This window comes from Flavobacterium riviphilum (assembly GCF_055231795.1).
In genome coordinates, this window is record NZ_JBUYSY010000007.1 from 57672 (window position 1) to 115342 (window position 57671).

At 35.5% G+C, this 57671-nt stretch carries 43 protein-coding genes and 1 tRNA gene (2 of these 44 cut by a window edge); 5 read left to right on the top strand and 39 right to left on the bottom strand.

The genetic code is table 11. The features are described 5' to 3' along the window. Both ntrB and ACZIX2_RS08620 read left to right on the top strand, forming a co-directional pair. A protein-coding gene (gene ntrB, locus ACZIX2_RS08615; protein ID WP_463339692.1) for a nitrate ABC transporter permease crosses the window boundary here: on the top strand, positions 1–499 show its 3' portion. 389 nt of this gene lie to the left of the window's left edge; 499 of the gene's 888 nt are visible here — the last part of the coding sequence; its start codon lies off the left edge, out of view; it ends in the stop codon at positions 497–499. A gap of 203 nt (positions 500–702) precedes the next feature. Then, the gene (locus ACZIX2_RS08620; RefSeq protein WP_463339693.1) at positions 703–1509 is read left to right on the top strand and encodes an ABC transporter ATP-binding protein; all 807 of its coding nucleotides are present in this window, start codon (positions 703–705) and stop codon (positions 1507–1509) included. A gap of 427 nt (positions 1510–1936) precedes the next feature. On the opposite strand, the gene ACZIX2_RS08625 is transcribed toward ACZIX2_RS08620, so the two are convergent. The 22 genes from ACZIX2_RS08625 to thrA all read right to left on the bottom strand — a co-directional run bounded on the left by ACZIX2_RS08625 (position 1937) and on the right by thrA (position 28966). Further along, a complete protein-coding gene (locus tag ACZIX2_RS08625) occupies positions 1937–3271 on the bottom strand; it encodes an MFS transporter (RefSeq protein ID WP_463339694.1) in 1335 nt (444 codons plus the stop codon). A gap of 360 nt (positions 3272–3631) precedes the next feature. Continuing rightward, a complete protein-coding gene (locus ACZIX2_RS08630; protein WP_463339695.1) occupies positions 3632–4297 on the bottom strand; it encodes a response regulator transcription factor in 666 nt (221 codons plus the stop codon). Positions 4298–4546: 249 nt separating this feature from the next. Beyond that, positions 4547–6358: an ATP-binding protein gene (locus ACZIX2_RS08635; protein ID WP_463339696.1), complete on the bottom strand. Its 1812-nt coding sequence runs from the start codon at positions 6356–6358 to the stop codon at positions 4547–4549. A 6-nt stretch (positions 6359–6364) separates the two neighbouring features. Beyond that, positions 6365–6952, bottom strand: coding sequence for a DUF4202 domain-containing protein (locus ACZIX2_RS08640; protein ID WP_463339697.1), 588 nt, complete (start codon positions 6950–6952; stop codon positions 6365–6367). Between the two features lie 91 nt (positions 6953–7043). Next, positions 7044–7421 carry a nitrite reductase small subunit NirD gene (gene nirD / locus ACZIX2_RS08645; protein ID WP_463339698.1) on the bottom strand — a complete coding sequence of 126 codons (378 nt, stop codon included), beginning with the start codon at positions 7419–7421 and terminating at the stop codon, positions 7044–7046. Between the two features lie 98 nt (positions 7422–7519). Beyond that, entirely contained in the window at positions 7520–10027 is a 2508-nt protein-coding gene (gene nirB, locus ACZIX2_RS08650) for a nitrite reductase large subunit NirB (protein ID WP_463339699.1), read from the bottom strand. Between the two features lie 589 nt (positions 10028–10616). Next, positions 10617–10886: a hypothetical protein gene (locus tag ACZIX2_RS08655; RefSeq protein WP_463339700.1), complete on the bottom strand. Its 270-nt coding sequence runs from the start codon at positions 10884–10886 to the stop codon at positions 10617–10619. Positions 10887–11451: 565 nt separating this feature from the next. Beyond that, positions 11452–11592, bottom strand: a complete 141-nt coding sequence (locus ACZIX2_RS08660; protein ID WP_463339701.1) for a hypothetical protein — start codon at positions 11590–11592, stop codon at positions 11452–11454. Between the two features lie 233 nt (positions 11593–11825). Continuing rightward, positions 11826–13382, bottom strand: a complete 1557-nt coding sequence (locus tag ACZIX2_RS08665; protein ID WP_463339702.1) for a rhomboid family intramembrane serine protease — start codon at positions 13380–13382, stop codon at positions 11826–11828. A 189-nt stretch (positions 13383–13571) separates the two neighbouring features. Then, entirely contained in the window at positions 13572–14321 is a 750-nt protein-coding gene (locus ACZIX2_RS08670; RefSeq protein ID WP_463339703.1) for a hypothetical protein, read from the bottom strand. A 164-nt stretch (positions 14322–14485) separates the two neighbouring features. Then, positions 14486–15343: a hypothetical protein gene (locus ACZIX2_RS08675; RefSeq protein WP_463339704.1), complete on the bottom strand. Its 858-nt coding sequence runs from the start codon at positions 15341–15343 to the stop codon at positions 14486–14488. A gap of 232 nt (positions 15344–15575) precedes the next feature. Continuing rightward, a complete protein-coding gene (locus tag ACZIX2_RS08680) occupies positions 15576–16238 on the bottom strand; it encodes a hypothetical protein (RefSeq protein WP_463339705.1) in 663 nt (220 codons plus the stop codon). A 42-nt stretch (positions 16239–16280) separates the two neighbouring features. Next, positions 16281–17201, bottom strand: coding sequence for an NAD(+)/NADH kinase (locus tag ACZIX2_RS08685; protein ID WP_463339706.1), 921 nt, complete (start codon positions 17199–17201; stop codon positions 16281–16283). Positions 17202–17204: 3 nt separating this feature from the next. Continuing rightward, complete coding sequence (locus ACZIX2_RS08690) at positions 17205–18185, bottom strand: SPFH domain-containing protein (RefSeq protein WP_463339707.1); 981 nt, start codon at positions 18183–18185, stop codon at positions 17205–17207. A 516-nt stretch (positions 18186–18701) separates the two neighbouring features. Beyond that, on the bottom strand, positions 18702–19994 hold the full coding sequence (locus ACZIX2_RS08695; RefSeq protein ID WP_463339708.1) for a type II toxin-antitoxin system HipA family toxin: 1293 nt from the start codon (positions 19992–19994) through the stop codon (positions 18702–18704). Continuing rightward, entirely contained in the window at positions 19994–20341 is a 348-nt protein-coding gene (locus ACZIX2_RS08700) for a helix-turn-helix domain-containing protein (protein ID WP_463339709.1), read from the bottom strand. Before ACZIX2_RS08700 ends, ACZIX2_RS08695 begins: the two co-directional genes overlap by 1 nt. A 1025-nt stretch (positions 20342–21366) precedes the next feature. Beyond that, positions 21367–22227 carry an HIT domain-containing protein gene (locus ACZIX2_RS08705; protein WP_463339710.1) on the bottom strand — a complete coding sequence of 287 codons (861 nt, stop codon included), beginning with the start codon at positions 22225–22227 and terminating at the stop codon, positions 21367–21369. After that, positions 22220–23281, bottom strand: coding sequence for an HNH endonuclease domain-containing protein (locus ACZIX2_RS08710; protein ID WP_463339711.1), 1062 nt, complete (start codon positions 23279–23281; stop codon positions 22220–22222). The genes ACZIX2_RS08705 and ACZIX2_RS08710 overlap by 8 nt, the downstream gene beginning before the upstream one ends. A 540-nt stretch (positions 23282–23821) precedes the next feature. Then, a tRNA-Ser gene (locus ACZIX2_RS08715) sits at positions 23822–23906 on the bottom strand. A 254-nt stretch (positions 23907–24160) separates the two neighbouring features. After that, positions 24161–25456, bottom strand: coding sequence for a threonine synthase (thrC, locus tag ACZIX2_RS08720; RefSeq protein ID WP_463339712.1), 1296 nt, complete (start codon positions 25454–25456; stop codon positions 24161–24163). Between the two features lie 54 nt (positions 25457–25510). After that, positions 25511–26431, bottom strand: a complete 921-nt coding sequence (locus tag ACZIX2_RS08725; RefSeq protein ID WP_463339713.1) for a homoserine kinase — start codon at positions 26429–26431, stop codon at positions 25511–25513. An 87-nt stretch (positions 26432–26518) separates the two neighbouring features. Further along, entirely contained in the window at positions 26519–28966 is a 2448-nt protein-coding gene (thrA, locus tag ACZIX2_RS08730; protein ID WP_463339714.1) for a bifunctional aspartate kinase/homoserine dehydrogenase I, read from the bottom strand. A gap of 607 nt (positions 28967–29573) precedes the next feature. Here thrA and hutH point away from each other — a divergent pair. Genes hutH through ACZIX2_RS08745 form a run of 3 tightly spaced genes read left to right on the top strand, consistent with a single transcriptional unit; the run spans position 29574 to position 33104 of the window. Continuing rightward, complete coding sequence (gene hutH / locus ACZIX2_RS08735) at positions 29574–31088, top strand: histidine ammonia-lyase (protein WP_463339715.1); 1515 nt, start codon at positions 29574–29576, stop codon at positions 31086–31088. 49 nt (positions 31089–31137) lie between these two features. Beyond that, entirely contained in the window at positions 31138–31782 is a 645-nt protein-coding gene (locus ACZIX2_RS08740) for a DUF47 domain-containing protein (RefSeq protein WP_463339716.1), read from the top strand. A gap of 29 nt (positions 31783–31811) precedes the next feature. After that, positions 31812–33104, top strand: coding sequence for an anion permease (locus ACZIX2_RS08745; protein WP_463339717.1), 1293 nt, complete (start codon positions 31812–31814; stop codon positions 33102–33104). 249 nt (positions 33105–33353) lie between these two features. On the opposite strand, the gene ACZIX2_RS08750 is transcribed toward ACZIX2_RS08745, so the two are convergent. From ACZIX2_RS08750 to ACZIX2_RS08830, 17 genes are all read right to left on the bottom strand, one after another. Then, on the bottom strand, positions 33354–33815 hold the full coding sequence (locus ACZIX2_RS08750) for a nuclear transport factor 2 family protein (RefSeq protein WP_463339718.1): 462 nt from the start codon (positions 33813–33815) through the stop codon (positions 33354–33356). Between the two features lie 2 nt (positions 33816–33817). Then, a complete protein-coding gene (locus ACZIX2_RS08755; RefSeq protein WP_463339719.1) occupies positions 33818–34498 on the bottom strand; it encodes a peptidoglycan DD-metalloendopeptidase family protein in 681 nt (226 codons plus the stop codon). Between the two features lie 113 nt (positions 34499–34611). Continuing rightward, positions 34612–37020, bottom strand: coding sequence for an alpha-ketoacid dehydrogenase subunit alpha/beta (locus tag ACZIX2_RS08760; protein ID WP_463339720.1), 2409 nt, complete (start codon positions 37018–37020; stop codon positions 34612–34614). A 184-nt stretch (positions 37021–37204) separates the two neighbouring features. Beyond that, complete coding sequence (locus tag ACZIX2_RS08765) at positions 37205–40033, bottom strand: aminopeptidase (RefSeq protein ID WP_463339721.1); 2829 nt, start codon at positions 40031–40033, stop codon at positions 37205–37207. Positions 40034–40139: 106 nt separating this feature from the next. After that, positions 40140–40868 (bottom strand): LOG family protein, encoded by a 729-nt coding sequence (locus tag ACZIX2_RS08770; RefSeq protein WP_463339722.1) that lies wholly within the window; start codon positions 40866–40868, stop codon positions 40140–40142. A gap of 84 nt (positions 40869–40952) precedes the next feature. After that, positions 40953–41375 (bottom strand): endonuclease domain-containing protein, encoded by a 423-nt coding sequence (locus ACZIX2_RS08775; protein WP_463339723.1) that lies wholly within the window; start codon positions 41373–41375, stop codon positions 40953–40955. A 90-nt stretch (positions 41376–41465) separates the two neighbouring features. Continuing rightward, a complete protein-coding gene (gene uvrA, locus ACZIX2_RS08780; RefSeq protein ID WP_463339724.1) occupies positions 41466–44297 on the bottom strand; it encodes an excinuclease ABC subunit UvrA in 2832 nt (943 codons plus the stop codon). A gap of 122 nt (positions 44298–44419) precedes the next feature. Beyond that, a complete protein-coding gene (locus ACZIX2_RS08785; RefSeq protein ID WP_463339725.1) occupies positions 44420–45241 on the bottom strand; it encodes a hypothetical protein in 822 nt (273 codons plus the stop codon). Next, a complete protein-coding gene (locus ACZIX2_RS08790) occupies positions 45238–46641 on the bottom strand; it encodes a tetratricopeptide repeat protein (protein WP_463339726.1) in 1404 nt (467 codons plus the stop codon). The genes ACZIX2_RS08785 and ACZIX2_RS08790 overlap by 4 nt, the downstream gene beginning before the upstream one ends. A gap of 2 nt (positions 46642–46643) precedes the next feature. Continuing rightward, positions 46644–47099, bottom strand: a complete 456-nt coding sequence (locus ACZIX2_RS08795) for a hypothetical protein (RefSeq protein ID WP_463339727.1) — start codon at positions 47097–47099, stop codon at positions 46644–46646. A gap of 11 nt (positions 47100–47110) precedes the next feature. Further along, positions 47111–47362: a hypothetical protein gene (locus ACZIX2_RS08800; RefSeq protein WP_463339728.1), complete on the bottom strand. Its 252-nt coding sequence runs from the start codon at positions 47360–47362 to the stop codon at positions 47111–47113. Positions 47363–47488: 126 nt separating this feature from the next. Continuing rightward, positions 47489–50479: a sensor histidine kinase gene (locus ACZIX2_RS08805; protein WP_463339729.1), complete on the bottom strand. Its 2991-nt coding sequence runs from the start codon at positions 50477–50479 to the stop codon at positions 47489–47491. Further along, complete coding sequence (locus tag ACZIX2_RS08810) at positions 50463–51212, bottom strand: LytR/AlgR family response regulator transcription factor (protein ID WP_463339730.1); 750 nt, start codon at positions 51210–51212, stop codon at positions 50463–50465. Before ACZIX2_RS08810 ends, ACZIX2_RS08805 begins: the two co-directional genes overlap by 17 nt. Before the next feature lie 165 nt (positions 51213–51377). Further along, entirely contained in the window at positions 51378–52331 is a 954-nt protein-coding gene (locus ACZIX2_RS08815) for a Fic family protein (protein ID WP_463339731.1), read from the bottom strand. Between the two features lie 109 nt (positions 52332–52440). Continuing rightward, complete coding sequence (locus ACZIX2_RS08820; protein WP_463339732.1) at positions 52441–55521, bottom strand: WD40/YVTN/BNR-like repeat-containing protein; 3081 nt, start codon at positions 55519–55521, stop codon at positions 52441–52443. A 63-nt stretch (positions 55522–55584) separates the two neighbouring features. Beyond that, on the bottom strand, positions 55585–56322 hold the full coding sequence (locus ACZIX2_RS08825) for an outer membrane lipoprotein-sorting protein (protein WP_463339733.1): 738 nt from the start codon (positions 56320–56322) through the stop codon (positions 55585–55587). 87 nt (positions 56323–56409) lie between these two features. Further along, positions 56410–57671 carry the 3' portion of a chloride channel protein gene (locus ACZIX2_RS08830; protein ID WP_463339734.1) on the bottom strand. Its footprint extends 538 nt past the window's final position, so only the last 1262 of its 1800 coding nucleotides appear in the window; its start codon lies off the right edge, out of view; it ends in the stop codon at positions 56410–56412.

Below are 57671 nucleotides of genomic sequence, written 5' to 3' on the forward strand. Positions count from 1 at the left end.
AGCCAGCACGATTTGCAAACAAATCTTTTATCCTATTGTGCAATTGTTAAAACCCGTATCGCCTTTAGCCTGGTTTCCAATAGGTTTGGTGGTTTTTAAAGACACCGGAATGGCTACTATTTTTATCGTTTTCATTACCTCATTGTGGTCAACACTTATCAATACTTCGTTTGGAGTTGGGTCCATTCCACAAGATCATAAAAACGTGGCTAAGGCCTTTGGTTTTTCCAAAATGCGTTACCTCACAAAAATCCTAATTCCGTATAGCTTACCGCACATCATAACCGGATTGCGACTCAGTATCAGTGTGGCTTGGCTGGTAATAGTAGCAGGCGAAATGCTCTCTGGCGGTGCAGGAATCGGATTCTTTGTTTGGGACAGTTGGAACGCCTTAAGCCTCGAAAAAGTAATTTCGGCCATCATCATCATTGGACTTGTAGGATTATTTTTCGACAGAATCTTTACTTACATCGAACATAAAGTAGCCTACAAAGGATAGAAGGATTTGGGCGTGCCCCTCCCGAAAAAGGTCGGGTCGGGCTGTACGCTCCCGCTTTTTTTGAGCAAGAAAAATGCTCAAAAAAGAGCTCCACTACCATCCCTCACGCAAAAAAAAACAGTACAAAGACGGATTTTGTCCCTTTGCGAACCTTACGATTAAATGTTCAACCACGAACCATAAACCCTAAACCACGAACTACAATGAGCTATTTAGAAATCAAAAACTTAGAAATATCCTTCCCAACTCCCAAAGGGAAATATACCGCTGTACGTGATATTAACTTATCCATAAAAAAAGGCGAAATCATCTCCATCATTGGTCACTCCGGTTGCGGAAAATCAACCATTATGAATGCCATCGCCGGAATGCTGACTCCCACCGGAGGTTCAGTAGAATTAGACGGGAACACCATCAAAGGACCAGGCCCTGATAGGGGGATAGTGTTTCAAAACTACTCCTTATTGCCTTGGTTGACGGTTCACGAAAATATTTTCCAAGCCGTAGATTCAGTAATGAATTGTTCCAAAAAAGAAAAACACGAGATTGTAGATGCCAACCTAAAAATGGTGAATCTTTTAGAACATCGAGACAAATTGCCAGGCCAATTATCGGGAGGAATGAAACAAAGAGTGGCTATCGCGAGAGCTTTCGCCATCAATCCGGGAGTACTACTTTTGGATGAACCTTTTGGTGCTTTGGATGCCTTTACCAAAAGTTCGATGCAATTAGAAGTTTTGAAATTATGGAATCTCAACAATCGTGATAAAACCATCATTATGATTACGCACGATATTGAAGAAGCTTTGTTTTTATCAGACAGGATTGTAGTGTTAAAAGACGGCCCATCGGCTACGATTAGAGAAATTGAAGAAGTGCATTTGCCAAGACCTAGAAATAAAATTGAAATCGTTAAAATGCCAGAATACATTGAGTTGAGAGATCGTTTGCTTCACTTATTGACCGATACCTTTTCCATTGAAGATATGGGAATGACCTATAAGAGTTAGTTTCAATTCTATTTGGTGGTAAAAATCCTTGCGTTGTTTAGACCATCAGCAAGGATTTTTTTTTGATGTAAGTAGCCATGAATGGAATAGACTTTAGCTCGTTCAAATGTTTTTTGTAGCATTTGAATAGGGATTGACAAAAGCTAATTTCATTCGAATGGTTTTGTTTATGAGGAGATTGAATAGGAATGGGCTTTAATCCATTCTTTAAAATCAAATGCAATTAGGCTTTAGTCAAAACCAACTTGATTTCAGCTAAAGCCATTTTTATAATTGTTTTGTGTTAAGTGAAAAGCAATTACAGTAAATCCTATCTTTTTTAAATGTGAAAGGAGCATAAGCCAAAAAAAGGAATAAAACTATATCCAGTCTCTGGTACAATTTTATTCCTTAGCTATTTAAGTGTTATTCTAGGATGTAACTGCTATTACGAATTCTTGGTTTTGATGGCATATTTTACCACCAAAACAAGGAGTCCGGTAATCAAGATAATGAGTCCAAGAGTATAAAAGGCATTGGTGTAGTCAATTAATTCTTTGGTTTTTGAAAGCCCATTGGTATCAACTACTTCTTTTGTGAATTTGACAGCTTTGGCTTTAAACAAAAAGGCAATCAACATAGCGCCGATATTTCCACCAGCTCCAACAATGCCAGCAACACTACCAACAGCCTTTGGGTTAATAAAAGGCACTAGGCTATATGTAGCGCCATTCGCCATTTTTAGGCTCATCCCGAAAAGAAACATTAAAAAGATCGCTAGACCAAGCTGTTCTGTTAAACCAAAGAAAATAATACCAATTCCCTCCACAATCAAAAGTAATGCAAGCAGTAAATTCTTTCCAGAGAAACCGTATATTTTGCCCACTTTATCGGCTACGATTCCGCCTAAGGGTCTGGCAAAAATATTGATCATACCAAAAATTCCGGCGCATAATCCAGCTGTTTTTAGACTAGCTCCAAACGTATCCGTAAAATAAATAGGAGCGAAATTGTCAATCGTAATTTCAACACCAAAACAAGCGGCATAGGCAACCGTTAAAACCCAAGTACGGTAATCTTTTACTGCTAACATAAAGGTGTTTTCTGTGGTTTTATTTGCCATTTCTAATTCCTTGTAATTCCCGTTAGGTAAATCTTTGGTATACTTCACATAGATAAAAGCACAAATTAAAAGTAACACCCCTGGCACAATCATGGCGTATCTCCAGCTATCTTCGTGTGTACAAAATCCAAGGCCTACGAATCCAGCCGCTATTAATGGCATGGTAATATTGGCCAAACCTGCTCCAGCATTCCCAAATCCTCCTGCTGTGGCGTTGGCTGTTCCTTTAATCGAAGGGGCAAACATTACCGAGGTGTGAAATTGAGTAATCACAAAGGAAGCTCCAATTACGCCAATAGCCAATCGGAATACTAAAAAGGTTTCATAGGATTGAGAAGTGCCAATTAGAAGTACGGGTATGGCGCATAAAATCAATAGCCAAGTGTATACTAATCGTGGTCCATAAGCATCCACCAGTCGGCCTATAAGAAGTCTTGCTATAATGGTTGCCGAAACTGAGGCGATTTGAATATTGCCCAGTTGATCTTTGGTTAGATGTAACTGTTCTTTTGCTAAGGGCATTAGTGAAGCCATGCCAAACCAGGCAAAAAAACTAAAAAAGAAGGTAAGCCAAGTAATGTGGAAGGTGCGCATTTGGATACCTTTACAACTAAAAATGTTTAAACGAGTAAGCGGTTGATTGGTTGTAATTGAGCTCATGTTCGATGGGTTGGTTGTTTAATATTATTTTACTACGTAGACAAAATCTTTTATTTAAGTATTTTGTTTGTTTTTACAGCAAAAATAATGATGAACAGAAGATAAAAACCTGCGAAAACGCAGTTTATATAAAATAATTACGTATTAATACTTAATTTTGATAAGTATTTTATTTAGGTTGTTCTGATTGTGTGGTTTGTAGCGAGATTATGCTGAATAAAGTCAAAAAAGAAATAGCGGTTTTATCTTTTTTCTGGTCAATTCTTTTAAAAAAAAGGGAACAGTTGTGATGTATAAGTGCAAAAAAAAGTGGTAAAATTTACCACTTCTAATCTTATATCGATACGTTTGTTTTCTAATTTAAATCAGTGAAAAGTCTTTGGCTTTATTGGCTAATTCGATAAGGTTTTTAACTTTTAGCTTTTTCATCAAATTGAAGCGATGTACTTCTGCTGTTCGCTTACTTATGGATAGGGCTTCGGCTATTTCTTTGTTTCCATTACCAGAAAGTAATAATCTTAAAATTTCTTTTTCTCTTTTGGTAATTATACTCTCTTCTTCCAAATTTGGTTTTGGTTCAGAAGCTAAGGTATTTGGACTATTTATAAGTTGATTGATTAGGATGGAGGAAATGTCACCGCTAAAATATTTACCACCATTGGCTACGGTATGTAAAGCTTTTAGAAATTCTTCTTTGCTGGCACCTTTTAATAAATAACCATCGGCTCCTGCTTTGATCGATTGTAGAACATATTCTTCCGATTCATGCATAGAAAGGACAACGATTTTTACTGGATTTTTTTCTTGGCGAATCTTTTCTACGACTTCAATTCCTGTATAGTGCGGCATTCTTATGTCCACAATAAGTAAATCAGGTTTTTCGGTAGAAACTACAGTCAGGGCTTCTTGGCCATCGGTAGCTTCACCAACAACGATAATATTGCTTTCATTTTCTAGCAATGATTTGATGCCATCACGAACAAAAACATGATCATCTGCTAATACTACTCGAATGGGATTATTCATAAGTATTTTGTTTGGTTATAAGTACAATTAACTAATACGTGGTGCTAAGATACGTATTTTTTTATTATTCTTTTACGGGGTGGTGGGGTTCTGCCTGAAAGGTTCTTTATCTTTAAAATTTAACCGCAAAGCGCGAAGATTTACCCAAGGAGCTAGAAGTAGTAAAACATTTAAGGAATATGCAATTGCATTCTTTGTGTGGCTTAGTGATTTCTTCGTGTTTCGTTGTGGTAAAAGAAAACAAAAAACTTAAATAGGAATATTAAAAGTTATTCGAGTACCCTCATTAGGAATCGAGTGGAGGAATACACGACCATTAATATATTGTACTCTCTCTTTCATAAAAACCAAGCCCATGCCGGATTCGCTGTTGCGTTTTTTTTCTACCTTTTGAATGTCAAATCCTTTTCCGTTGTCGTCTATAGTGATGCTTAAAATATTTTGACTGTGAGATAATTGTACTATGATATGGGTAGATTCGGCATATTTTATTGCGTTGTTTATGGCTTCTTGCGTTAATCTGTAAATGTTGATTTCAATCAAGGAATCGAGTCGTTGGTCAAACTGGGTTTTATTGTAAAACGAGATGTTTTTTCCTGTCAATTTAGAGAGTTCTAAACAAAGTTTTGTCAAGGAAGAAACGATACCGTGGTCGTTCAATTCAGGAGGCATTAGGTTAAAAGTGGCAGTTCGAACGCCTTTAATGATGTCTAACGACAATTGCTTCAAATAGTCTATTTTTTGTGCGGCCTTTTCTTTGTCTTCTAGGTTGATGCTTTCTAAACTAAATTTTAATCCGGTCAACATTTGTCCAATGCCATCATGGATTTCTTTGGCAATGCGATTTTGTTCGTTTTCTTGATTTTCGATAATTTTACTCGAAATTATTTTTTGCTGATTGATTTTTGCCTCACTGCTTTCAATGTTAAGGCGCTCCACTTCTTGTTCCGCCTTTTTGCGTTCTGTAATATCAAAGCAAACAATTAACAGTTCGGAAGCCCCTTTTTTTATAGTTACGGGAACCATCGAAAGGTCTAGCCAAATGGTGTGGCCTTCTTTGTTGGTAAATGTAATTTCACCTTGCCATCCACTTCGGTGTTTTTCGGCAATAATACTATCAATCGCGCTTTGCTCTTTTTCAATCGCCGTGAGTACTTGAGAGAAACGTTGATTGGTTTGTGAACGATTATAATGTAGGAGTTTTGAGAACTTTTCACCTATATGAATCAAGATGCCATTGGGTGCAACTCTACAATACAGTAAAGTATTTTCCATGGCGTAGTTCAAGGATTTGAGTTCTTTGACAGAGTTTTCTTTTATTTCGCTCAAAACTTCGGTATTGTAGGCCAATTTTAATGCTTTTCGTTCTGAAGTGAGCAGTTTTGACACCATCATCTCAATTTTTTTATTGGTCGGTTTAAAAATGAAAAGAAATTCTAAAACCAATACCAGCAGTGTAAAAAGCAATATACCGTATTCTGTTTTGCTCTGGAGGGTTACTTTTTCTAAAGCTTCTTGGTCGTATTGTTCTACAATTTGGTTCATTTTGGTTAAAAAGATACGCTCATTGGCCAAAACCAGACCTAAAAGTTTTTGATGTTTTTCTGTATTTGCTACGCTATTTTTACTTTGCAAATACTGTTGACTTGCCAAAATCATGGCTTCGAAGTTGGGTTGAATGGATTGATACAACTCGTTTAATAGCGTACTTTTTTCTTTTGGGAAACCTAATTTTTCATTACCATAGACTAGAGCCTCGTGATTGAATTTCCATTTGACGAGTATGGAATCAATTCTATTTTTTTCGATGTCAATTTTGGAAGAATCGGTTATGAAATGGAGAATCAAAAGTTCTTTGGTTAGTTTTTGACTCAACATTCTTTGTTTTCCCGAAGTGTTGATTATTTTAGAATCACTTAATTGTCGGTTGAGGTTGTATTGTAAAATAAACTGACTTACCAAAACGGTTAGCGCGATGGTTAACAAGGCAAAGAGATACAATCTCCTTAAGTTTTTGAAGGAAATTGAATCTGTTGCGATGTCGTTTTTTGGGCTAGCCATAGTTAGTTATAAACCTAATGCGTCTTTGATGAGCGCTAAAGATGATGGAGAAAAAGACAAGGTAAGAGCGGTTTGCTGTCCTTTTTCAGACATTTTATTCCAAGTTTTTACAATGATGTTTTTGAGTTTTTCTGTATCGTGTTTTTGAACAAAGTCCTCTAAATAATATTCTAAAAAAACCAAGCAAATGACATCTTCTAGTAATTGGGTCTCTGCATCTTTTTTTAATAATTTTTTTTCAATCAGAAAGCAAACCCGTTCGATAAATGTATTTTCATACCCCACTTCTTGCAGAATTAAAGTGATTTTAGAGGCGTGAAATTTTTTTAGTGCTTCTCTCCATTTTAAGTAGCCCACCCGGTCCATAGGATAGGAATTTCTGGCGATTTCCCAGCGACAAATGTGTTGGGCTTTAGCCGCAATTTGCAACTCCTCTGAGGCATTAGGCGCAAAGTCTAATAGTCGGGCTAACATTCGGTTAGAATACAATAATTCTTTGGCAATTAACGTGTCAGCTACCCTTTCAGTATTGGGATCTTTTGCATTGGCAGCATCGATACGTTGCAAGGCATTTTGAAAACGAAGGCGATTCATTATTAAGGAAATTAAGTGTGTATTTGTAAATGGATACTATTTTTAAGCTAGTCGAAAAAAAAGTACGGCATTTTCGCTCAAATATACATAATTAATCCAGAAAGCCAACGAAGACCTCGTCTCCTTCAATCTTTACGGGGTAAGTTGCAATTTTGTAATCTTCTCCGTTTAAGTTGCTTCCGTCTATGAGTGAAAAGGTTTTTTTGTGCATTGGGCAGGCTATTTTCGGAGTGCCTTCTGCAGAACCCGTCATTCCTCTTGATAAGACCATTTCCATTTTGTGGGGACATGCATTCTGACAAGCGTACCAGGCATTTCTTCTTTCGAAATTGAACACGGCAATTTGCTTGTTTTTATATTTAATGCAACCGCCTCTGTTACTAGGGAAGTCCTTGATATGGCCTGCTTTGAACCATACTTTTACATGTTCTGTGCCTACGGTTTCGTACTGTTTTATTAATTCTTCCATAAGGTTTTTTTTAGTGTAACGCTTAACTCTTTCCTAAAAAAAAAAGAGGAAATAGGAAAGAGAGAGCGCCAAGGGAAACGTTATTTTTTTATCATTACTTACCAAGGTCTTGGCATTTTTTGATCTCTAAGGGGGACAAATTCTATGTTTTCATCTTTTTCATCAGAATTCACAAAATGGCTGAATCGTTTCAAAAGTCTTGGTTTTTCGAGCACTTGTTTCCACTCGCATTCAAAAGTACCTACTAGTTTTTCCATTTCATTTTCTAAGGTTTCACAGATACCAATGCGATCGTGAATGATGATTTCTTTTAGGTAATCCAAACCTCCATCCAACTTATCTAACCAGGTAGCGGTTCGTACTAGTGGGCCAGCGGTGCGGATATAGTACATCAAGAAACGGTCTAAGTATTTTATGACGGTTGCTTTATCTATTTGTTCGGCTAAAAGTACAGCGTGTTTTGGATTTGCCCCGCCATTGCCGCAGATGTAAAGATTCCAACCTCCTTCTACTGCGATTACGCCAAAGTCTTTGCCTCTAGCTTCAGCACATTCTCTAATGCACGCCGAAACGCCTCCTTTGAGTTTGTGTGGGGCGCGAATGCCTTTGTATCGGTTTTCGAGTTCGATGGCAAAGCCAGCGCTGTCGTCCATACCATAGCGACACCAAGCATTGCCCACACAACTTTTTACGGCTCTCAGGGATTTGCCGTAAGCGTGACCACTTTCGAAGCCGTTTTCGATTAAAATTCTCCATATTTCGGGGAGATCACCCACGTGAGCGCCAAACAAATCAACACGTTGAGCACCGGTAATTTTGGTGTACAAATTAAATTGTTTGGCTACTTCACCAATGACGATTAGTTTTTCTGGTGTGATTTCACCTCCTGCTACACGAGGTACAACAGAGTAAGTGCCGTTACGTTGAATATTAGCCAAAAAGCGATCATTGGTGTCTTGGGTCGTAACGTGTTTATTGGCAGTATCATTATAGATACTAGAAAAAATGGAGGCGACTACCGGTTTACAAACTTCACAGCCATCTCCGTTGCCATGGTGGTCGATTACTTCGTAGAAGTTGATATATTTGTTGATTTTTACCAGATCAAATAGTTCTTGTCGAGTGTAATGAAAATGCTCACATAGGTTTTCTTTTACTTCTTTTCCAATTGATTTTTGAGCTGCTTTTACCAAGTCCACCACCATTGGTTTACAGCCCCCACAACCCGAAGTCGCTTTGGTAAGTTTGACTACATCCGAAAGTGTTTCGCAACTTCCTTCGGTGATGGAACAGCAAATGGCGCCTTTGGTTACGTTTTCGCATGAACAGATTACGGCTGTATCCGGCAAATCCATTGCGCTACCCATAGTGTTGCTTTCGCCTCCTCGTGCTCCCAGTATCAAATCCTCTGGATTGGCAGGCAAAGCCAAAGCATTGTTGTATATCTGAAACAGCGCATTATAGTCGGAGGAATCGCCAACAAGAATACCGCCAAGTAAGGTCTTGCCGTCTTTGGTGACATTGATTCTTTTGTAAATGCCGTTGAATTTATTTTCGTAAACGATAGCTGTTACCTCTTCATTTTCTATGAAAGGATCACCAAAACTCGCCACTTCAACACCAATTAACTTTAATTGTGTTGACATATCGATGGTGTCTCGCATCGTTTTTGAACCTTTGAGTATTTGTTCTGCCGCTACATCGGCCATTTCGTAACCTGGCGCGACCAAGCCATAAATCATGTTGTGGTACAACGCTACTTCTCCAATAGCATAAACAAAAGGATCCGATGTTTGCATTTGATTATTGACTACTATTCCTCCACGATCACCAACAACTAATCCAGCGACTCTTGCGAGTTCGTCACGTGGTTTGATTCCAGCAGATATGACTAGCATGTCTACTTTAAGTAGTTCATCGTTGGCAAACATCATCCCTTTGATACACTCTTCTCCATCAATATATTGTGTTGCTTTATTGAGATGGATACCTATGTTGAGCGCTTCGATTTTAGCTTGCAGCATATTACTAGCGCCCTGATCCAATTGTCTTGGCATAAGGCGTGGGGCAAATTCTACCACATGGGCATTCAATCCAAGATCTCTAACGGCTTTCGCCGCTTCTAGTCCTAACAAACCGCCACCAAGCACTGCCGCTTCAGTGGCTCCTTTGGTTTTTATCTTTTTGGCATAGGCCATTATGGCCTCTAAATCTTCGATCGTTCTGTATACGAAAACGCCTTCTTTTTCTACCCCTTTTATGGGTGGGACAAATGCCGCGGAACCCGTTGCTAGTACTAAGTAATCGTACGTATAATTATTTCCAGTATGCGTAGTAATAGTGCGATGGGTCGTATCGAGTGCCGTGACCAATTCGGAAGTATGGAGTACAATGTTGTGTTCTTTGTACCATTCGCTTGTGGATAAGGCTAAATCATCGGCACTCTTGCCACTGAAATATTCGCTTAAATGCACCCGATCATAAGCTCTTCTCGGCTCTTCGCCAAATACAATAATTTCATACTTTTCGTGACCTGGCTTGGATACGAATTTTTCACAAAATTTGTATCCTACCATTCCATTGCCAACAACAATTACTTTAATCATAACTCTTTAATTAAGTATTACGTAACAAATATAAGTATAAATACTTAATTAAAATCTTTTTTTTTAAGTATTTTTTTTACGTAGCTCAAAGCATTTTTTTTTGAGTATCATTTTTGTTTAATTATAAGGCAGGTGAGAAGTTTAAAGTTTAAGGTTTTTGTGGGTTATCGGTTGTGGGTAGAGGATATAGTTTAAGAAAGTGGACAGGTCGCGACCTGTCCGTACTTAGGGGATTTTATGGGGGTTGGGTTTAAAGTTTAAGGTTGTTTAATTGGTTTAGCTTGCTGTGGGGTGTAGTTTTTATGATAAGCGGCGAGGGGGTGAGGGATTTTGTGAATGGGGAATTCTATTTTTATTCCAAAAATATGGTGATGTTCATATTGGCTTGTTATGCATTAGCATTCCTCGATAAGTAGGGTCGTTACGGGTAAAAATGCGTTGACAACCCCACAAATCATCGTGAGTCATCTATTCAAAACGTTTTATCAGGCAATTTTATAGAGGGATTTACGATACCATCCATTCCGATTGGAGGCTCCTAAAGTGTATTTCTTTTTTAATAAAAACAAATGTGATAAGAGAGGTTTTTTTAAAATTCTAACGGTTTTACATCTTCAGTATCTCGGGCAATAGGAACTCCTGCGGGATCTACTATCAAAGCTTCCTGAATATTTGTTTTGTTCAGTGTGGCTCCACTTACAATCATTTTATATCCATTTTCATATTCGGTAAAATATCCACAAGGATATGCATAATACCCATTTGGTAAAAGGACTTTAGTTTCATGTTGGAATCCCCAAGAAATTACTTTTTGATTTAAAATAAAGGTGTCGAAAGCTTCACTAAAGAGTTGTGTCATATCTTTAAAATTAGGTTGTGAATATTATTACATATCAGCGATTTATATTGAATTGTTTCAATTGATTATTGAGGATGTATAAAAGTCAAATATAGATAAAAGTGCATTTATTAGTCAAATTTGAGAATAGTATTATTTAATTTTTGGATTTCGGGGGTAGCTTTTGACGTATGCTGTTGTGAGACTTTGTCTTGTATTTATACTGCCGATAGAGTACAATTGAAGGGTAACTCCGCTACTTCCTAGCGGAGTTGTTTTCTTAAATGGTTATTGTTATTTGGTTGGTTTTTTCTTTATATTCAATCACACCTTTTTTTTCATCAGTTGCTGTAAATATCAGTTCTGCCTTTGGAAGTTTCTTTCTAGTTTAAATCATCTCATCATTACTTTTTTTTATTTAAGCGCAAGTTAATTTTAGAAGTGAAATTCAAATTTGTGGTAGTATTATTTAAAGAAGTTGTTTTATTCTTTTCTAAACTCAGATGGGTTGCTTTTAAAGTGAATATAGGTTTGTTAGTTTTGAAATAGTTCTTGGTAATTCTTTTGAATCATTGTTTTCTAATAATTATGGAACATTGTTATTCGAAGATAAATCCAGTGTTTTCAAGTTTTTTAATTTTAATACATCTGAAGGGATTTCGATTAAATTCTGTCCAGAAACATTCAAATCATACACTATGTCAGGATTTTGATTTGCATTTTCCATAGTATTAAAACTTTTTTTCAGTTTGCCCAAAAACATTAAATGGCTTAATGATAAACAGAATAATTATTTTTCTCATTTTACTTTTTTACTTTTTTTGTTAGTATGCTATCTGCCACCACTTGGCGCTACATCAAGCTAGGGTTAACGAAAGGTATTCTTTTAGGTAGTACAAATGCCTCAATTGCAAATTATTTTTAAGTTAACCCCATTGTACCGCTTGATTGTAGTGTGGTTTATACCTTGTTTGGTTGGTCACTTTTCGATTTGTATACTACTATTCCGATTATGGCTCCGCTTAAAAGTCCACCTAGATGCGCTGCATTGTCAATGCCACCCGTTAAGCCCCAAAGTAAATTTATAACAACATAAATTCCAATCATCATAAGTATTCCTTTTTTGCCACTTTCTGGAAATGCGTTTGTTAAAAGCAGTCCTAGTATTGCACCATAAAGGCCAAAAATTGCCCCAGATGCACCAACACTAATTGTGTTAGGATACCACCAAATACTTGCAAGGCTACCGCAAAGACCCGAAAGGATGTACAAGATAAAATACTTTTTTCGACCGAGTATTGGTTCTACAAAAATGGCTGCAATTACAAGTCCTGAAATGTTTAAAATCAAGTGCATAATACCACCGTGTAAAAACATACTTGTTACTAGTCTCCACCATTCTCCAGTAGTTGTTTCAAGTCGTCTGTTTGCCCCCCAATCTAGGAGTTCCATTCCATTTGGAGAAAGTATGTGGATACCAGAGAAAACCATAAATAAAAAGACAAGAATATTCAAGTCTATAATTATTGAAGTTGCAAAATGGTCGCCTTTTGGTATAAGGTAGTTTAGCATTTCAACTAAATCGTCTTGCTTTGGTTTTTTACCTGTTAAAAATCTTTTCTTTTCTGTTTCGCTGTAACCTGGCCATATTAAAGAAAATAAAAGAACAGCCAGTCCAATTCCAAAGGATCCAAAAATCCAAGCAAACTTATTCCCATTTCTATCTTCAAATCTTTGTTTTATGGGTTTTAAAACAATGAAATTTTCATCCGCTGTTTGTTCAGTTCTCACTTCAATTGCTTTCAAAAAGTTTTCTCTATCGTCTGAAGTTGGTTGTCGTTCAAAGTGGTCTAAAGCATAGAAATCATAGTTGTTCAACTTGTCAATACATTCTTTATAAAAGGCCTCATACTTTTTTTCTTTTTCTTCTGGGCTGATTTTATTACTGATTTGCTCATAAAATCTTACACCATACCAATATTTCGGGACGTCAATAATCATTTCAGAAGTGTCTTTGAGTATTGGTAAAACAAAATAAACATCGAAGTTTAAATATTGATTGTGTTTGCCACTAGTCTCAAAATTTGTGAAGGCGCCACTATAATTTGGCGCCACTGCAAAATTTTTCAGCTTGTAATAACGAGCCTTTTCGGTTTTATTTATGTCGTAGATGGAGGATAGTACTTTTAGTTTTCCGGAGGCAGTGGTTAAATAATTTTGTGAAACTAAAAGAGAAGCTATTATTGTTGCTGCCGATAAAAATTGAAAGAAAAAACGACCATTGTCATTATCTTTTTTGAACGTAAGAATTCTAAATCTTGGTCTTAACCAAATTAGGATAGGTATCCAAGGAAGTCCCATAGGTAACCACAAACACCAAACTTCTTCTTTTATGTTGATTATGTCAAATTGAATAGCAAAGAGCCAACGAAAAATAAGTAGCCCAATAATTGTTGAGCATGCAATAATGATAAAAGTTGGGAGGATGTGCTTTAGTTTTGTAATGTAAGTTTCCAATGTCTAGTTGTTTTTGGTTGTTGATTTGTTTTAATGGTAAGTAGCGTCTTCACGCTAGGCATAGATGGGGTTTTTATCGGTGTATTTTAATACCTTCACAATACTTTGATTTGACACTTTTCATGTATTGGTACCCGATACATCCAATTAAGTGTGGGGTTGTTATGCGCCGATTTTCTTTTTCTGCAATCATTCTATATAATACCAGGGTATATTAAAAAATCCTTTTTTTAGGTCAATATGTATTGTTTGTCCTATTTGAATTTCGTCATATTGACTTCTTGCCACCATTATTTCCTCTTTGTCATAATGATGTCCCCAAGGATTAACTTTAACGTAATACGTTCTACCTCCTTTGCTTCCATTGCTTATTCTTTTATCGACCACTTTGGTTTCAAAAACTTGTGGTTCAGAATTGTCATAAACACAATTTGCCCCATATGTACCAGCGTAGCTATATAGGAACACATTGAAGATAAGGGATAGGTAAATCCAGGTTTTGCTTTTCGTAGTATTGTCAATTGTCTTGTGTGTAGTAAAAAGAATAACCAACATAATTGCAAATGCAATTGTACCGGGGATAATCAAAATGTAAAAGCTTTCAAATTCAAAGTCAAGTAGCACTCTAAGTAAAATTATCCAAGCCGCAAAGTCAATAAAGTCTGCTACATCATATTTGTCATTTCCATCGTCATCTTTTGAGATTTCGACAAGACTTGCAATACTTGGTCTGCCTGTAATGCTATTGAGGAATAGTCCTAGGATAGGCATACCTAATAATGCAGTAAAAAGAATGTCGTAGGGTTTTGGATAGCACAAAAACCAAAGGCCGAGTCCCATTGTAATATATTCTAACCAGTCGAGTTTGTGGAACGTTAACTTAGAAAGTGTCATTTTATTTCTTTTTTCTTTTCCTTTATTTTGTGTTGGTTTTATCATTTTGTTGTCTTCCTAGAATGGCTTAAAATGGTTTGTAGATTAATGATGGGCAGGACTTTTAGAACTGAACATTAATCGAAGAACGAATGTAAATTTTTGCACAAATGGGGCTTCGGAGTACGGAATTGCCACTTTTGGGCAGGTGCTGTTTTGCTCAGTTATTTTCATTGTGCGTTTATTTCCCAAATTAAAAATTGTCCGTTGATGTAATCGAACACGATTTCTTTTATTGCGTTTCCTGTCTTGATTTTGATAACGTGTTTTGGATTTTGTCCTAACGTCATTCTCATGTTTTCTTCGTATACGTTTTGGTCAGGCGTTTTGATTTTGTCTAAACCTCTACTTATTTCACGAATTGTCTGAAAGATTTTGGAATAATCCGTTTCAATTTCGGTCTTCAACGACTTGGCGAAAAACATGGTTTGGTCATCGTAATAGATTTCTATTCCTGGTGCTAAAATACTAGCAATGTTGGCGTTGTTTTTAGAACTTAATAACTTTACAACATGGTCAAACTTTGGAAGTTTTTGAATGTTGGGGGTGTTGCTTGAATAATTGTCAATGATTTTTACACTTGATAATTTTCCGCTTTTTGAAATTTCCACGGAGTAATTTGTCTTGTCGTACTCCCATTTTTCTCCATAATCACCGATATCCTCCTTATTATCAGGCTGACCTAAAATACGTTCAACTTCTTTTTTATCAACTCCAAGTTTTAGCCCTTTAAAGCCGATATCTGCTGTTGTGTTACTTCCTGAAACTTGAATTGACCATATTAGATCTGTATGCCCTGCGGCATATTCAAAAACCATATACAAACTTGTATCAGGTTTTAGGTTGAATACTTCATATTCAAAGCCATCATCGAATTTGTTTTGTTGAAAAGGTTTTCCAAATTCGTTTGTCGCTGTTTCTCGGTATTGTCCAATTTGGAAACCGTTCAAGTCCGTTATTGTTGTTTGTCCGTTTACTTTGAATAAAGTAATGAGAAGCAATATCAATGTTGTTGAGATTTTTTTCATTGTCGCTATCTTTTTAATTTGTGGATAACTGTTCTAAGTAACAAACCTCCTGTATTCATCCTAATTTAGCTCGCTTTTGGAACTTTTTTTGTCTTAATTATTTATTGAATAAATAGAATATTTGTACTAAAGGAAATTGGTACTGAAATCGCTGATTTTTGTACTGAAGTTACTAGGGAAGGAGAACTCGAGTAGTCAGGTATCAGTTCAAGTTCAAGTAATTGCTGTATCTTTACGAAATCCAAGTATCTTCAATTTGATCAATAATCCATTTATTTTTAATTTTCTTTACATAAATGATAAATCCTCTTCCACATAAATGTCCACACAGATAACCTGCTGTAATTGCACCAAATGCTTTCTTCGAATCAAATCTTACACGAGAAAAAAATAGATATCCTGCAAGATCAAATTTGTATTTTTTAATCCATATTGCATCTCGTTTGGGAAAGGTTGAAGCATATTTAAGCTTGTATTTTGTTTTATTTTGGAAAGCAGAAATATCAAATTTATGTGGCTTTAGTTCAAGTGTATCGAGTAATATCCCTTTTTGTTTGAATTTATTTTCAATGCGTGCAATAACTATGGCATCCAGTTGTCCAATTGAATCGTTAATGGCTACAACAATATTTGAAGTATCATTTTTAATTCTATTGATTTCCTTTTCATATTCTAATTTGTTTTTTCCGTAGTCTTTTGCATCCGAATAATCGTCCTCAGAAAAAATAAATGGTGGCGGAAGAATTAAACGTCTATCTATGCAGATAGAATCCAACATTTGAGGAAAAACATCCTCGAAAACTTGATTTTCTAATTCGAAAGCCTCCTCTTTTTTGCAACAACTTAAGGATAAGATTGCAATTAAAAGGCAAAATAGTGTTTGTGTTTTGCTCATATGATATATTTGGTACTTATTGTTTTTCGCAAACACTTCATATCATTTGGTAACTAAATTAGCTGTTTCTGGTGCAATTCCAATGGTTGCAATTGAACCACTATTAAACTTCAAATAGTCAGTTTCAATTCCGTCACTAAAAATTACTCCATTTGTAGGCATTAATGATTCTATAGTCAAATGGTTTTCATTTTTTATAATTCCTGCAGTTATTCCTGTCTGCGTTCTGATACTTTGGAAAGGTTCTCTAACGGCAAAAAGCAATTCGTTGTCTTTTAATTTTGGTCTTTTTGGTTTTAAATTCTTCTCGAACATACTTGTCACGCCGTAAGACATATTGAAAATTGAACTTAACCAACCTGTCGCACCTGCTGGTGTTGATACAATAAGGCCACTAGAGGAATGTTCTTCTGTGTTTTGATTAAATGAAATTTTGTAACGAGCTGAAATATGAGAAGCAGCGCCAATAAAAAGGTCGTTAAAAGCCAATAATCTTTGTCCATCATTTAGTTTAGCTTCTGCAAACCGCATAATTTTAGATGGATATTGATTGCGTATAACATTTTCTACCCCATTCATAAAGTCGGAAGTGTCAAATGGTAAAAGCACACCATCATATCTAGCCTTGTCTGGATTTACAGCAACTATCGGGCAGGATTTAGAATATTTTGCGGTATTGGCAACAAGTCCATCTTGTCCGATTACAACAATTAGGTTTTTCTGTGAAAATAGGAAAGAAGGAAGATAAATTCTCTCGACGGTTTTATTTTTAATAACACTTGAAAGTTGCGTTTGTAGTGAAATTAAGGCGGATTGAAAAATTTCGTGTTCTAACTCATAATCGTCAAAATTACCACCAAGATTTTCAATGTAAAATTTAGCTTGAGACTTAGTGTTGAAGCGTTCAATCAAAGATTCAAGTCTTGTTTTATTTTTAACAATTATGGCGTATTCAAAACTCATTTTTTATTTTCGTTTGTCGTTAAGCAAGGTGTCTAACAATTCAGGGCTAATATTAAGATTGCCGATTTTGTTGGCATTTTCAGCAAGTTCTCTAAATGCAAGTGAGATATTAAATTTTGGGTCGGAATTGTTGTTCAGAGCAGTTAACGTTTTCCAATCTATTTCTTTGTATGGTTTTAAAGTAGTTTCAATAACATAACCTTGTGTTTCAGCTTCTTTTTTGTCGTTTGCCGTTTTTTGTTCAATAAGTTGTTTTCTTTGATTTTCTACTGCAATGTCAGCCGCTAATTTCATTTCACGAAGTTTACGGTCGTTCTCCGTTTTTTGAACTTGTGATTCCATTTTTTTTTCAGCGATTTGTTTTTGTTTTTCTTCTACCGCTATTTCTGTATTGAGTTCTGTTTCCTTGATTTTTCTTTCTTGTTCAACGGCAAAATTTCTACGTTCATAAATAGCTTGGTCAGCATCTTGTTGTAATTTCTCCCTTGTTTCGGTTTCTAATGCTCTTGCCATTTCAGGTGTAGCTTGAATTCCTAGAATATTGGCTCCTAAAATATCAATTCCAAGCATTGCAATAGCTTGAGATGATTTCAATCCTTCTAAAATTCTTTCTTCTATTGCTTTTGCTGAACGAATTGCATCTTTCAATTTAATTTCATGAATGAATGACGAAGTAGCTGTTTGAGCTTCATTTATAATTCTCTGGTTCAGTTTCTCGATGTCATTTTTTTTGTATTGCCCATTGTCGTTTACTGTGAAGTCTAACACATCGGCAAGGGTTTTGGGTGAGCTGATTTTGTAGCTTATTTGACCTTGTATGTTTACTGTTTGATAATCGTTTGTGGTTTCATTAAAGATAAAAGGCAAGTCATTACTTCCCATAGGAATAGCAGCTATGGAGCTATTGGGTACGAAATAGAAAAATGAAAGTCCACGACCTTCTCTCTTGATTTTTCCGTTCGTAAAATGCAGAACGTAAGTCATTGAGTCAAATTTGATGTGTTTAATTCCGAACATATTATATTGGTTTACAGTTAGTCTTTTTGTGTGGTGCCGTTTTTAAATATGCGATTGCTAGGTTGAAAAAAGCTACAAACTTCTTTTGTACCTACCCAATTGGTTAGTATAAAGACCTTTTATTGTGCTTTTTGTACTTTCCAAATATATACAACTTTTATTACATTGTTGTACTTTTTATAGTAATACTATCGTTAATTTTTGTGATGTTTTTAGGGAGCGTTTTTTTGAGTCGTCTCCGCTTTTAATTATTATTTATAGGGCAGACGGGAGGGTGGAAGGTTTAAAGATGTAAAGATTTAAATATTTGAAGATTGAAAGATTGAAATATTTAGAAAGTGGACAGGTCGCGACCTGTCCTTACTTAGGGGATTTTATGGGGATTGGGTTATCGGTTGTGGGTTGTGGGTTTGAATTTTAAAGTTTAAGGATTAAGGTTGTTTAAGATTGTTTCATTGGTTAATCGGTTGAGCTTGTTATTGATTATAGTGTAAGGTGCGTTTTTCCTATTTGTTCCATTATTTTACTGTCCACTTTTACGGTTTCTGCAAATTGGGGCCAATTTTTAACAGTTTCACTGATATGCTGAATAATTGTCTTTGCTTTTTTAATATTCATGGATTTTGCTACTTCCAATACATCTTCTTTGGAGATATTGGTCCGTTTACCATTGATACTTAAATTGTGTTGGCTTACCCATTCGCTACCTGGGCGATAGGCAAAGCAAATATCATAAGCGGGTGTCAATTCCCAACTTTCGTTTTGTTTGAGACGGAAGGCAAAGTTCTTGGTATGGTCGTCGCAATTTCGTGCTATTACATTAAAGACCATTCTTCTGAATAATTCTTCTGCTTGTGGATAAGGCAGTCTTAACAATCTCATGGTTTGGAACAATTGTTCGTAGCTAAAACTTGTAGTTTGATTAAAGTCATAATGCTGCATAGCACACAAGGTTTGGATGTGGTGTTTGATATCTCCGTCTTGTCTGTCGAAACGTTTGGTCATAAAATGCGCTCTCCCGTTTTCCTCCATCAAACGGCATTCCATCATCTCTATTCCTGCAGCTTTTGCCATTAAGTAATAGGCCATTTCAATGCGGCCGTAGCCAGTACTTTCGCCAAACTGGACATCGCTTACCGTATCTAATTTAATCAGCCAGTGTTCAAAACCTTTTGGCGCTTTTGTTTGTCCCGATTTGACTTGTCCTGTTTTTTCGTTGTAGGCGATTATGGCTTTGGGACGTGCGCCACCTGCTGAGGTTCCAATTTTAAGAATATCCAATATGGCTTGTTGTTCGTCCTCGTTTATATTGGTTTCAAAACCTTCTCTCTTGTTGAGCATCTTTTGGCTGATGGATACTAAACTATCGATTTCAATATCAAAGGCTCTTTTGTTAGCTTTGAATTGTGAGGGTTCAAATTCTAAAGCGCCCATACCACGTGTTCCTATAAAACATAGAAGTTCTACTGGGTTCATACTGTTTTCAGGGCGACCGTTTTGTGCTAACCAGCTATTGATTAACTGGTTTCCGTAATCGTCGGGTAATACATCGGCCAACAAACCTGGCAATCCCTTGAAGGTTTTTACATCCCTTAGTTCTGGGAACGAAAACACACGTTTATTGCTGTTGGTAATAGGCATTTTCAGTGGGGCTAAGTCTGCCTTTTTAGCTATGAATTTGGCGTCGTATTCAAAACTGGCTATTCGGGTTTCCGGATTCCAAGCTACTGCACCCACTGTTTCGTCCCATATTTTTATAAAAGCGGTTGTGATCATTACCAATCCGATTGTTTAGTGTTGTTGTTATCGCTATTTCTGGCGCGTTTTCTTTTATTTTGTTCCAATTTTGCCAATTCTATCGGGCTTATCTGTTCTTGAATTTTGAAAACGTCCATTATGTAAAGCAAATCCAATACTCGAAGCACTTGTAAAAGCGTTGGTATCGTTATGGTTTCTCCTTTTTCGAGTAAACTTAAAGTAGAACGGCTAATGTTGGCCGCCGTAGATATTTCTTCTTGCGTTTTATTTTGCGTTAAGCGATGGTGTTTTACGAATGTTCCAATAGTTTGTGAGAGCGCTTTATCACTCATTGAAACCCAGTTTGTGTATTGATTGTCATTCATAAAGTCCTTAATTTAGTTATAATGACTGATATATCATGCAAATATAATAAAAATAATGGTTAATTATCAATTGTTCATGGTGGGTTTTTAATTGTTTATTAGGTAAAGGTTGTTTAAGCTTGTAAAGGCTTCTCGACTCCGCTCGAAGTGGCACTATGGGGGGTGTAATTGTTTATGGTTTGTTGTTTGTAGTTAATGATTGTTTAAGGTTGTTTAAGGTTGTTTAATCGGTTAGGGGTGTTTTGGGTTTGAAGTTTAAAGTTTGAAGTTTAAAGTTTAAGGTTTAAGGTTTAAGGTTTAAAGTTTAAGGTTGATGTGGGTTGTGGGTTTAAAGTTTAAGGTTTAAGGTTGTTGTGGGTTGTGGGTTGTGTGTTGTCTGGTTAGGGTTTTTGGTTAACCCCAGCTCTAAAGGGAGCCGAAAATAGGATGATTAAGGTTTTTTCTATATTCACTATAAGGTATTCCTAGTACGTAGTAAAAGGTTCACTGCTACTATCCATTGTAGGAGAAATCTTCGTTTTAACTAGAATCTTTACTTTTAGGGGTGTCGTCTGGCTTTGGAATGAAAGTATTTTTGTAGAGTATACGTTGCACAGCCTGGGGTAAGGGTAACAGGTCGATCCATTCTTCTTTTTCTAATTGGAAAGGGTAGAGTGCCTGGGCCAGATTTTGGTACTGCTTTTTGAGTTGGGCGAGTGTCATAGTTTTACTTTTGAATGAATACTGTATCTGTTACTCATGTAATTAGAACTAAATATAGTAAAAAAAGTTCGTGTTTTGACACTTAAGTGCGGGGTTTTACTAGTGTAAAACAATGTAGTAGGGTTGAAGAACGAAAAGAAAATACAACTCTTAGAAGTTTGATATAGGCTCTATATTTGAAATAAAGTAAATCAAGATTTTTCATTAAAAACAGTTTTTACTTTCTATCGAAAAGTTAGGTGGAAAAAGAATAGGAAATGACTACATATTTGTTCGGAATACTTAATGTGTGCCTTTGTTTTGAGTCAAAATAAATCTATGCATTAATACTCCTTTTTACTCGGAATAACTGCTCGAATACCTCCTTTAGGATTTTCTACATCGCCTTTATATCTTGGAATAATATGGATATGACAATGAAATATAGTTTGACCTGCATCTTCATTGACATTGATACCAATATTGAAGCCCTCTGGATTAAATTTTTCTTGTAGAATTGTTTTTACCTTATTGACCATTATCCAACATGCAGTTTGCTCTTTCAAACTTAGATCAAAATAATTAGAAACTAATCGTTTTGGAACAATCAACGAATGTCCTTTTGAAACCGGAAATTTATCATAAAAAGAAAATGCTGTTGCTGTTTCAACTATTAATTCTCTAGTTTCCTCACCTATTAAAAACGGGCTAAGGTTGGTATTGCCTTTGTGTAAGGTAGTGTAATGTTTATATTTATAAATTTCACAATTTTCATTTTTATAAATGGATTGAAAAGGAAGTTTAATTAAACATTGAAAAGTTTCTTTTCTGTGAACTTTATGAATTCTAAATCCTTCGTGTTGAATATCTCTACGAACAGCAAAATAGGCTTTTCCTTTAGGTTTTAAAAGCTGGGAAATGGTCATTAAAACTTCAGCTTGTTCTTCTGGAAGTAAAACATTCAATACATAGAAACACAAAATTGTATCATATTTCTCAGTTGGGAAATCTGGGAAATAAAAAGTATCATAGCCTATAATGTCAAAACCTTTCTGTTGTAATAATTCAACATCTTTGCCAATACCACAACCAAAATCAAGCACTTTGCCAACTATTTTATTTTGATTAAGTAGGAGACGGGCGGGAAAGGAAAGTGTAGTTCTCTCTATGGCGGTTAAATGACTGTAAGGGTTAAGGCTATTCATTCATAAATAAAAATCCGTTATTATTGGCTATCGTAATCAATGGTTGAATTGTGTTCGAAAATTTTTCTTTTTCAAAAACATGAATATTAGGAAAAATCGTTAAGAATTCTTCCATGTATTTACTTTTAGAATTATAGTGTTTGTTGATTTCAAAAGCAGTTTTTTGTAGATCATAAAATTTATCGAAATGTTTTTCGAAAATTGGAAGTTTGTCACTTTTAATGGAATTGAATTTCTTTTCAATAGGTAATAAGTTCCAAATTAAATCATGCGATACAAAAGCATGAGGAATGAAATGATCTAAAGCATAATTTTTTTTCTCAAAAATTAACTTTTCCCCAGTAAAAATACAGTTTATTTCTCCTAATTCTCTAAAAACTATTTTCCAATAGTCGTTGGTTTGTTTGGTTAAACCATTTCTTATTGCCGGTTTAATAAGTTTATTAGGGATGTCAGGGACATTGGGATTTCGTGATTGAAGGAACAATGCTAAATTCCAATAACAATAGTCTTTTAAGACTTTTGCATTTGATTTAAGGTAAGAAATCCAAATAGGATTTATTTGGATGAAATCTTTATGTAAACTATACAAGCAATCATTTACAAAAGCTTGTGAATCAGAATAAATTCTTTTTTTTTGTTGACCGTCAGTTTCATTGTTGATTTTTGGAAACCAAGGTGTTAAAAACCAATGTGGAACGTTTTTGTCAAAGTGTAGCAATTGATAAATGGTTTCCTTATTATTTGAATTTTCTAAACAATACTCCAAGTTTGATTTTTTTTCATCAATGGTCAGCTTTTCAGTTTTCAAAATTTTCTCTACAGCTATTTGCAAATTGTCTTGTTTTCCGAATGAAATATGGAAGTAATTGATAGTGTACCAAGAATTACTAATCATTCTTGAGAAAATCTTTCTTTTTGGAATGTCAATATTTTCTTCTTCAACCAATTCTATTAATGCCAATAGCCAATAAAATTTATAGGTTGCAGAAGTGCTTCCGAAAACCGAAGCTAATTTGTTTATTGGTAAATTAGAAGAAATAGGTAAATGCATTGTCAAGTATTTTTTACGTTAAATTGATCCTGGTAAATCTCTGGAATATTAAACAACTATATTATAGCTATGTTTATATTTCATTTGTTGTATTAGAGATATTGAATTTAATCGTAAATTTTTATTAATCACAATTTTACAAAAAACAATCGATTTTCAAATGCGGAAAACCGTAAATACTGTGTTTGTTATTAACAAAATTATCTAAAATTTATTGGGGGAGATGTGAGTGGTGAATAGTGAGTGGTGAGAAGTAAATAGTGAATGGTTGTTGAGGGTTTCGAGTTTATGTGTTTTAACCCAAGGACGCGATAGACGTAAAGAGCAAAGAAAAGGACAGGTCGCGACGTGCTGTGTAGAAAGCATATGAGAAGTAGAGTAGGAGTAGCATGGTTACTCCTTACCGAATGTTGAGTGGCGTATGTAAAAGGTGTTAATTATATCGAGGGGTTACTGGAGTGATATGAAAAGGGTATAAAAGAAAAAACCCTTTAAATCATACGATTTAAAGGGTTTTGTTACCTTTTGAAGGTTGTTTCGCGGAGAAAGAGGGATTCGAACCCCCGGACCTGTTACAGTCAACAGTTTTCAAGACTGCCGCAATCGACCACTCTGCCATTTCTCCAGTAAGTTGATATCATTTCGTGATTGCGAGTGCAAATATAAGAACCTTTTTTGGTTTTGCAAGAGCTTTTTTGAAAAAACTGAAAGTAATTTTGAAGGTATTTTTTAACTGTTTCATCCTCTTGGTTTTATAAGCTAAAAAAAATTGACTTTTTTTTGCACTACTTCTATTGTGGTGGCTATTGTTAGAGAATTCCACAAAAAAAAAACGACCTCAATCAGAATGAAGTCGTTTCTTTGAAAGGGCGAATGCGGTTATTTTGACTGCAAATAGTTTTTTAGCTCTTCGTACGTTTTGATTTTGGTGCTTACTTTATCTTTATGTAAAACACTTTCAATTTGAGTCGGAATAGCTAAGGTAACGCCCAAAGCAGGTTCTACGATGTCTAAGAACTTTATGGGATGAGCGGTTTCTAAAAAGACGCCTATAGCTTTTGGATGCTTTATTAGTTCTTTTTTAAGCCCAAGATATCCAACCGCCCCATGAGGTTCTGCAATGTAGCCTTTTTGTTGCTGGATGGCTTTCATGGCTTCGAGTGTAGCTTCATCGCTGAAGGTGTAAGAAGAAAAATCTTTTTGCAATTCGGTTAGATCGTTATGATATAATTCCTGAATGCGGATAAAATTACTTGGGTTACCTACATCCATTGCATTAGAAAGGGTTGCTATGGAAGGTTTTGGAGCATACACCCCATTTTCTAAGAAACGCGGTACAGTATCGTTGGCATTGGTTGCGGCTACAAAGTGTTCGATAGGTAAACCTAATTTTTTAGCGATGATACCGGCGCAGATATTCCCAAAATTCCCACTAGGGCATGAAAACACCAAAGGGCGATTGTGTTTTTTAAGCGCTTTATAAGCGAAGAAAAAGTAAAACATTTGCGGTAACCATCGCGCAATGTTAATGGAATTGGCTGAAGTGAGGTGTACCTCTTGTAAATCCGAATCTAAAAATGCTTTTTTGACCATATCTTGACAATCGTCAAAGACTCCTTCCACTTCAAGCGCACTGATGTTATGTCCCAGGGTTGTGAGTTGTCGTTCTTGGATATCGCTCACTTTTCCAGAAGGGTATAGGATGACCACATCCACACCTTGTACGCCCAAGAATCCGCTAGCAACGGCACCACCTGTATCGCCAGAAGTAGCTACCAAAACCGTATTTTTTTTGGAGGCGTCGTTGCGGTTGAAATATCCTAAGCATCTAGACATGAAACGAGCCCCTACATCCTTGAATGCCATGGTAGGTCCGTGAAACAATTCTAAAGAATAGATGTGATCTTCCACTTCAACTACAGGAAAGTCAAAACTTAAGGTTTCGGCAATGATTTGGCGTAAAGTGTCTGCTGGAATTTCGTCTCCTACAAATTGTTGAATGGCTTCGAAAGCCATTTCTTCATGGGATAAATTTTCGATGTTTTCGAAAAAATCAGCACTCAAAGGAGTGATCGATTTTGGGAAATACAGTCCTTTGTCTGAGGCTAGGCCTTGGATGACAGCTTCTTGAAAACTTACATCCGGTGCATTATGATTTAAACTATAGTATTGCATTGATCAGAATAGTGTTTTGTTATTGGTTTTTGGTTGTGCATCACATAAAAGGATTTAGAGGATGCTCATTCCTTGGTCATTGACTTTTGATACATGAATTTCATAGGGTAGTTGCATGTTGTCATACACTTCACTCATGGCTTTTGCAATTTTAACTGCTGTTGCTTCCCCTTTGCATAAAGCAAAAATAGAAGGACCAGAGCCTGAAATTCCTGAACCTAAGGCACCATTTTCGTAGGCTATTTGTTTGATGGTGTCAAAGCCAGGAATCAGCATGCTTCTTACCGGTTCAATGATCACATCTTGCAAAGAGCGTCCAATTAAGTCGTAATCTTTGGTGTATAAGCCTGCTACCAAACCGCCTACATTTCCCCATTGTGTTATGGCGTTTTTCAAGGAAACGGTTTGCTTTAAAACGGAACGCGCATCGGAGGTTTTTAACTCAATTTGAGGGTGAACCACAGTGGCGTACAATTCGGATGGACTATCGATTTTGATAATATCCAATGGAGTGGTGCTGCGAACTAGTGTGAAACCTCCTAATAGGGCAGGAGCCACATTGTCGGCATGCGCATTTCCGCTAGCTAGTTTTTCGCCTTGCATGGCAAATTTTACCAATTCCTTTCGGCTAAATGGGCGGTCCAGTAACTCATTGATGCCAAAAACAGCACCTGCTGCACTTGCGGCGCTACTTCCGATACCGCTTCCGGCTTTGATTTTTTTATAAATTTCAATCTCAAAACCTAGATCCGTTTCGTATTCCTCAAGCAAAGCCAGGGCCGCTACTCCAGCTACATTTTTCTCGGTTTCTAATGGTAGATCTGCTCCAATAATTTTACTAATCCGCACTCCTTTTTGATGGGAAGTACGAATGACCATTTCATCGCCTGCCGAAGCCAAACACAGCCCCAACACATCAAAACCACAGGAAAGATTGGCAATCGTTGCGGGGCAAAATAGTTTTATTTCTTTCATTTTTTTTAGTTTCATAGTTTCTGAGTGGCTAAGTCTCTATGTTTAATTGTAGAAGAGACTTAGTATTTTATGGTCTCAGGTACTTTTTTATACGTTTCCAATTCGAATAACATCGGCAAAAATTCCGGATGCGGTCACAGCAGCACCTGCACCTGCACCTTTGATCAATAATGGTTGGTCCACATAGCGATCAGTGTAAAAGAGCACAATATTGTCTTTACCTTCTAAGTTGTAAAAAGGATGGTCTTTGGGAATGAACTGTAAGCCTACGCTGGCTTGACCATTTTCGAATTGTGCCACAAATTTTAATCGACTATCTTTCTTTTGGGCCTCTTGTAATAAGTTTTCAAAATGCGAGGCATGGGTGATTAACGATTTAAAAAACGCTTCATTATCGCTAGTTTCCATGCACTCTTTGGGTAAGAACGATTGATTGGCGATGTCTTCGATTTCCATTTTATAACCGCTTTCGCGAATCAGTATTAGAATTTTTCTGGCCACATCAATACCGCTCAAGTCAATTTTTGGATCTGGTTCTGTAAATCCTTGTATTCCAGCTTCTTTTACCACATCATGAAAAGAATTAGTTGAGCTAAAATTATTAAAAATAAAGTTCAAACTTCCTGATAATACGGCTTGGATTTTATGAATTTTATCCCCTGAGGCAATCAGGTTTTTTACTGTATCAATAATAGGTAAACCAGCTCCAACATTGGTTTCGAATAAAAATGGGGCATTGTATTTGCGTGACCAATATTTTAAGTTTTGGTAATTTTCGTAGGCAGAAGAACAGGCGATTTTGTTGCAGGTCACTACGGCGATGTTTTGTTGTAAAAACGTTTCGTATAAATTTGCTACCTTTTCGCTCGCTGTAATGTCAACAAAGATGCTATTGCGTAAATTGAGCTCTTTTATAGTATCGATAAATTCCTGGGCATTGGCAGTGATTCCATTGTTTAATAACGATGGCCAATCTTTAAGCGCTATACCTTCTTCGTCAAAATACATTTTTTTGGAATTGGCGATTCCAATAACGCGTAAATTGATTTTTAAATTCTCTTTTAAAAATTTCTTTTGTTGGTGAATTTGTTCCATGAATTTTTGGCCCACATTACCCACACCCATGACGAATAAATTGAGTTGCTTGGTGTTTTCTTCGAAAAAGTTTTCGTGAAGTGTGTTGAGTGCTTTTTTGATGTCTCTTTCGTTGATCACTACAGAGATGTTGCGTTCTGAAGCTCCTTGGGCTATGGCGCGAATATTAACGTTGTTTTTTCCTAGGGTGCTGAACATTCTTCCGCTAAGTCCTTGGTGGTTTTTCATGTTTTCGCCTACCAAAGCAATAATGCTAAGGTTTTTTTCAACAATACAAGGATCAATCTTGTTTTGAGCGATTTCAATTTCGAATGCTTTGTTGATAGCTATTTCAGCAATGTCGGCATCACTATTTAAAATACCGATACAAATGGAGTGTTCCGAAGAGGCTTGCGTAATAAAAATCACATTGATTTTTTCATTCGAAAGTACTTCGAATAAGCGTTTGGATGAGCCAGCCACCCCAATCATGCCTGAGCCTTCTAGAGTAATCAAGCTGATACCTTCGATATGACTGATGCCTCTAACTGGTGAACCATTAGAAGTGATAGTATTAGCTATAAAAGTACCTTCAGCTTCTGGTTCAAAGGTATTTTTGATTAAAATTGGAATATTTTTTTGTAATACCGGTTGAATTGTTGGGGGATACAAAACCTTAGCGCCAAAATGAGATAATTCCATGGCTTCCTGATACGAGATTTTGGCAATTGGTTTTGCTTGTTTTACGATTTTAGGATTGGCAGTGTACATACCATTTACATCAGTCCAAATTTCAAGTTCTTCCACATCAAGTGCAGCTGCATAGATAGCGGCAGTATAGTCTGAACCTCCACGACCTAAGGTTGTTGTAATGCCATCAGGAGTTGAACCGATAAATCCTGGTAAAACAGTAACTCTGGCCGGTTGATTAGAGAAAAACTCTTGGATTAGAGTGTTGCTTTGCTCGAAATTTACATTTGCTTTACTAAAATTAGCATTGGTTTTGATTAACTCGCGACTGTCTTTGTAAGCAGCACTACCCATACGTTGTTTAAAAGCCTCAGAAATAATAAATGAGGATAATAATTCTCCGAAGCTTAAAATGGTATCCGCGGTTCTTGGTGATAATTCTCCAAGTAAAAAACATCCATCGAGTAATGTTTCAAGGTGATTGATGATGCGTTTGATATGGCTTAAAAAGGCGCTTTGATCACTTACGGGGATAAGTTGTTTAAGGGCGTCCAGGTGTTTTTTTTCAATTTCTTGAACTATTTCCTTGAAACTTTCATCGTTTTGTGCGGCTTTTGTGGCAGCTAGTTGTAGTAAGTCGGTTACTTTACTAAGCGCCGAAACTACTACTACGATAGGTTCTTTTTCAGCTTTTTGGGTTACTATATTTAAAACTAATTTGATATTATCGGCATTGGCTACTGAGGTGCCGCCAAATTTTACTACTCTCATTTTATATTAAAATTATTTTTTGGAATGCTAATGTTTGATGCCTAGTCGTGTTCTATTTGCTAAACAAATAGATAGGTTAAATCGGATGATATGTGAAAATGTATACCCCCTAAAGGGTAGTGGTGGTTGTAGTGGTAACAGCAAAAGCAACTTCAGAAGAAGTTGTAGTAGAGTGGATATGTGTGCTGTTGTTTTTCATAATAATGGTACAAAACTACTGTTTTTTTGTTAGGATACTAGTATTGGAGTTATTTTTATGAAATTTTGAATAATATTATGATAAATCTCTTAAAATTATGCATACTGTATTTTTAGACTTATTTCATTTGGAATATTCTTGATATTTTGGTTGTATTGGAGGTTGAAGTTGGTGCAATAAGAATTGAAAAATGAATTTAAAAGCTTGTTTTTGTAGTAGTAACACTTTTTTTGGCTCTAAGGTACAATTAGTTGATGGGAGATGATGCAAAAGTGAGACTGTGGATTTACTTTCTTAATAAAATGCTAATGGTTTTGGAAAATTTGCATTTGAAATTAAATTATTGCTATTTAAAGTTGCTTATTAATATGGATTTATTCAATTTTGAGGCCTAAACAATACTTAAAAATGGATCATACGCATTATATTTCTACTGACCTCCTTACTTTTGAAGTAGTACAAGAGATTTTAAACTTTGATAAAAAAATTGCTTTATCGGAAGAGGCTATTGTTAATATTCAAAAATGTAGGAGTTTTTTAGATAAAAAAATGACGACACAAACCGAACCCATTTATGGCATCAATACAGGTTTTGGTTCTTTGTGTAATGTTAAGATATCTACTGAAAATCTCTCCAAGCTGCAAGAAAATTTAGTAAAATCGCATGCTTGTGGTGTGGGAGAGGAGGTGCCACAAGCTGTGGTGCAACTCATGTTGTTGTTAAAAATTCAATCGTTAAGTTATGGGCATTCGGGTGTGCAATTGCAAACTGTACAGCGATTGGTAGACTTTTATAATCACGGTATTTATCCTGTAGTGTATTCCTTAGGATCACTTGGCGCTTCAGGCGATTTGGCACCCTTGGCACATTTGGCTTTGCCATTACTAGGAGAAGGAGAGGTGTATTACAAGGGGGTAAAACAAGCCTCGCATGAGGTGTTGCAACAAATGGCATGGGAGCCAATTGTTTTGCAGTCTAAAGAAGGATTGGCTTTGTTGAATGGAACACAATTTATGGCAGCCTATGGGACTCATATTGTAATTAAAGCTCATACTTTGTCTTACTTTGCGGATTTGATTGGCGCTATTTCATTAGAAGCCTTCGATGGGCGTATCGAACCTTTTGAAGAAAAGATACATTATATTCGCCCTCACAAAGGACAAATTATTACGGCCAAGCGAATGAATGCCTTTTTAGAAGGTAGCGAAATTATTGCTCAGCCCAAAACTCACGTTCAGGATCCTTATTCTTTTCGCTGTATTCCCCAAGTACATGGCGCTTCTAAAGACGCTATAGAGTATGTGAAAAATGTTTTTAAAACAGAAATCAATTCGGTAACGGATAATCCTAATATTTTTATTGAAAGTGATCAAATCCTATCGGGAGGGAATTTTCATGGGCAACCTTTGGCCTTAGCCTTGGATTTTATGGCAATTGCCATGACAGAGTTGGGAAGTATTTCAGAAAGAAGGACCTATCAATTGATTTCGGGTTTGCGTAATTTGCCCGCTTTTCTGGTGGATAATCCGGGCTTGAATTCTGGGTTTATGATTCCACAATATACAGCGGCTAGTATTGCAAGTCAAAACAAACAACTGGCTACCCCCTCAAGTATTGATAGTATAGTATCGAGTAATGGTCAAGAAGATCATGTGAGTATGGGGGCCAATGCCGCTACAAAATGTTTTCAAGTCTTACAAAATTTAGAGCGTATTTTGGCTATTGAGTTGATGAATGCCTCTCAGGCTCTTGCGTTTAGAAGGCCATTACAGTCCAGTGAATTTATAGAAACATTTTTGAAGTCTTATCGTGAGGAAGTTACGTTTGTTGGTGAGGATAGGATTTTACATCAAGATATGATCAAGACGGTGTCGTTTTTGAATAGTTTTTCTGTGGAAAATGATTTGGTAACATTAAATTAACATTAGCTTAAAATATTAAAGTAATTTTGCATTTCTAAATCATAATAAAATGACATTAAACAGTGTTTTCCAATTTTTAGTACCTAAGGATAAAAAGTTTTTTCCCTTATTTGAAGAAGCCTCTAGTAATTTGATTGAATTGGCTTCCAATTTACACGAAGCGGTTAATTTACCTCTAAAAGAAAGAGAAGTTTTATTTTTAAAAATTGATGAATTAGAGCAACGTGGTGAAGATTTAACCCGTCAAACTAATTTAGAGTTAAGTCGTAATTTCATTACTCCTTTTGATAGAGAAGATATTCACTCTTTGGTTACTGCTATTGACAATGTGGCTGATAACTTACATGGAGCGGCTAGTAGAATGCGTTTGTATCAAGTAGATAAAATCACAAAATCCATTCGTAAGCTTACTGAAATCAACTTAGAAGCTTGTCAACATATTGATACGGCTGTAAAAGAGTTGAAAAATTTAGAGCGCATGAAGACCATTACAAATGCTTGCGCAAAAATCAATAAGCTAGAGAATAAGTCTGACAATGTTTATAATAAAGCTGTTTTCGAGATTTTTGAAAACGAAACAGATGTGAAAAACATTATCAAATACAAAGAAGTATTGTCTGTGTTAGAAACTGCTACGGATAAATGTAAAAGTGTAGCTAGTGTTTTAGAATCTATTACTGTAAAACACTCCTAAACTTATTTATTTCCAATAGAAAAACATTTATGGATTTTACTTTATTACTTATCATCATAGTATTAGCATTGATATTTGATTATATCAATGGTTTTCATGATGCCGCTAATGCTATTGCAACAGTAGTAGCTACCAAAGTATTGTCACCCTTTCAAGCGGTGGTTTGGGCAGCTTTCTTCAATTTTTTAGCATATTGGGTTTTTGGTTTTGGTGTGGCTGATACAGTTGCAAAGACTGCTAGTACTATGGATATCAATCTTGTAGTAATTTTGGCAGGGGTTATTGCAGCTATTATTTGGAATTTGCTCACTTGGTGGTTAGGAATTCCTTCTAGTTCTTCGCACACATTGATTGGTGGTTTTGCCGGTGCGGCTATTGCTCATGCTGGTTTTGGAGTAGTAACTTGGTTTAAAGAAGGTAAAGATGGAGGATTACCCTCCGGTGTATTGATTGTTATTGCTTTTATTGTATTAGCGCCACTTTTAGGAGCTATTATTTCCTATTTGATTTCATTGTGGTTGTTGAGTTCTTCTAAGAAAAGCATCTATCCTAAGATTTTTACTGTATCCTTAATGGCTCTGACCGTTTGGTTTGTGGAAAAGCAAATGAAATATTTTGCCGATATCGAAAAGCCACGTTTTCCAGATTCACAATTTTGGAGTGTTGCTTTTGAAGCGCATAATATCAAATGGTTATTGGTGGCTTTCATTGTATTGTCGATCAGTACGTTTTGTTTGATTTTTAGTAGTCTTAATTTGCAACAAGCCGATTCTTGGTTGAAACGATTCCAATTGTTGTCTTCCGCTGCCTTTAGTTTAGGACACGGAGGAAATGATTCTCAAAAAGTAATGGGGATTATTGCTGCAGCGGTAGCCGTATATATTCATACCACAGGCGCGGCTCAAGAATCTTTACCGGATTGGTTAAATGTAATTTTGCCTAATGACGATAAGGGAATAAAAGGGCAAATGCCTTCTTGGATACCGCTAGCGTGTTATTCTGCCATTGCCATTGGAACTTTGAGTGGTGGGTGGAAAATTGTAAAAACCATGGGGTCCAAAATTACAAAAGTAACTTCTTTTGAAGGAGTAGCTGCTGAAACAGCTGGGGCTTTGACTCTTTATTTTACAGAACACCTTAAGATACCGGTAAGTACGACTCATACCATCACTGGTTCAATTATTGGGGTTGGTTTGACCAAAAGAGTTTCTGCTGTACGCTGGGGGGTAACCGTTAGTTTGTTATGGGCTTGGGTATTAACTATTCCTATTTCAGCATTATTAGCTGCTATAATGTATTATATTTTGAGTATCTTTTTGTAGAAGCTACTTTATCATTCATATAAAAAGCCTATCGAGAGCCGCTCTTGATAGGCTTTTTTTTTGGGGTTATCTTTTGTTGTATTCTTGGAGCGCCTGCAGGGCATTTTCTTGTGTCTTTTTTTGAAAAAAGCTTGTCCATCCTAGTAGGTATCCTTTCCATCCAAGGGCTTGCTGTGCCCACTTCCAAAGGTTAAAATTGTCGGTGTGTTGGTAAATTAGACCGTCTTTGAATTTAACCCAAATTCCGCATTAGAAATCTACTCCAACTGAATTTTTCTTCAAAACCAAGCACTTACTCCCATTTTTAAATTCAAAATACAGAAGTATTACATCTTCAAAAATAGTCCGTGAGCACTTGCTTTTATTGAATAATTCAGTTTCGCTACGAAGTCTAATGCGGATTTTGGGTTTAAATTCGGCACCAATCTTATTGATAACTTTTCTTTTTGTTTGTGAGAAGGTGTACTGTGCTTCCCATTTAGCGATGCCATAGGTGTCGTCTGCTTTCACCTTGCTATATTCAATTTTGATTTCGCTCTTTGCTTTTTCCAGTAGCATTTCCCACATTTTTCCAGCTTGTTCCCCTTGTAGTACTCCAAAGACCGGATCTTGAAACTGTACCTCAGGGTGATAGCATTTTTGCATAGTCATGGCGTCGCCCTTTTGAAAAGCGGTGTAAAATTGATGCAGGAGTTGTTCGTTTGGATGCATGATCAAGAGTTGATTTTTAATAATATATTAGGGTCTGGGCAATTGGATAAGTAAAACGGTAATGTATTGATACTACATACTCCTGGGTAATCACCTTCCTTGTTTTGGATGTCTTTTATGATTTGAAAGTGTAAATGAGGTGCGTAATCCCCGTTTACGCTTGATTCTCCAAGTGTTGCGATAATTTCACCTTTTTTTACTTTTTGTCCTTTATAGCGTGTTTGTAAACTTTCTAAAGATAAGTGTCCGTATAGGGTATAAAATTGATGGTTATCTATATGGTGTTCTAGGAGTATGGTGGGGCCATAATCGCCTAATTGATCGTTGTATTGAAAGCTGTGAATTTTACCGTCTAAGGCTGCTAAAATAGGTGTATTGGCTTTGGTCCATAAATCGAGACCAATGTGTATGTTTCGTTCTTCCTCTGTAGCATTATGGAATACATGGCTTCTTTTATACAAATTTCTTGTTTCGTTATAGCCGCCATAAGCAATGCTTGCTTGATTTTGTTTTAGATAAGAGTTGATGTAGTTTTCAAAATCAGTAGCCGTACGTAAATTATGGTTTGTTATAGTTGTATTATGTATGGATAAATCTATTGGTACGTAGGAAGAATAAGGTACTGTTGGCGCAATAACTTTTACCTCTTTAATTTTTAGCAATAGGTTTTCTAGTGAAGTCATATTTTTTTATTGAAATTTTAAATGTACTAAAAAAAGACTTTCCTGAGTGCTTTGTAATGCAAATAAAAATGCCGTTTCTGGTTGAAACGGCATTTGCTATGTGTTACTGTTGACTAGTACAAACTTGGGTACTTAGTTGGGTTACTTTCGTGCATCATCTGATATACTTTTTCATAAATATCTTCGGTTGATGGTTTAGAGAAGTAATCTCCATCTGTACCATAGGCAGGACGATGTGCTTTGGCGGTTAATGTTTCTGGTTTGCTGTCCAAATATTTGTATCCGTCTTGTATTTCTAAAATTTGTTGTAATACATAAGCGGAGGCGCCTCCGGGGACATCTTCATCAATAATTAATAATCTATTAGTTTTAGCTAAGCTTTTTACAATATCATGATGAATGTCAAATGGTAGTAATGATTGTATGTCAATTACTTCACAATCGATGTTGGTCAATGCAAGTTCTTGAGCAGCTTGTTCCACCAAGCGTAGTGTAGAACCGTAGGAAACTAAGGTAATGTCTTTTCCTTCCTTGAGTGTTTCTACGACTCCGATAGGGGTCTTGAATTCACCATAATTGGAAGGTGGAACTTCTTTTAGGCGATAGCCGTTCAAACATTCGATTACTAAAGCGGGTTCATCACATTCTAAAAGGGCATTGTAAAAACCAGCAGCTTGTGTCATGTTTCTTGGTACCAGTACATTCATACCTCTAACGGCATTTATGATCATACCCATTGGGGAGCCAGAATGCCAAATTCCTTCTAAACGGTGACCACGCGTACGAACAATTAGCGGTGCTTTTTGTTTCCCAACGGTTCGGTATTGAAGTGTGGCTAAATCGTCGCTCATAATTTGAATTGCATACAACAAATAATCGAGGTATTGAATTTCGGCGATGGGTCTTAATCCTCTTAAAGCCATTCCGATTCCTTGGCCCACAATGGTTGCTTCTCGTATACCAGTATCTGCTACGCGTAATTCTCCATATTTTTCTTGCATCCCTTCAAGGCCTTGGTTCACATCGCCAATAGCTCCGGCGTCTTCACCAAAAATCAGTAATTCAGGATATTTGTGAAACAAAGCATCAAAGTTGTCTCTTAGAATCATTCTTCCGTCGGTATCGGCTTTTGCGTTTTCTAGATAAGTAGGTGCTACTTTTTCGACAGAGAATACATTCTTAGCTGTTTCAGAGTATAAGTGACTACTAAATTTAGGTTGTGTAGTATTAATGTAATTTTGAATCCATTGCGCGATTTCATGTTGGCCATTTTCATTTATTAATAGGCGCAATGCTTTTCTAGCCGTCATTAAAATTTCTTTAATAAGTGGATTTTTGATGGCTTTTAGTTCGGTAATATATTGTGTAAGTTGCTCCTTGTTTTTGCTCAAAGGTGCCACTTTTTCTAACAATGCTATGATGTCTTTTTGTTGGTCAATAATAGGCTGGATAAAGCTATTCCAAGCTGTTTTTTTGGCTTCTAAGACCTCTTTCTTGATTGTGGTTTCTAATTCGTCTAATTCCTCTGCAGAGGCAATGTTTAAGGCAATCATCCATAGTCGCATTTGACGTAAACAGTCAAATTCTCTTTCCCAAGCTAATCTTTCTGAGGATTTGTACCTTTCATGAGAACCTGAAGTGGAGTGACCTTGGGGTTGTGTCAATTCTTGTACATGAATGAGTACCGGAATATGTTGTTCTCTAGCGATTTTTGCAGCCTTTTCATACACTGTAATTAATTCTGCATAATCCCAACCTTTGACACGAAATATTTCGTAGCCATTAGTGTTGTCTTCTTTTTGATATCCTTTAAGTATTTCTGAAATGTTTTCTTTAGTGGTTTGATATTTGGCATGTACAGAAATACCGTATTCATCGTCCCAAATGCTCATTACAATAGGTACTTGAAGTACACCAGCAGCATTGATGGTTTCAAAAAATAAACCTTCGGAAGTACTGGCATTGCCTATGGTGCCCCAAGCTACTTCGTTTCCATTTGTTGAAAAATTAGATGCTGTTGGAATACCGCTAACATTTCTATATATTTTGGAAGCTTGTGCTAATCCTAGTAGTCTTGGCATTTGTCCAGCAGTAGGGGAAATATCGGAACTTGAATTTTTTTGTTGAGTCAAATTTTTCCAAGAACCATCCTCATTAAGACTATGGGTTACAAAATGTCCTCCCATTTGTCTTCCTGCCGACATAGGGTCAAAGTTTAAATCAGTATGACCGTACAAACCCGCAAAAAACTGAAGTGGATTCAGTTCCCCAATTGCCATCATGAAGGTTTGGTCGCGATAGTAACCCGAGCGAAAATCACCATTTTGAAAGGCTTTGGCCATGGCCAATTGTGGTACTTCTTTTCCGTCTCCGAATATTCCAAATTTGGCTTTTCCGGTTAGTACTTCTCTGCGTCCTAAAAGACTACATTCTCGGCTAGTAATTCCAAGTCTATAATCGTTTATAACCTCAGTTTTAAAGTCTTCAAAAGTAAGTGTATCGTTGTGTTGTTCTTTTACCATGATGATGGGGTATTATTTTAATGCAAACTTACTTAAAAACTAGTAGTTTTCATAATTGTTAATAAAAATATAAATTTAATTATTTTCAATCAAAATTTAAAAAAACTGTTCATATTCTCTTATAGGTTAGTATTTATGTTAAAAAAATAAATATTAATCAATATATTTTGTTTTTTGTATGTTTTTAGAACCATTTTCGAGTAAATAAATTTATAAGTTTACCAGGGTCGAATGTGATAACAAAGCGAATTTTCTCCTGATATTTACCTTGGTCAAATTCCCATCCTTCATTGGAATGGATAGGTAAAAAAAGTTCAAAATAATCTGTGAGTAAATTCAATCGAATACCACTATCGTAGACCAATTTTGCCGCGTTGTTTTTACTTTTTATAACTCCAAAATCGCTATAGATTTCCACCCAATTCCAGATAGTATAACTGGCATTGCAGGTACTAATCCATTGGTTGGCAAAAGGTGTTTTTAATTTTGATTTAAACCCTCCTTCAGCAAGTATGAATTGTTGGCTAAAAAAACCACTATCGTCAGATCGTCCGTAGTAATTGTAGTCAAATAAATAATCGGTTGGCCGGTCAAGAGCGAAGCTGAAAAAATTGGAGTCTGTAGTTTTATTATACAAAAATTGACCTAAATAGAGACGGAGATTTAATTGTCGGTTGTCATTGAACAGATGGCGGTATTGCATTTCAATTGCTGTTTTACCAAAAAATTTAGACAACTGAATGTCGGTTACGACACTTAAATGGTTGGTTATTTCTGTTTTGGTGTTGGTATAGCGAGCGTTAAAAACAGAATAATTCAACAGCGACGGATCATTGACAAGGTTACTTTTTTGCCTGTCCACCAAAAGGTTTCTAAGCATTATGAATTGTTTTCGGTTGTCTCTAAAATTTTCATTTCTTATTTGCATTTGAATCATGGGATTCAAGCGTAAATAGGTGGCATCTGGTGCATAATGAAAATATGAAGCTCCAAAAGAATATCTAATGTTGTACCATCTGCTGTTGCGGTTGTTTTGATTCATGGCTATATACCCTGAGCCAGAAAAATTTTTAGCTTTTAGGGAATACATTGGGCTCAGATCAAAAATGAAGGGTTTGTTTAAAACGGTTTTGTTGTGTAAGCGTAGTCCTGGTGAAAATCCGTCATAGGCATTGAAACCCAGTACTGGATTGTAGATTAATTGATTGTAAAAGGAATCTTCTAAATCTTTTATTAGCACTACTTTTAAGGGACGGTTGTTTGGGAAAAAACCTTCTAGTTTTTTCCAATTGTTTCTTAGATTAAATTCGGGAACTTCATTTTTATAATTGAGAATGATTTTTTCGGCTTCTTTTTTGGGAAAGGAGTAAATGGAATCTGGTTTTTGGTTTGTTTCGATCCAAGTGGAAAAGACAATTTCGTTTTTTTTAATTCCGTAAACGGGTATCGGGACTTGAACTCCTGTTTTGCTTTTTATAGCAAAAGAAACACTATCCTTAGTAGATTTAACGTTTTTAAACTTAAAATCTAATAATTCTCTTGAGTCGATAATGGTATGAAAAAACCAATCTAAATTTATTGTTGTTTTGGTTTGTAACAGGTTTTCAAATTCTTTTCTAGTCACCTCTCTATGTATGTTTTTACTGTAAAACTCTGAAAGGGTAGTAGGTATAATTTCTTTTTGCAAGTATTTGTTTAAATAGTTTAAACTTAATCCTGCTCTGTATTTACTTGCTATTTGTTCGTTGAACTTAAGGAGAGTGTTTTTGGGATTGCCAATGGGTTGGTCTAGGTTTTTTCTGGCCATTAGCATGTAAAAATAGCTGTATTGCTCGTTGAATTTCAAATTCACCAAATTATAGCTTCGCAGTAGTTTGATGTCACTAATATTGCCAAACATTTTGCGATTAGGATGGTATTGTTCAATGTATTGCATCATGCAAAATATTTGAAACCCATCGTAGATCCAGCTATCATTTCTAGGGTTTAAATGCAGGCTGTTTTTTAAGTAATTGTTTATATAGGTTTTGAGAAACTGCAATTCAAAAACAAACTCTTTGTTGAATGGATTTAATATAGAAGGCAATTGATTGAGACCATAAAAGGGATAGCGGTTGTAGTCTTCTTGTGAAACGATCAATTTCGCATAAGGATATGGGCCAATAAATTTTTGGGTAAATTTGGCAACTTTTTCTATCAGTATCGCTTTTTGTATGGGGTCTAGGTCGAAATCTTTTAGGTTTGTTGCAATTTCAATCTCATCCGTCTTAAAATTTGTAAAACTGTTTGTTTCCTCTAAGTAAATGCTAAAACTCGACCGTTTTTTACCTTGTAAATGATAAGTAGCCGTTTTTTCTTGGGATGTGGACGTTAGTACATTTAAATCTGTTGTGAGTTGGACAAATGAAGGGATATTGAATTGTAAGTCAAAATCGCATAGCCCATTTGCTATATCGTCTAGGTTTTCGTTGCTGTTTTGGACGAAACAGAGGTTTTCGTATCGAGCTGGGGTAATAAACCAATCTTTAAGGACCATTTTTTTGGATGAAAACCCTACTCCTGTAAAACGATGGTGTGGAAGTTTTACTTCATATGACAATTCAAGATTTACGATTTGTTGGGGTTCAAGAGGTTGATTTAAGACAATTTCAATCACATCGGGTTGTTGGTACAAGCGGTACCAAGTAACCTCCTTTTGATTGGTTTCTTGAATTTTTAATGCTTGGGTGCTCCCTTTTTCTTCTTTTTTTGATAAATGAAATCCTCTGTAAAATTCATCCGAAAACCTTTTTCCCAATGGGGTTGTTTGGCTAGAATAGGCATGGTTCCAGTCGTTGAGTGTAAGGGTTTCTAATACATCAGTACTGTTGTTTTTGTACTGTAATAACTGTTGTACTTTTAAGGTTTTGGTTTTCCAATCTACGGTTACTTTTAGGTTGGCATAATGTTGCCCATTCATCCATTGAAAGAATAAGAGCAGGCTTAAAACCAACATGAATTTTTTATAGCGCATTAATTCAATTATAAAATAAAGTAGTTGTATGGCATAAAAATACAGTATCTAAAGGAAAGGAAGTACTATAAGGGTAAAAAAAAACTGTCGTAACGACAGTTTGGAATTAAAAGTTAGGACTTAAATCGTACTTTTTGTAGAATTGATCCAGTACATCTAGTACTTCGTCCTCGGTGTCTACTACTTTAAAGAGTTCTAAATCTTCTTTGCTAACGGTGTGTTCTTGTTCGATTAGTACATTTTTGATCCAATCGATCAGGCCAGACCAGAACTGTGAGCCCACCAAGATGATAGGAAACTTTCCAATTTTTTTGGTTTGAATTAAGGTGATAGCTTCAAAAAATTCATCCATGGTACCAAATCCACCGGGCATGACTACAAAACCTTGGGAGTATTTTACAAAAATTACTTTTCGTACAAAGAAATAATCAAAATTTAGGTTTTTGTCCGAATCGATATAGGGGTTAAAATGTTGTTCAAAAGGAAGTTCGATGTTTAGTCCCACAGAGGTTCCGCCACCAAGATGCGCTCCTTTGTTTCCGGCTTCCATAATTCCAGGGCCACCACCGGTAATTACACCATAGCCCGCTTTACTGATTTTGTAAGCAATTTTTTCGGCTAAATTGTAAAAAGGGGTGCCAGGCTTGATCCTTGCCGATCCAAATATGGTTACACAAGGACCAATACGGCTCATGGTGTCGTAACCATTGACAAATTCAGACATGATTTTGAAAATAGCCCAGCTGTCATTAGTTTTGATTTCATTCCAAGTTTTGCGCTTGAATTTGTCATGAATAACTTTTTCTTCGTCGTGACCAAAATCTTCTAGTTTCATAATTTTATATTTTTATTTATTTTTTTACTTTTCCTCAATTGGAGGGTGCCCGAAGGGTCTGGTGGTTATTAAGTTGAACATTTTTTATCCAAATTCCTTAACAATATATTCCTCTAACTCTCTCATTACATTATTCAAATCATGTTTCACTCTTAACTCAGAGATTCTATAAACTTTTAAGCCTAATAATATTAAATAGTCCTCTCTTTTTTGGTCATACTCTTCCTTGTTGTTGTGACTTGAACCATCAATTTCAATAACTAACCCTAATGTTTTTACATAAAAATCCACAATATAATTTCCGATAATTCGTTGTCGGTCAAAATCAATTTTCCAAAATTTTCCTTTATGCACTTGTAGCCAAAAGATAACTTCAGAAAGAACTCCTGCTTTTCGTAATGCCCTAGCTCTGCTATTTAAATTTGCGTTGTAAGGTAAGTTTTCTATAAAATTTCTGTATATGGGCTTGGAGTTTATATGGGCGGTTATTTCTCTGTTCTCTTCCATATAAATTAATATTTAGAATTTAAATATAAAGAAAAGAAATGCAATAAAAAAACCACCCCGCCCTACGGGCACCCCTCCAAAGGAGGGGAATTATAGCAATTCTTTCTTTAAAAACATTCCGGTATAACTCTTTTTGACCTTTACAATTTCCTCTGGAGTACCTTTGGCGACAAGTTGTCCACCACCTTTTCCACCTTCGGGGCCTATGTCGATAATGTAATCGGATAGTTTGATGACATCCAAGTTGTGTTCGATAATTAAAACGGTGTTGCCTTTATCGACCAATCGATTTATTACTTCCATCAACACACGAATGTCTTCAAAATGCAATCCTGTAGTGGGTTCGTCTAGTATGTAAAAGGTGTTTCCTGTATCCTTTTTAGACAATTCGCCAGCTAGTTTGATGCGTTGTGCTTCGCCTCCAGAAAGTGTGGTACTTTGTTGTCCCAAAGTAATGTAGCCCAAACCTACATCTTGTAAGGTTTTGACTTTTCTATAGATTTTTGGGATATTTTCGAAAAAGGGAACTGCTTCATCAATAGTCATTTCTAACACATCCGAAATGGATTTGCCTTTGTAACGAATTTCAAGTGTTTCTCTGTTGAAACGTTTGCCTTGGCAGGTTTCGCATTCCACATATACATCGGGTAAAAAGTTCATTTCGATGGTTCGAACCCCCGATCCTTCGCAGGTTTCGCATCGGCCACCTTTTACATTAAAACTGAATCGTCCCGCTTTGTACCCTCGAATCATACTTTCGGGAGTCATGGTAAACAAGTTGCGGATTTCGGTAAATACTTCGGTATAAGTAGCCGGATTCGATCGTGGTGTTCTTCCAATTGGACTTTGGTCAATATCGATTACTTTGTCGATATGTTCCAAACCTTCTATTTTTTTATACGGTTGTGGTTTTTTGACCCCGTTAAAATAATGAGCGTTCAAGATAGGGTAGAGGGTTTCGTTGATCAAAGTTGATTTGCCACTTCCTGAAACACCGGTAACGCAAATTAGTTTACCTAAGGGAATTTCAATGGTAATGTTTTTGAGGTTATTTCCTGTTGCTCCGCTTAGTTTTAAGGTTTTGCCATTGCCATCTCTTCTTTTGGTGGGGAGTTCAAATTTCATGGTGCCGTTGAGAAACTGGGCTGTTATAGTATTGGAGGCCAAGGTTTCTTTTGGTGTACCTATACTAATTATTTCTCCACCGTGTTTGCCGGCTTTTGGGCCAATGTCAATTACATAATCGGCGCGTTCCATCATATCTTTATCGTGCTCAACCACCAATACTGAATTGCCAATATCACGCAATTGTTCTAGCGAATGTATGAGTTTTTCGTTGTCTCTTTGATGTAAACCAATACTCGGTTCGTCTAGAATATAAAGTACACCCACTAATTGTGATCCAATTTGGGTGGCCAAACGAATGCGCTGTGCTTCCCCTCCCGATAATGATTTTGAGCTGCGATGTAAGGCTAGGTAGTTTAGACCAACATTCATTAGGAATTGAAGTCGATCTTTGATTTCTTTAATAATCTCAGATGCAATACGAAGCTGTTTATTTGTTAGGTGGTTTTCTAAATCCAAAAACCAAGCGGTTAATTCTGAGATGTCCATTTGGCACAATTCAGCAATATTTTTTTCATTTACCCTAAAATAATTGGCTTCCTTTTTTAAACGGGATCCTTCGCAAGTAGGACAATCAACTTCGTCCATGTATTCTTTGGCCCAACGTTTGATTGAGGTTGTGGCGTTTTCTTCGTGCTGATTTTTTATAAATTGAGCAATGCCTTCAAAATCAATTTTATACTCTCGGGTTACGCCCAAATCTTTTGAGTGTACAGCAAATTTTTCTTTACCACCGTTAAGAATGATTTCTAGTGCCTCATCAGAAAAGGTTTCTATGGCATCGGTAATTTTGTAACCATATTTTTCGCCAATAATTTCGAGTTGTTTGAAAATCCAAGTCGATTTATATTCTCCCAATGGAGCAAATCCCCCTGCTTTAATGGATAATTTTGGATTTGGGATGATTTTTTTGATATTAATTTCATTAATCGTTCCTAATCCGTTGCAGTGTTCGCAAGCTCCTTTTGGGGAGTTGAAAGAAAACAAATTGGGTTCAGGATTTTGATAGGATATTCCAGTTGTGGGGCACATCAAATTGCGACTAAAAAAACGCACTTCCTTGGTGTCTTGATCTAAAACCATCAATACATTTTCACCATGATACATAGCGGTATTGATACTTTCGGATAAGCGTTTTTGAATATCTTCGGAGGTGTCTACGGCAATCCTATCGACTACAATTTCAATATCGTGTGTTTTGTAACGATCGAGCTTCATTCCGGGAGTAATGTCAACAATTTCGCCATTTACTCTTACTTTTAGAAAACCTTGTTTGGTAATTTGTTGAAAGAGTTCGGCATAATGTCCTTTTCTTGCTCGGATAACGGGGGCCAGAATATTGATTCTTTTTTCGTTAAAGTTTTGAATGATCAATTCTTTGATTTGTTCATCAGAATACGAAACCATTTTTTCTCCGGTATTGTAACTGTAGGCATCTGCCGCACGTGCGTACAATAAGCGCAAGAAATCGTATATTTCGGTAATGGTTCCCACCGTTGAGCGAGGGCTTTTACTAGTTGTTTTTTGTTCAATGGCTATCACCGGTGAGAGTCCATCAATTTTATCTACATCCGGACGCTCTAATCCACCTAGAAATTGTCGGGCATAAGCCGAAAAGGTTTCTACATAGCGTCGTTGTCCTTCGGCATAAATAGTATCAAAAGCTAAAGATGATTTTCCTGAACCCGAAAGACCTGTAATTACGACGAGTTTTTCTCGAGGAATAACTACATCAATATTTTTTAAATTGTGGACACGGGCTCCTTGTACCTCAATTGTGTTTTCTGTGTTTAGCATAGTGTATGTCAATTCCGAATGGTCAGAAGCAAAGTTACCATTTTGGATGCTACTTTCTAAACAACAGTATGGAAGATTATGTTAAAAAAGAAACACATTTATCGTAAGCGTTTTTTTTGTTTTTAAATATTACTTTCTTTGTTAAACCTGCTGTATTCCGATGAATATTTCATTAATGAATGAATGTTTTTTTGCATCATTTCATCCGGAATTATTTTTTTATTGAAAAGTTCATTGAAAAAAATTGAGATTTTAGATTTTTTATTTATCTCCCTTTGAATCGCTTGATATTTAATTGAAAAAACTTGATTATGCTTATTTAATACAGTGGCAATTTCTATCATCCTTTTTACTTCAATGTAAATTTTTGGGGCTTGTTTTGATATTTTACTTTTGGCTTTAAATATTTCTTTTGTAGATGCCGTAATGTGTTTTCTCTTTTCATTTACCTCTTTATTCAAATTTATGATTTCATCAACACCTTTAATTAAAGTTTCAACTGCAACGATGGCTAACTCAGCATTTAAATCTGCTTTAGTATAATTTTTTTTATTTTCGAGTCTCTTAAATGAACTGTCTAACGATTTAACGAAAGTTTCACTGACGTTATCGAGTTTTCCTTGAAAATTAATTGATATATCTCCAAGGTGAAATTCAATATTTTGATTCTCCACATATGTTACGAAGTCATTTTTTATTTCTTGCTTTTTATCGTTTGTTATTGACTTTACCTTAGAAATTAAATTTTTACTAAGTGTTAAATTTTTCACGACTTCTTCACGTTCTTTTTTTAGAAAATATAAAGCATCCAAATGTGTTTGATTTAAATCTACATAGCTATCTTGCAATAATGAAAAAGACTTGGCTAATTTATTAAATTCACTTTGCTCGTCTTGTAATCTATTAAAATTACCACCAGTTATTACATTTTTAAACCAACTCATGATTTTAAAGTTTTAAATTTAGTATTCTGTTTCTCTAGTATAACAGCCATTTTATTAATTTCAATTTCCCTTTGTTTAGAGATTTCAGTGTTAATAGAAAGTCGTAAATTATGATTAAAACTAAACACTGAATATGGTAATGTTAAAAAATCTATGGCGAGTAGCACTAAAATTAAATATAGTATTGATACACTATAGGGGGTACTTATAACTCCTGACCAAAGTAAATCGTAATGATTGTAAAATGAGCGTATAGTAAAAGAATTAAGCCAAAATAAGGTGAAAATTAAGAAAGTGTGTACTAAATACCTTCCAAAATAATTAATATACCCATAGTGTCCACCAAACAAACCGGTTAAAAAATAATACCAATAGCTTTTAGATATTTTTTTATTGTCATACTCTTCAGTTACTGTAGAAATCGCGATTAATCCAGCCAAAAAATAGCCAAAGATGAATAAAATGTACCATCCGTATTTGTACAAAAAGCCTTTTGATTTCCATTTCAATAAAGCTGCATTTTTATAATCAGAATTTGAGTTTTTTAAATCATTACTTATAAAATAAGAATCTGCTCTTTTAGAAATAACATCAATGTTATTTGGATTCTTTGCTAAGAATAATGTGTAATTTTTTATTGCATTAGTGTAGTTTTTCAAAGCAAAGAAACAATCTCCTCTCAATTCAAAAACTTTAGAGTTTGCGAATGATGTACTAATCAGAGAAAAGTCATTTATTGCTTTTTGAAAATTATTTGATTTAAAATTAAGTATTGCTCTTTTATAAAGAATTGCATCATTATTTTTGTCTGGATTAAGGCGTGTATAATTTTCATAATCCATTATACTTAAGTTAGTTTGCCCATCTATTGCATAAGCATTTCCGCGCTTTAAATAAAATATTGAGTTGTGGGGGTTAATTTTTAAACAGGTTGAATAATCTAGAATTGCTTTTTCAAAATCTTCTTCCTCTGTGTAATAATCTCCCCTTAATGAATGAGCATATAGGTCACTACTGTGATTGGTTATGTAATTATCTATGTCATCAATAAAGTTACCCTTTTCATTTTTGAAATAATAAGCAATTGCTCTTCCTTTATATGCAATTGATTTATCTCCTTCAATTTTAATTGCATCACTAAAATCTTCTTCTGCATTATCGTAATTTTTTAAGCTAAGGTTAGAATTGCCTCTTTTTAAATAAGCTTGAGGTAATGTATCGGTAATTTTAATAGCTTCGTTTAAAGCTATAATAGCTTGTTTATAATATTTAATTTTATTTAAGGAATCAGCGGTCGAAATATAATTGTTATATTGTCGTATTTGTTGTTCGTAGCTTATTTTAGAACCACAGCTAAAAAGGAGTATCGTTAAAGTGGCATATAGTATTGTTCTTTTCATAGTTAAAAGTCTAATTCTAAAGGTGCATTCTTATCAAGAAGTATATTTTTGAAAGTATCAAAATTATCCAAAGGGTTAGTGGAAACAAATTCACTTGCACCTCTTAATCCTTTCAAGATTAAATCATCATTATTTTCTCGAATTCCCTTATCTATAATCTCGAAATGTTTGTCAATGATTCTGCTGCGTTCATCAAAAATTGCGTGTAAATAGCCTTGTTTAATTTTAAAATCTGAAACAATTTTTGCTAACTCATTTTTGAGTTTTAAATTGTCATTTGTAATTCTCTTTGATTCAATAAAAATCTCTCCAACTTTGGTAGCCAAATCAGTCGTATTTTGAATTTTTTGATTGTATAGTTGAAGATTTTCATTGCTTTTTGACGCAAAATCATTTATCTGAGTTAAAAGTGATTTTGTTTGTTCAAAGTTTTCTTTAGTAATAATCTTATTTTCCATTTTTTTTATAATTACAAAGCTGGAGCGTGCTTCCCTTTCCCAGCGCCATTAGGATGTCTGTGGCAAGAATTTCCCGATAAACTCGAAATTGTTGAAGTTGACGTTCCACAATATTTACAACTGTATTGTGATTTTTCAGAACCTTCATATAATTTATGTTTTCCTTTTCCCGCTCCAAGAGGATGACGATGGCAAGAATTGGCTGTTAAACTTGAAATGCTAGCACTTTTTGTACCGCAATATTCACAATAAAAATTAGGCATAATTTTTGTTTTTTAATGGTTAATACTCAAAACTAAAAAGTTTAAAAAAAATAAAAAACCCCGAACTTATGATTCGGGGTTTCTATGCTGTAATTTGGGTATTCTGTGCTATAATTGAATTTCGGACTAAATAATTAACAGGATACTTACAGTAGTTCCGCTATCTGAAAAATCAATTTTTATGGGGTCAATATTAGTAGGTTGCAAAATTTTCAGACGCTCTTTGGTTATGGCAATACCTTTTGAATGATGTGTTTTGTTTGTTCTGTGAATTCCTTTTCCATTGTCAGAGATTTGTATTTGTAATTGATCCTTTTCAATAATTTTAAAGGCAATGGTAAATTCTGGATGTAGAGAATTCTCGTCAAAAGCGTGTTTGAAAATATTTTCTACAAAAGGCTGTAGCAACATCGTAGGGATTTCGGTTTCTTCTTTGTCGATAATATCATCAACCCGAATTTCATATTGAATGTGATTATCAAAGCGTTTGTTTTCTATAGCTATAAAAGTTTCTAAATACTCGATTTCATCTTCGATTGTGATAGTTTGTCGCTCTGAATTATTTAATGTCTGTCGCATAAGATGGGCAAATTCACTTATGTAAATAGCCGAATTATGAGTGTCTCTGTCAAAAACATAACTCTGAATCGTATTTAAGGCATTGAACGTAAAATGCGGATTCATCTGACTCAATAAAGCCTCAAGCTTAGCTTTGGCAATTTGATTTTCGGTTTCGGCCTTTTGCTTGGCTCTCTTTTTTATACTGAAAATTATGAAAAAAACAACCGAAATAAATACGATTGTCATTAATCCGTAAAACCATCCCGTTTTCCAAAAAGGTGGCTGAATTATAATTTTTAAAAGGTCAAATCGCGTGGTTTTTCCAGCATGTAAATCGAATACTTCAATTTCAAGATTATAGGAATCATTAGGTAAATAGGACAAATAAATAAAAGGTTTGTCGGAATAGGGACTCCAACGATTTGTTTTTTTTAATCGATATCTAAATTTTAGTTTATCAGCAAAAGAATGGCCTTTTGGCATAAAATCTATAGCGATGGTATTGTGCTGATAGTCGCATACTAATTTTTTGGAAGTATAAGAAAACCAATTGTAATGGGATGATTTTATGGGTTCTGCATTGATGGAAATTCTTCTGATTTCGATACTAGAAACGGTGTTTTTATCTGTAGTAAGTTTGTTTAAATCGATGGTGTAAAAACCTTTTTTGGTACCAAGCCATAATTGATTTTCAAAAATTTGTGATGTTGTTATGACACAATCATTCAATCCCAGTTGTTTGTCAACTAGTTGTAGTTTTCCGTTTTTATAAATATTAATTCCTCTTTCAGTACCAATTAAAATGTAATCTTTGTGAGCTTCAAGAAATTGAATGGTGTTGCCTATAATTTCTTTTTTTGAAATGGTTTTCAAAATTTTGAATTTTTTTGAATCTTCAATAATAAACACATCACCAAATTCGGCTGACAAAATCAATTGGCCTTTTGAGTTAACCGTGATGTGCTTGAATTTTTTCTCTTTCCAAATGCCTTCTGCCAAATAGGAATGAAATTCGTTGTTTTTGTAAATATACAGTCCATTAAAGACCGAAAGCAGATACGTTTTATTGTTGTTATTTAAGATTTTGACTATAAATTGAGGCGTTCTTTTTTCAAATTTCGAATAATGTTTGCCTTTTAATTGATATACATTATCGTATAAATAAACACCTGCATAAGTAATGGTTTCGATGAATTTGTGATTTGCTGTAAATCCAATTTTCAAACTATGCTTAGGAATATATGCTATGATTTCTCCATGACCGCTCATTTCGAAAATCCCAATATTAGAACTTACCCAAAAAGAATTTTGGTGTTTTACTATTTCATAAAATTCTATTTCGTTGGCGGGTATGTTGAAATTAAGTTCAAAATCTCTTGATTCTCTATATTGAGTAGCTATTTTATTTTTGTTTTTGTTTTTGAGAAGAAAATCAGCTTCAACTTTTTTGAAATCGGTTAATGAGACTGTTTTTAAAACTTTATTTGTAGCGTTTAAAATAGAAATTCCTTTTTTATGCAAGACTATTTTTTGACTACCAGAAAAGGTAAAGTCAATTACCGATTTGTTTTCAAAGGCATGATAAGTAATCATTTCGTCCAGCCGTATCGCATATACTCCTTTGTCATTAGACCCAACATAAAGTATATCGTTACTTTTGTCATAAACAACATTTAATAAAACTTTAGAATCTACGCCAAAATAATTTGCAATAGGAATCATTTTATCCTTTTCAATTCGGTAAAGGCCTCCATCAGGAGTATATACACCCCATGCTGCTGCATAAATGGTATTTCTTTTGTCTTTTGTGTATTGCCATACTATCGATTGACCAAATTTAATCGATGAAGTATCACCTTTTTTAATTTTTGCGATATCATATTTTTCAATAAAACCTTCATTACTACTGTAAAGTGTAGTGCCAAAAAGCCCCAAACTATAGGCTTTTTGATTTGATACGACCGGGATAATTTGAGGAACAATGTTCGATTGGTCTACTTTGTACAAACCGTTATGTACAGTGGTAAAATATACTTCATTTTCATAGATGAAGAAAGAAAGTGAAATAAAATCTTCTTTATGAGAGGGTAGTTTAGGAGTAACAACATTATTGGTGTTTATGTCAATAATCGAAATGCCTTGTTCTGTCCCTACGTATACTTTATTTTTATAAGGAAATACTTTTCTAGTTTTATTAGCAGGTAATCCGTTTTTAACTGTAAAAACATTGAATTTATCTCCATCAAATTTACTCACACCGCCACCATAACTTGCAAACCACATATTTCCATTGATGTCTTGCGTTATATCCCAACAACTGTTGTGGCCCAAACCATCAGATTCAAAGATATTCTGAAAAGTTCCATTTAAAAATCTAGAAACTCCATTCTCAGTGCCAATCCATAAGTCATTGTTTTTGTCTAAAAACAGCGATCTAACTGCGTTATTGGGTAACCCATCAGCAGTAGTATAATTTTTTGAAGGCTTGAATTGAGCAAAAAAAGGAAATATGATAAAAAATAAAAAGAGAGATAAAATTTTAGTTTGATAGTGCATCAATTAATTCTTTTTTATTAAAAAATCTTTCAGAAACTTTTATGATACGACCGTTGTTCATTATTAATTTAAATTCTTTACCATTAAAGGACTCAACCATTTTTTTATTGATTATGGCACTGCTACTTACACTTAAAAAAATAGATGCTGGTAGTAATTGAATCATTTTATTCATTGGTTTTGAAATAACAATATTTCCTTTGGTAGTTTCAATTTTGCATTTACCACTTCCGTTTCCAGTTTCGCAACTGATGATATCAGTAACGGTCAACACTTTAAACCCGTCCTTGTCTGGAATGACTAATGTTGTTTTTTCACTTTTTAAATTGTTTTTTAAAATGGCTATTTGATTAATACTTGTATCTAATGCTTCCTTTTTTTCAAAGTGATCGATAATTGATTTAATGTTCAGAGGGTTGATGGGTTTCATCAGATAATTTAGGGCGCTAATTTCTAAAGCTCTTGTGTATTGGTTGTCGTGACCCGTTACAAAAACAATTTCAAAAGGTACTCTTGTAAAATGATTCAATAATTCAAAACCATTTTTTTTTGGCATATCAATATCTAAAAAAACTAAATCTGGTTGGTGTTTTTCAATCGAAAGTATAGCTGAGTCAACTGAATGGCATAAATCCAAAACATGTATTTTATTATCGCTATAGCTTTTGCAAAAACTATGAATTAACTCTCTAGATTTGGGATCATCATCAACAATGATTGCTTTTATTAACATAAAAAAATAATAATGATTATAAGATATTTTACGCAATATAACTTTTTATGCAATATTTTGGAATGTTTTTCTTAAAAGAAATATTCTATTATATTTTTGTTTTAGTAGAGTCCTATCGAAGATTATATTGAAAAGAGCGCTAAAAAAAACGCTAACTTTTTGGGGTTAGCGTTTTCTTTTCCTGCTGCTGATGTAAGCTTCGATGGCTTCTTTGGTTGTATACCAATTTCGGCCTTCTTTGTAAGCGTCGATTTTTCCTGTACGCGCTAATAAACTAACGTATTCTTGTCCGTAAGGGCTGCTTGGTTCACTAACAATATTAGCTATTGTCTGATAGTCGTTGTTACTATCAGGCATAGCATTTAGGTAAATATTCAAACTTCGTTCAAGAGCTTGACTCATTAAGAGCATAAGCTTTTGATAGTTGCCGTTATTAGCTTGATTGAGGGCTTCATAGTACTTTTTTCTGTCGTTTTTGAGGATAATAGCCGGTGGAAAGCCACAGCGCATTAATAACAAATTCATACTTAAGCGAACCGTTCTTCCATTGCCATCAAAAAAAGGATGAATCCAAACTAATTTATGATGAAAGATGGTTGCTAACTCAATATCGTTTAGATGTAAAGGGTTGGTGTTAATGAAATCAATCAATTCATCTAGTAAATCCGAAACTTTGTTGGCATTAGGTGGAACAAAATTAGCCCCAGAGATGCGAACCCCTCCATTACGTAACCTACCTGCAAAATCATCTTCAATGGAACGTAATACCAAACCGTGTAATGATAATATATCCATACTTCGTAATACATAGTTCTCATTGATTATCGAAAAAAGGTAATCAATGGCTTTGTCGTGATTGTGTGCTTCAAAATGTTCTCTCAAGGAAATCCCTTTTATAGTGATGCCTTCTTGTAAGACCATTTGGGTTTCTCTGAGGGTTAAGGTGTTTCCTTCTATACTATTAGAATTGTAGGTCCATTCTATGGATAGACTTTCTTTGATTTTATTCAAAGCGATAGTAGGCAAGGGTCTGCTATTTTGCAAATCTTGTTTTTTTTGGTACAATCGTTCAAAAGTTGATTGAAATTCTTCGCGATATCCTAAATCTATTTTCCACATAACCCCACAAAGTTACAATTAATATCGGATAAATAAAAATATTTTCATATCCGATAATAAAAAAACGCTAACCGAAGTTAGCGTTTTCAAAAGTTTATGTGAAATGAAATTATTCAGCTATAAACTCATCATAGGTTTTAAGTACAAACGGAATATTATGTTCTTTGGCTTGTTTAAGATAGGTTGTTTCGTTTTTGGCTTTCAATTTTTTAAAGTCATTCATAGCCGTTTCGAATCGTTGTAAAATAGCTTCTTTGTTTTCTAATTGAGAGGGAGAAGGGGCCGTAAAATTGCTTGCTACAGCAGCATACAATTGGCCTAATTTTTCTCTCAATTGTGGTTCGGCAGCACCTACATAAGCATCACCTGTAGTAACCACCATGTTGGCTTTAAGGTTTTCGAAATCAGATTTTATCTTAGTGCCTTGTTTACTAAAAGCTTTATTTTTAGTAATCAATTGATCTAATAATTTTACCGTTTCATCAATTTCATAAACAGTATACGCCAATTCTTCGTTTTTGTTAAACAATTCACGAGTAGTTTCTTTTTGTTTCAAACGATCGGCTGCGGAGATACTACTTTTGGGATCGTTTACTACTTTAAGGTCGTGTGTATACGTTTCTTTACCTTTGGTTAATACTACTTTATACGTGCCTTCTTGTACTCTAGGAGCTGTAAATCCTGCAAACGAAAGGGTTTTAGCAGCGGCAATTTTAGGGTTTCTCATGTTATAATCCCAGTTGACCACGTTAATTCCTTTTTGTTTTCCAGGAGGTAATGAAATGATTTTATTCCCTTTTTCATCTTGAATTTCAATATCCATTTTACCTAAAGTATGTCTTTTCTTTAAGTAGTAAATGATTTGAGCACTTGTAGATGGATTTTTACCTACAAATTCTAGTTCTGTTGCAGTAGTTCCAAAGCTAGATTGTTCTTCGATTACTGCGGGTTTTAAGTTGAAAAAGTGTACATCTTTGGTCAAAACATTTTGATTGATTTGGCGTAAAGGCGTGATATCATCTAAAATAATTATACCTCTACCGTGGGTAGCCATTACCAAGGAATTGGATTTTTTACTTAAATCCATGAAGTGAATGGCAACGGCTGGCATATTATTAGTAAAGTGTGACCAGTTGGCTCCTCCATCGATGGTGATATACAATCCTTTTTCAGTACCCAAGAATAATAAATTTTCGTTGGTATAATCTTCTTGAATGTTGCGAACAAAACCATCAACGTCAGGCGTTATGATTGATTTCCAAGTCTTACCATAATCGGTAGTTTTGAAGGTGTAAGGTGTGTAGTCGTTTTTGGCGTGGCCTTCAAAAACCGCATAAGCCGTTCCTTCTCCAAAAACACTTGCTTCTATATGGTAGCACCAAGTATTTTTGGGTAAACCGCTAATATTGGTGACAACGTTTGTCCATGTTTTACCTCCGTCTTTGGTAACTTGAATATTACCATCATCAGTTCCAGCCCAAATTACTTTTTCGTTTAAAGGAGATTCTGCAATGGTAAAGATGGTACAATGTTGCTCAGCACCTGAGTTGTCAACGGATAATCCACCTGATTTTGTAGTATCCATTTTCAGCGGATCTTTGGTGGTTAAATCGGGTGAAATCTTAGTCCAAGTTCTTCCCCTATCTTCCGATTTGTGCACAAATTGACTTCCCATATAAAAACGATCGGGTTGTTTTTGGCTGATTTCCATTGGCGCATTCCAATTGAACCGCAATTTTGGATCGCCTTTTACTGCCAAAGGTTGAATCGTAATCAATTCTTGCGTGTCGGTATTGAAACGCCAAACGTTTTCAGCCCCTTGCATTTCACTGTAAATAATGTTTTTGGTTGGATGTTTGATAACTCTAAAACCATCGCCTTGGCCAATTCTAGTCCAATCGCGCGATTCGACACCACCTGGACTTTTTGAGGGACCGTACCAAGAGCCATTGTCTTGTAAGCCTCCATATACATTAAAAGGTTCTTTGTCATCTATGCTTACGTGATAGAATTGAGAAACGGGTAGATTGCTTACCATTTCCATAGTGTTTCCTCCATCCCAGCTTCTATAAACCCCACCATCGGTTCCGCAAAAAATACGATTGCTGTCTAGGTTGTCAAACGTAATGTCGTGAATGTCAGAGTGCATATAGCCTAGATTTTTAAAGGTTTTTCCACCATCACGACTGATGGATCCATTTAAACCGCCTTTTACTACGATATCAGGATTTTTTGGGTCAACCACAATTCTAGAAAAGTAAAAAGGACGCACGACTAATCCAAAGTCACTATTTAAGTGTTTCCAAGTAGCACCAGCATCCTCAGATCGGTACAATCCGTTCTTTTCTGCTTTTTCGGTTTCTAAAACAGCATATAAAATGTTTGTATTTGAAGGTGCAACCGCAATGGCAATGCGACCTAGTTGTCCAGCTGGGAATCCGTTGTGAATTTTATTCCAAGTTTTTCCTCCATCGGTGGTTTTATATAAAGCTGATTTGGTTCCTCCCGAGCTGAATGACCAACCTGTTCTTCGGAATTCCCAAAAAGAAGCATACATAATATTGCTATTTTTTGGATCCATAATCAAATCCGAACAACCTGTTTTGTTGTCTACAAATAAGACCTTATTCCAAGTAGTTCCTCCATCGGTAGTTTTGTAAATGCCTCTTTCGTCACTATCACCCCAAAGGGCACCCAGAACGGCCACCCAAACCACATCGCTGTTTTTAGGATCGATAACAATAGATGCAATACGGTCCGATTTTGGCAATCCCATATTTTTCCAGTTTTGTCCTCCATCGGTAGATTTGTAGATTCCGTCTCCCATAGAAACACTATTTCTAGTCCAAGTTTCACCAGTTCCCACCCAAATGTTTTGGTCGGGTTTTGAAGGATCGATAGCTACGCATCCTATAGATTGAATATGATCGTCAAATACCGAATTAAAAGATGCTCCACCATCAATACTTTTCCAAACCCCACCACCGGCTGTTCCGGTAAAGATGATTTTGTTGTTGGTAGGGTGCATTTCAATATCGGTAATCCTACCGCTCATAAGTGCTGGCCCTATGTGTCTGGCTTGCATGTCGCCAAACAGTTCTTTGCCTTTGAGTACTATTTTTTCTTGTGCAAATACTGTGGTTGCTGATAGTATTCCTAAACAAGCAACCCAAATAGTGGTTTTTTTCATAAAATATATGGTTAAAAAAAGTCCTTACTTTTCAATAAGGACTTCCAATTGGTTTTGTTATAGTTATTGAGCTGGAAAAGCATAGGCTTTTGCCTCTACAGTTGGATTCAAAGTGATTTTTTTAACTTTCATAGCTTGCCCTCCTTGATTCATTGCAAAAGGGAAGTAAATACCCTCAACTTCTTGGTAATCGCTCATAGTAGAAACCGATTTTTGACCTTTCATTGGGCCTTGTTTGATTTCTGTTTCGGTGGCGATTGGCAAATTGTTTTCGGTATCAAAATAGTAGTAGTTGATATCGTCCGTTTTAACGCCATTCACCGTAATTGGTTTTTTGGTTAATTTTATTTTGTAGCACTCTGTACCTTCTTTAGTTTCTTTACCCATTAGTTCGACAGCATAGCCTTTGGCTTTATAATCTAAAAAAGGATCTGGAAAATCAGCAGCACTTAGTTTTGCATTGGCCGTAGTTTCGGCATCCGATTTTTCGGCTTTCATGGTCATAAAACTAGTACTCCAAACTGTTTCGCCATCAGAGGCCATTTGAGTCATTTCTTTTCCTTGAATGTTGATTTTTACATACATTTTTCCGCCGGGTTCTTGAACGATTTCTACAGGAATTTCCATTCCTTGAGCATTAACCGTCATTTCCATCTTTACCCCTTTAAGGGCTTTTAACTTATCGGCTCCACCGATAGTTGTGATGTATTTAGCAATAATTTCATCTGCCGTTTGCGCCAATACCGTGTTGTTGCAAGCCATTAGTAACATGGCTAATGCCGCTAATTTTAGTACTCTCATAATTATAATTTTAGTTGTTTGATTTTGATAAAGTTAGTATTAGGTTTATTTTTTTTGTTACACTTGTTTTTATTTTTTTTTGCACGATTAATCAATAGTCATGGCTCTTAACTTGTTTCGGTAGGCATCGAGAGCCACTGATTTTGAGATATAGCCATAGTATTTTCCAGATTGTACTACAGGTAAATGGGCTTTTCTGGATTGTTCAAATTTGTTCATTACCGTTTCCATGCTATCCGATGGAAAAACAATAGCGGCAGGAGCAATCATGATTTCTTTGATAAGGGTGTATTTAACCCTGTATTTGTTGAAAATTATTTCGCGAATATCATTAAAGTGGACCACACCAATCAATTCATTTTGCTCGTTTACCACTGGAAAATTGACTTGGTTGGAATTTGAAATTAAGTCAACGAGACGTTCTAAATTTTCATCAGGGAAGACTGTCGAAAACGTTTTGTCGATAATGCTTTCGGTGTCTAGGGTAGAGAGTACATTGGTGTCTTTGTTTCCGGTAAAGGCATGTCCTTTTTTGGCTAGACTTTTGACATCTAAGGAGTGTTTTTCAAATCGCTTGGCAATGGCATAACTAGTTGAGGCTACTATCATCAATGGAATCATTAATCCGTATCCTCTAGTGATTTCGGCAATTAAGAAAATAGCGGTAAGCGGGGCATGAAATAGTCCACTAAGAATGCCTGCCATTCCCACAATAGTGAAGTTGCTAGTAGGCAAATGAGTGAGTCCGATTTGGTTCAAGAGCGAAGAAAAGAAAAATCCGGTATAAGAGCCCAGAAAAAGGGAAGGAGCAAAGTTGCCCCCGTTGCCCCCACAGCCCAAGGTGATACCAGTAGCAAATGCTTTAAGCGTCATGCTAGCACCGATGAAGAGTAGCAACATCCAATCGTTATTTCGAAACCCTTTGAAAAGCGTATTTTCTAAAAGTTGACCTGGGTCTTTTTGCGAAAGGATTCGAATGCTTTCATAACCTTCTCCAAATAAGGTAGGAAAAACAAAAATTAAGGCTGCTAGAATGCTAGAGCCTATAAGTGCTTTTTTGTAAACTGAAAATTTTAAAAGATGGAAAATGCGTTCCATTTTTTGAAAATTTCTAGAGTAATATACAGAAATCAGGCCAGTAAACATACCAAGTAAGACATAATAAAATACATTGGAAGGATTGAAATTTTGTTGTTCTCTAAAGGAAAGTAAGATGCTTTCGTCAAGGGCAATGGCCGAAACAATAGCACCAGTTGCTGCTGCAATCATAATAGGAGTAAAAGCAGAAATGCTCACGTCTACTAGAAGGACTTCTACAGCAAATAACACCCCTGCTATAGGAGCGTTAA

What these genes read in the sequence shown, in the direction of transcription:
- ACZIX2_RS08620 (WP_463339693.1), top strand. Translation starts at nt 703, where the DNA reads ATGAGCTATTTAGAAATCAAAAACTTAGAAATATCCTTCCCAACTCCC.
- ACZIX2_RS08625 (WP_463339694.1), bottom strand. Translation starts at nt 3,271, where the DNA reads ATGAGCTCAATTACAACCAATCAACCGCTTACTCGTTTAAACATTTTT.
- ACZIX2_RS08630 (WP_463339695.1), bottom strand. Translation starts at nt 4,297, where the DNA reads ATGAATAATCCCATTCGAGTAGTATTAGCAGATGATCATGTTTTTGTT.
- ACZIX2_RS08635 (WP_463339696.1), bottom strand. Translation starts at nt 6,358, where the DNA reads ATGGCTAGCCCAAAAAACGACATCGCAACAGATTCAATTTCCTTCAAA.
- ACZIX2_RS08640 (WP_463339697.1), bottom strand. Translation starts at nt 6,952, where the DNA reads ATGAATCGCCTTCGTTTTCAAAATGCCTTGCAACGTATCGATGCTGCC.
- nirD (WP_463339698.1), bottom strand. Translation starts at nt 7,421, where the DNA reads ATGGAAGAATTAATAAAACAGTACGAAACCGTAGGCACAGAACATGTA.
- nirB (WP_463339699.1), bottom strand. Translation starts at nt 10,027, where the DNA reads ATGATTAAAGTAATTGTTGTTGGCAATGGAATGGTAGGATACAAATTT.
- ACZIX2_RS08655 (WP_463339700.1), bottom strand. Translation starts at nt 10,886, where the DNA reads ATGACACAACTCTTTAGTGAAGCTTTCGACACCTTTATTTTAAATCAA.
- ACZIX2_RS08660 (WP_463339701.1), bottom strand. Translation starts at nt 11,592, where the DNA reads ATGGAAAATGCAAATCAAAATCCTGACATAGTGTATGATTTGAATGTT.
- ACZIX2_RS08670 (WP_463339703.1), bottom strand. Translation starts at nt 14,321, where the DNA reads ATGATAAAACCAACACAAAATAAAGGAAAAGAAAAAAGAAATAAAATG.
- ACZIX2_RS08675 (WP_463339704.1), bottom strand. Translation starts at nt 15,343, where the DNA reads ATGAAAAAAATCTCAACAACATTGATATTGCTTCTCATTACTTTATTC.
- ACZIX2_RS08680 (WP_463339705.1), bottom strand. Translation starts at nt 16,238, where the DNA reads ATGAGCAAAACACAAACACTATTTTGCCTTTTAATTGCAATCTTATCC.
- ACZIX2_RS08685 (WP_463339706.1), bottom strand. Translation starts at nt 17,201, where the DNA reads ATGAGTTTTGAATACGCCATAATTGTTAAAAATAAAACAAGACTTGAA.
- ACZIX2_RS08690 (WP_463339707.1), bottom strand. Translation starts at nt 18,185, where the DNA reads ATGACTTACGTTCTGCATTTTACGAACGGAAAAATCAAGAGAGAAGGT.
- ACZIX2_RS08695 (WP_463339708.1), bottom strand. Translation starts at nt 19,994, where the DNA reads ATGATCACAACCGCTTTTATAAAAATATGGGACGAAACAGTGGGTGCA.
- ACZIX2_RS08700 (WP_463339709.1), bottom strand. Translation starts at nt 20,341, where the DNA reads ATGAATGACAATCAATACACAAACTGGGTTTCAATGAGTGATAAAGCG.
- ACZIX2_RS08705 (WP_463339710.1), bottom strand. Translation starts at nt 22,227, where the DNA reads ATGAATAGCCTTAACCCTTACAGTCATTTAACCGCCATAGAGAGAACT.
- ACZIX2_RS08710 (WP_463339711.1), bottom strand. Translation starts at nt 23,281, where the DNA reads ATGCATTTACCTATTTCTTCTAATTTACCAATAAACAAATTAGCTTCG.
- thrC (WP_463339712.1), bottom strand. Translation starts at nt 25,456, where the DNA reads ATGCAATACTATAGTTTAAATCATAATGCACCGGATGTAAGTTTTCAA.
- ACZIX2_RS08725 (WP_463339713.1), bottom strand. Translation starts at nt 26,431, where the DNA reads ATGAAAGAAATAAAACTATTTTGCCCCGCAACGATTGCCAATCTTTCC.
- thrA (WP_463339714.1), bottom strand. Translation starts at nt 28,966, where the DNA reads ATGAGAGTAGTAAAATTTGGCGGCACCTCAGTAGCCAATGCCGATAAT.
- hutH (WP_463339715.1), top strand. Translation starts at nt 29,574, where the DNA reads ATGGATCATACGCATTATATTTCTACTGACCTCCTTACTTTTGAAGTA.
- ACZIX2_RS08740 (WP_463339716.1), top strand. Translation starts at nt 31,138, where the DNA reads ATGACATTAAACAGTGTTTTCCAATTTTTAGTACCTAAGGATAAAAAG.
- ACZIX2_RS08745 (WP_463339717.1), top strand. Translation starts at nt 31,812, where the DNA reads ATGGATTTTACTTTATTACTTATCATCATAGTATTAGCATTGATATTT.
- ACZIX2_RS08750 (WP_463339718.1), bottom strand. Translation starts at nt 33,815, where the DNA reads ATGCATCCAAACGAACAACTCCTGCATCAATTTTACACCGCTTTTCAA.
- ACZIX2_RS08755 (WP_463339719.1), bottom strand. Translation starts at nt 34,498, where the DNA reads ATGACTTCACTAGAAAACCTATTGCTAAAAATTAAAGAGGTAAAAGTT.
- ACZIX2_RS08760 (WP_463339720.1), bottom strand. Translation starts at nt 37,020, where the DNA reads ATGGTAAAAGAACAACACAACGATACACTTACTTTTGAAGACTTTAAA.
- ACZIX2_RS08765 (WP_463339721.1), bottom strand. Translation starts at nt 40,033, where the DNA reads ATGCGCTATAAAAAATTCATGTTGGTTTTAAGCCTGCTCTTATTCTTT.
- ACZIX2_RS08770 (WP_463339722.1), bottom strand. Translation starts at nt 40,868, where the DNA reads ATGAAACTAGAAGATTTTGGTCACGACGAAGAAAAAGTTATTCATGAC.
- ACZIX2_RS08775 (WP_463339723.1), bottom strand. Translation starts at nt 41,375, where the DNA reads ATGGAAGAGAACAGAGAAATAACCGCCCATATAAACTCCAAGCCCATA.
- uvrA (WP_463339724.1), bottom strand. Translation starts at nt 44,297, where the DNA reads ATGCTAAACACAGAAAACACAATTGAGGTACAAGGAGCCCGTGTCCAC.
- ACZIX2_RS08785 (WP_463339725.1), bottom strand. Translation starts at nt 45,241, where the DNA reads ATGAGTTGGTTTAAAAATGTAATAACTGGTGGTAATTTTAATAGATTA.
- ACZIX2_RS08790 (WP_463339726.1), bottom strand. Translation starts at nt 46,641, where the DNA reads ATGAAAAGAACAATACTATATGCCACTTTAACGATACTCCTTTTTAGC.
- ACZIX2_RS08795 (WP_463339727.1), bottom strand. Translation starts at nt 47,099, where the DNA reads ATGGAAAATAAGATTATTACTAAAGAAAACTTTGAACAAACAAAATCA.
- ACZIX2_RS08800 (WP_463339728.1), bottom strand. Translation starts at nt 47,362, where the DNA reads ATGCCTAATTTTTATTGTGAATATTGCGGTACAAAAAGTGCTAGCATT.
- ACZIX2_RS08805 (WP_463339729.1), bottom strand. Translation starts at nt 50,479, where the DNA reads ATGCACTATCAAACTAAAATTTTATCTCTCTTTTTATTTTTTATCATA.
- ACZIX2_RS08810 (WP_463339730.1), bottom strand. Translation starts at nt 51,212, where the DNA reads ATGTTAATAAAAGCAATCATTGTTGATGATGATCCCAAATCTAGAGAG.
- ACZIX2_RS08815 (WP_463339731.1), bottom strand. Translation starts at nt 52,331, where the DNA reads ATGTGGAAAATAGATTTAGGATATCGCGAAGAATTTCAATCAACTTTT.
- ACZIX2_RS08820 (WP_463339732.1), bottom strand. Translation starts at nt 55,521, where the DNA reads ATGAAAAAAACCACTATTTGGGTTGCTTGTTTAGGAATACTATCAGCA.
- ACZIX2_RS08825 (WP_463339733.1), bottom strand. Translation starts at nt 56,322, where the DNA reads ATGAGAGTACTAAAATTAGCGGCATTAGCCATGTTACTAATGGCTTGC.